General features: G+C 38.4%; 51 protein-coding genes and 1 tRNA gene (1 of these 52 running past the window's edge). 26 read left to right on the top strand and 26 right to left on the bottom strand.

Annotation, left to right across the window (positions count from 1 at the left end; all coding sequences use genetic code 11):
• Nucleotides 1-99: 99 nt before the first annotated feature.
• Nucleotides 100-549, top strand: coding sequence for an SRPBCC family protein (locus ACSQ6I_RS20150; RefSeq protein WP_438892071.1), 450 nt, complete (start codon nucleotides 100-102; stop codon nucleotides 547-549).
• Nucleotides 550-646: 97 nt separating this feature from the next.
• Here ACSQ6I_RS20150 and ACSQ6I_RS20155 read toward each other — a convergent pair whose 3' ends face one another.
• Entirely contained in the window at nucleotides 647-1,471 is an 825-nt protein-coding gene (locus ACSQ6I_RS20155) for a SirB1 family protein (protein ID WP_438892072.1), read from the bottom strand.
• Between the two features lie 626 nt (nucleotides 1,472-2,097).
• On the opposite strand from ACSQ6I_RS20155, the gene ACSQ6I_RS20160 reads away from it, so the two are divergent.
• The 3 genes from ACSQ6I_RS20160 to ACSQ6I_RS20170 all read left to right on the top strand — a co-directional run bounded on the left by ACSQ6I_RS20160 (nucleotide 2,098) and on the right by ACSQ6I_RS20170 (nucleotide 5,313).
• The gene (locus tag ACSQ6I_RS20160) at nucleotides 2,098-2,922 is read left to right on the top strand and encodes a PEP-CTERM sorting domain-containing protein (RefSeq protein WP_438892073.1); all 825 of its coding nucleotides are present in this window, start codon (nucleotides 2,098-2,100) and stop codon (nucleotides 2,920-2,922) included.
• Between the two features lie 447 nt (nucleotides 2,923-3,369).
• Complete coding sequence (locus ACSQ6I_RS20165; RefSeq protein ID WP_438892074.1) at nucleotides 3,370-4,014, top strand: DUF4082 domain-containing protein; 645 nt, start codon at nucleotides 3,370-3,372, stop codon at nucleotides 4,012-4,014.
• Nucleotides 4,015-4,455: 441 nt separating this feature from the next.
• Nucleotides 4,456-5,313, top strand: coding sequence for a choice-of-anchor L domain-containing protein (locus ACSQ6I_RS20170; protein ID WP_438892075.1), 858 nt, complete (start codon nucleotides 4,456-4,458; stop codon nucleotides 5,311-5,313).
• A 145-nt stretch (nucleotides 5,314-5,458) separates the two neighbouring features.
• Here the strand turns inward: ACSQ6I_RS20170 and ACSQ6I_RS20175 are convergent, their stop codons facing one another.
• Complete coding sequence (locus tag ACSQ6I_RS20175) at nucleotides 5,459-6,247, bottom strand: DUF1868 domain-containing protein (protein ID WP_438892076.1); 789 nt, start codon at nucleotides 6,245-6,247, stop codon at nucleotides 5,459-5,461.
• A gap of 92 nt (nucleotides 6,248-6,339) precedes the next feature.
• Here ACSQ6I_RS20175 and holA point away from each other — a divergent pair, with 92 nt between their 5' ends.
• On the top strand, nucleotides 6,340-7,329 hold the full coding sequence (holA, locus tag ACSQ6I_RS20180) for a DNA polymerase III subunit delta (RefSeq protein ID WP_438892077.1): 990 nt from the start codon (nucleotides 6,340-6,342) through the stop codon (nucleotides 7,327-7,329).
• Nucleotides 7,330-7,711: 382 nt separating this feature from the next.
• Complete coding sequence (locus tag ACSQ6I_RS20185; protein ID WP_438892078.1) at nucleotides 7,712-8,206, top strand: DUF4168 domain-containing protein; 495 nt, start codon at nucleotides 7,712-7,714, stop codon at nucleotides 8,204-8,206.
• A gap of 491 nt (nucleotides 8,207-8,697) precedes the next feature.
• Here the strand turns inward: ACSQ6I_RS20185 and ACSQ6I_RS20190 are convergent, their stop codons facing one another.
• Nucleotides 8,698-10,692 (bottom strand): BamA/TamA family outer membrane protein, encoded by a 1,995-nt coding sequence (locus ACSQ6I_RS20190; protein WP_438892079.1) that lies wholly within the window; start codon nucleotides 10,690-10,692, stop codon nucleotides 8,698-8,700.
• A gap of 479 nt (nucleotides 10,693-11,171) precedes the next feature.
• Here ACSQ6I_RS20190 and ACSQ6I_RS20195 point away from each other — a divergent pair, with 479 nt between their 5' ends.
• Nucleotides 11,172-12,512 (top strand): lipid-A-disaccharide synthase-related protein, encoded by a 1,341-nt coding sequence (locus ACSQ6I_RS20195; protein WP_438892080.1) that lies wholly within the window; start codon nucleotides 11,172-11,174, stop codon nucleotides 12,510-12,512.
• Between the two features lie 6 nt (nucleotides 12,513-12,518).
• Here the strand turns inward: ACSQ6I_RS20195 and ACSQ6I_RS20200 are convergent, their stop codons facing one another.
• Entirely contained in the window at nucleotides 12,519-13,241 is a 723-nt protein-coding gene (locus ACSQ6I_RS20200; protein ID WP_438892081.1) for a response regulator transcription factor, read from the bottom strand.
• 1,084 nt (nucleotides 13,242-14,325) lie between these two features.
• Here ACSQ6I_RS20200 and ACSQ6I_RS20205 point away from each other — a divergent pair.
• Nucleotides 14,326-15,675: an ATP-binding response regulator gene (locus ACSQ6I_RS20205; protein WP_438892082.1), complete on the top strand. Its 1,350-nt coding sequence runs from the start codon at nucleotides 14,326-14,328 to the stop codon at nucleotides 15,673-15,675.
• A 36-nt stretch (nucleotides 15,676-15,711) separates the two neighbouring features.
• Complete coding sequence (locus ACSQ6I_RS20210) at nucleotides 15,712-16,836, top strand: hybrid sensor histidine kinase/response regulator (protein ID WP_438892083.1); 1,125 nt, start codon at nucleotides 15,712-15,714, stop codon at nucleotides 16,834-16,836.
• Nucleotides 16,837-16,848: 12 nt separating this feature from the next.
• On the opposite strand, the gene ACSQ6I_RS20215 is transcribed toward ACSQ6I_RS20210, so the two are convergent.
• On the bottom strand, nucleotides 16,849-17,307 hold the full coding sequence (locus tag ACSQ6I_RS20215; RefSeq protein WP_438892084.1) for a response regulator: 459 nt from the start codon (nucleotides 17,305-17,307) through the stop codon (nucleotides 16,849-16,851).
• 1,055 nt (nucleotides 17,308-18,362) lie between these two features.
• On the opposite strand from ACSQ6I_RS20215, the gene ACSQ6I_RS20220 reads away from it, so the two are divergent.
• The 8 genes from ACSQ6I_RS20220 (at nucleotide 18,363) to ACSQ6I_RS20255 (ending at nucleotide 26,185) form a co-directional block, all read left to right on the top strand.
• A complete protein-coding gene (locus ACSQ6I_RS20220) occupies nucleotides 18,363-19,568 on the top strand; it encodes an AAA family ATPase (RefSeq protein WP_438892085.1) in 1,206 nt (401 codons plus the stop codon).
• 119 nt (nucleotides 19,569-19,687) lie between these two features.
• Nucleotides 19,688-20,167: a Spy/CpxP family protein refolding chaperone gene (locus tag ACSQ6I_RS20225; protein ID WP_438892086.1), complete on the top strand. Its 480-nt coding sequence runs from the start codon at nucleotides 19,688-19,690 to the stop codon at nucleotides 20,165-20,167.
• A gap of 4 nt (nucleotides 20,168-20,171) precedes the next feature.
• Nucleotides 20,172-21,794 (top strand): DUF1800 domain-containing protein, encoded by a 1,623-nt coding sequence (locus ACSQ6I_RS20230; protein ID WP_438892087.1) that lies wholly within the window; start codon nucleotides 20,172-20,174, stop codon nucleotides 21,792-21,794.
• Nucleotides 21,795-21,864: 70 nt separating this feature from the next.
• Nucleotides 21,865-23,091 carry a DUF1501 domain-containing protein gene (locus ACSQ6I_RS20235; RefSeq protein ID WP_438892088.1) on the top strand — a complete coding sequence of 409 codons (1,227 nt, stop codon included), beginning with the start codon at nucleotides 21,865-21,867 and terminating at the stop codon, nucleotides 23,089-23,091.
• A gap of 256 nt (nucleotides 23,092-23,347) precedes the next feature.
• Nucleotides 23,348-24,649 (top strand): amino acid permease, encoded by a 1,302-nt coding sequence (locus ACSQ6I_RS20240; RefSeq protein WP_438892089.1) that lies wholly within the window; start codon nucleotides 23,348-23,350, stop codon nucleotides 24,647-24,649.
• Nucleotides 24,650-24,653: 4 nt separating this feature from the next.
• On the top strand, nucleotides 24,654-25,064 hold the full coding sequence (locus ACSQ6I_RS20245; RefSeq protein ID WP_438892090.1) for a hypothetical protein: 411 nt from the start codon (nucleotides 24,654-24,656) through the stop codon (nucleotides 25,062-25,064).
• Between the two features lie 169 nt (nucleotides 25,065-25,233).
• The gene (locus ACSQ6I_RS20250; RefSeq protein ID WP_438892091.1) at nucleotides 25,234-25,788 is read left to right on the top strand and encodes an RNA 2'-phosphotransferase; all 555 of its coding nucleotides are present in this window, start codon (nucleotides 25,234-25,236) and stop codon (nucleotides 25,786-25,788) included.
• Nucleotides 25,789-25,912: 124 nt separating this feature from the next.
• On the top strand, nucleotides 25,913-26,185 hold the full coding sequence (locus ACSQ6I_RS20255) for a GlsB/YeaQ/YmgE family stress response membrane protein (protein ID WP_438892092.1): 273 nt from the start codon (nucleotides 25,913-25,915) through the stop codon (nucleotides 26,183-26,185).
• 141 nt (nucleotides 26,186-26,326) lie between these two features.
• Here the strand turns inward: ACSQ6I_RS20255 and ACSQ6I_RS20260 are convergent, their stop codons facing one another.
• The 3 genes from ACSQ6I_RS20260 to ACSQ6I_RS20270 form a co-directional block, all read right to left on the bottom strand.
• On the bottom strand, nucleotides 26,327-27,094 hold the full coding sequence (locus ACSQ6I_RS20260; protein WP_438892093.1) for a ChaB family protein: 768 nt from the start codon (nucleotides 27,092-27,094) through the stop codon (nucleotides 26,327-26,329).
• 37 nt (nucleotides 27,095-27,131) lie between these two features.
• A complete protein-coding gene (locus ACSQ6I_RS20265) occupies nucleotides 27,132-27,668 on the bottom strand; it encodes a Dps family protein (protein WP_438892094.1) in 537 nt (178 codons plus the stop codon).
• Nucleotides 27,669-27,859: 191 nt separating this feature from the next.
• Nucleotides 27,860-28,225, bottom strand: a complete 366-nt coding sequence (locus ACSQ6I_RS20270) for a hypothetical protein (protein WP_438892095.1) — start codon at nucleotides 28,223-28,225, stop codon at nucleotides 27,860-27,862.
• A gap of 510 nt (nucleotides 28,226-28,735) precedes the next feature.
• Here ACSQ6I_RS20270 and ACSQ6I_RS20275 point away from each other — a divergent pair.
• Complete coding sequence (locus ACSQ6I_RS20275; protein WP_438892096.1) at nucleotides 28,736-29,587, top strand: polysaccharide deacetylase family protein; 852 nt, start codon at nucleotides 28,736-28,738, stop codon at nucleotides 29,585-29,587.
• 114 nt (nucleotides 29,588-29,701) lie between these two features.
• On the opposite strand, the gene ACSQ6I_RS20280 is transcribed toward ACSQ6I_RS20275, so the two are convergent.
• The 3 genes from ACSQ6I_RS20280 to ACSQ6I_RS20290 form a co-directional block, all read right to left on the bottom strand.
• On the bottom strand, nucleotides 29,702-30,097 hold the full coding sequence (locus ACSQ6I_RS20280) for an alr0857 family protein (protein ID WP_438892097.1): 396 nt from the start codon (nucleotides 30,095-30,097) through the stop codon (nucleotides 29,702-29,704).
• A 16-nt stretch (nucleotides 30,098-30,113) separates the two neighbouring features.
• The gene (locus tag ACSQ6I_RS20285) at nucleotides 30,114-30,632 is read right to left on the bottom strand and encodes an HNH endonuclease (protein WP_438892098.1); all 519 of its coding nucleotides are present in this window, start codon (nucleotides 30,630-30,632) and stop codon (nucleotides 30,114-30,116) included.
• An 81-nt stretch (nucleotides 30,633-30,713) separates the two neighbouring features.
• A complete protein-coding gene (locus ACSQ6I_RS20290) occupies nucleotides 30,714-30,950 on the bottom strand; it encodes a hypothetical protein (RefSeq protein ID WP_438892099.1) in 237 nt (78 codons plus the stop codon).
• An 83-nt stretch (nucleotides 30,951-31,033) separates the two neighbouring features.
• Between ACSQ6I_RS20290 and ACSQ6I_RS20295 the strand changes: the two genes are divergently transcribed.
• Nucleotides 31,034-31,369: a hypothetical protein gene (locus tag ACSQ6I_RS20295; RefSeq protein ID WP_438892100.1), complete on the top strand. Its 336-nt coding sequence runs from the start codon at nucleotides 31,034-31,036 to the stop codon at nucleotides 31,367-31,369.
• A 636-nt stretch (nucleotides 31,370-32,005) separates the two neighbouring features.
• Nucleotides 32,006-34,036: a GAF domain-containing protein gene (locus ACSQ6I_RS20300; RefSeq protein WP_438892101.1), complete on the top strand. Its 2,031-nt coding sequence runs from the start codon at nucleotides 32,006-32,008 to the stop codon at nucleotides 34,034-34,036.
• A gap of 54 nt (nucleotides 34,037-34,090) precedes the next feature.
• On the opposite strand, the gene ACSQ6I_RS20305 is transcribed toward ACSQ6I_RS20300, so the two are convergent.
• The 3 genes from ACSQ6I_RS20305 to ACSQ6I_RS20315 form a co-directional block, all read right to left on the bottom strand.
• Complete coding sequence (locus tag ACSQ6I_RS20305) at nucleotides 34,091-35,764, bottom strand: ABC1 kinase family protein (protein WP_438892102.1); 1,674 nt, start codon at nucleotides 35,762-35,764, stop codon at nucleotides 34,091-34,093.
• Nucleotides 35,765-36,268: 504 nt separating this feature from the next.
• Nucleotides 36,269-36,469, bottom strand: coding sequence for a hypothetical protein (locus ACSQ6I_RS20310; protein ID WP_438892103.1), 201 nt, complete (start codon nucleotides 36,467-36,469; stop codon nucleotides 36,269-36,271).
• Between the two features lie 258 nt (nucleotides 36,470-36,727).
• Nucleotides 36,728-36,800: transfer RNA gene (locus ACSQ6I_RS20315), tRNA-Glu, on the bottom strand.
• A 462-nt stretch (nucleotides 36,801-37,262) separates the two neighbouring features.
• Here ACSQ6I_RS20315 and ACSQ6I_RS20320 point away from each other — a divergent pair.
• Nucleotides 37,263-39,194 (top strand): cation:proton antiporter, encoded by a 1,932-nt coding sequence (locus ACSQ6I_RS20320; RefSeq protein ID WP_438892104.1) that lies wholly within the window; start codon nucleotides 37,263-37,265, stop codon nucleotides 39,192-39,194.
• Here the strand turns inward: ACSQ6I_RS20320 and ACSQ6I_RS20325 are convergent.
• Complete coding sequence (locus ACSQ6I_RS20325) at nucleotides 39,146-39,796, bottom strand: cytochrome b N-terminal domain-containing protein (protein WP_438892105.1); 651 nt, start codon at nucleotides 39,794-39,796, stop codon at nucleotides 39,146-39,148. The two genes, ACSQ6I_RS20320 and ACSQ6I_RS20325, sit on opposite strands and share 49 nt — an antisense overlap.
• A gap of 352 nt (nucleotides 39,797-40,148) precedes the next feature.
• Here ACSQ6I_RS20325 and ACSQ6I_RS20330 point away from each other — a divergent pair, with 352 nt between their 5' ends.
• Nucleotides 40,149-41,564: an energy transducer TonB family protein gene (locus tag ACSQ6I_RS20330; RefSeq protein ID WP_438892106.1), complete on the top strand. Its 1,416-nt coding sequence runs from the start codon at nucleotides 40,149-40,151 to the stop codon at nucleotides 41,562-41,564.
• A 100-nt stretch (nucleotides 41,565-41,664) separates the two neighbouring features.
• On the opposite strand, the gene ACSQ6I_RS20335 is transcribed toward ACSQ6I_RS20330, so the two are convergent.
• From ACSQ6I_RS20335 to ACSQ6I_RS20360, 6 genes are all read right to left on the bottom strand, one after another.
• On the bottom strand, nucleotides 41,665-41,964 hold the full coding sequence (locus ACSQ6I_RS20335) for a c-type cytochrome (protein ID WP_438892324.1): 300 nt from the start codon (nucleotides 41,962-41,964) through the stop codon (nucleotides 41,665-41,667).
• 400 nt (nucleotides 41,965-42,364) lie between these two features.
• Nucleotides 42,365-42,784 carry a plastocyanin gene (petE, locus tag ACSQ6I_RS20340; RefSeq protein ID WP_438892107.1) on the bottom strand — a complete coding sequence of 140 codons (420 nt, stop codon included), beginning with the start codon at nucleotides 42,782-42,784 and terminating at the stop codon, nucleotides 42,365-42,367.
• A 284-nt stretch (nucleotides 42,785-43,068) separates the two neighbouring features.
• On the bottom strand, nucleotides 43,069-43,560 hold the full coding sequence (gene psbV, locus ACSQ6I_RS20345; protein WP_438892108.1) for a photosystem II cytochrome c-550: 492 nt from the start codon (nucleotides 43,558-43,560) through the stop codon (nucleotides 43,069-43,071).
• A gap of 336 nt (nucleotides 43,561-43,896) precedes the next feature.
• Entirely contained in the window at nucleotides 43,897-44,733 is an 837-nt protein-coding gene (locus ACSQ6I_RS20350; protein WP_438892109.1) for a carbohydrate ABC transporter permease, read from the bottom strand.
• Entirely contained in the window at nucleotides 44,730-45,566 is an 837-nt protein-coding gene (locus ACSQ6I_RS20355; RefSeq protein WP_438892110.1) for a carbohydrate ABC transporter permease, read from the bottom strand. Before ACSQ6I_RS20355 ends, ACSQ6I_RS20350 begins: the two co-directional genes overlap by 4 nt.
• 183 nt (nucleotides 45,567-45,749) lie before the next feature.
• Nucleotides 45,750-46,004, bottom strand: a complete 255-nt coding sequence (locus tag ACSQ6I_RS20360; protein WP_438892111.1) for a FitA-like ribbon-helix-helix domain-containing protein — start codon at nucleotides 46,002-46,004, stop codon at nucleotides 45,750-45,752.
• Nucleotides 46,005-46,494: 490 nt separating this feature from the next.
• On the opposite strand from ACSQ6I_RS20360, the gene ACSQ6I_RS20365 reads away from it, so the two are divergent.
• Entirely contained in the window at nucleotides 46,495-47,232 is a 738-nt protein-coding gene (locus ACSQ6I_RS20365) for a nuclease-related domain-containing protein (protein WP_438892112.1), read from the top strand.
• A 63-nt stretch (nucleotides 47,233-47,295) separates the two neighbouring features.
• Here ACSQ6I_RS20365 and ACSQ6I_RS20370 read toward each other — a convergent pair whose 3' ends face one another.
• Entirely contained in the window at nucleotides 47,296-48,537 is a 1,242-nt protein-coding gene (locus tag ACSQ6I_RS20370) for an ABC transporter substrate-binding protein (RefSeq protein WP_438892113.1), read from the bottom strand.
• A 158-nt stretch (nucleotides 48,538-48,695) separates the two neighbouring features.
• On the opposite strand from ACSQ6I_RS20370, the gene ACSQ6I_RS20375 reads away from it, so the two are divergent.
• Nucleotides 48,696-50,138 (top strand): MFS transporter, encoded by a 1,443-nt coding sequence (locus ACSQ6I_RS20375; protein ID WP_438892114.1) that lies wholly within the window; start codon nucleotides 48,696-48,698, stop codon nucleotides 50,136-50,138.
• A gap of 62 nt (nucleotides 50,139-50,200) precedes the next feature.
• On the opposite strand, the gene accD is transcribed toward ACSQ6I_RS20375, so the two are convergent.
• The 4 genes from accD to leuB all read right to left on the bottom strand — a co-directional run bounded on the left by accD (nucleotide 50,201) and on the right by leuB (nucleotide 53,921).
• Nucleotides 50,201-51,151 carry an acetyl-CoA carboxylase, carboxyltransferase subunit beta gene (gene accD, locus ACSQ6I_RS20380; protein ID WP_438892115.1) on the bottom strand — a complete coding sequence of 317 codons (951 nt, stop codon included), beginning with the start codon at nucleotides 51,149-51,151 and terminating at the stop codon, nucleotides 50,201-50,203.
• A 441-nt stretch (nucleotides 51,152-51,592) separates the two neighbouring features.
• A complete protein-coding gene (locus ACSQ6I_RS20385) occupies nucleotides 51,593-52,414 on the bottom strand; it encodes a prepilin peptidase (protein WP_438892116.1) in 822 nt (273 codons plus the stop codon).
• 66 nt (nucleotides 52,415-52,480) lie between these two features.
• The gene (locus tag ACSQ6I_RS20390) at nucleotides 52,481-52,741 is read right to left on the bottom strand and encodes a hypothetical protein (protein WP_438892117.1); all 261 of its coding nucleotides are present in this window, start codon (nucleotides 52,739-52,741) and stop codon (nucleotides 52,481-52,483) included.
• Between the two features lie 91 nt (nucleotides 52,742-52,832).
• Nucleotides 52,833-53,921: a 3-isopropylmalate dehydrogenase gene (gene leuB / locus ACSQ6I_RS20395; RefSeq protein ID WP_438892118.1), complete on the bottom strand. Its 1,089-nt coding sequence runs from the start codon at nucleotides 53,919-53,921 to the stop codon at nucleotides 52,833-52,835.
• 378 nt (nucleotides 53,922-54,299) lie between these two features.
• Here leuB and ACSQ6I_RS20400 point away from each other — a divergent pair, with 378 nt between their 5' ends.
• Both ACSQ6I_RS20400 and ACSQ6I_RS20405 read left to right on the top strand, forming a co-directional pair.
• Nucleotides 54,300-55,154: a mechanosensitive ion channel family protein gene (locus tag ACSQ6I_RS20400; protein WP_438892119.1), complete on the top strand. Its 855-nt coding sequence runs from the start codon at nucleotides 54,300-54,302 to the stop codon at nucleotides 55,152-55,154.
• A 1,192-nt stretch (nucleotides 55,155-56,346) separates the two neighbouring features.
• Nucleotides 56,347-57,671, top strand: the 5' portion of a protein-coding gene (locus ACSQ6I_RS20405; protein WP_438892120.1) for a hypothetical protein. Its footprint extends 274 nt past the window's final position; the window shows 1,325 of its 1,599 coding nt (coding positions 1-1,325); the start codon lies at nucleotides 56,347-56,349; its stop codon lies off the right edge, out of view.

Raw genomic sequence — 57,671 nt, forward strand, 5'->3', positions numbered from 1 at the left:
AAAGCCGCGACTTCTAGTCGCCAATACTTAAGTTGACTATAAATCAAATCGGATTGCTATAGCTTAAGATAAAAACAGCAATAGCATCACCACCAGAAAATGTCCCAGGTTTTAGAACAATCAATTAAAATTAAAGCCGCTGCTACAGTAGTAGAGCAATGTGTTACTGATTTAACTCTCATGCACCGCTGGCTTAACCCTGTTCTCCGTTGTGAACCTGTGGGAAAAGTGTGGAGTACAGATATCGGCAGTCGTAGTCGATTTATCATTCAAATTCCCGTAATTAAACCTACTTTGAACACAATTGTGATCGAACGACAACCGGGTTTGGTAATCTGGGGATTTAAGGGATTTTTCCAAGGGAGCGATCGCTGGGAATGTCAACCTGTAGCAAAAGGCACACTTCTAATTAACCGCTTTGAGTTTCAGATTCCCAACCCCTTAGTCAGTTGGGGTTTTAACACCTTTGCTGCATCTTGGACAAAAGCAGATATGCAAGCTCAACTGCGTCGTCTCAAACGAGTTGCAGAAGAACTGGCTAATTCGTAATTCGTAATTCGTAATTCGTAATTGAGGAAGAGGGAATAGATAGAAAGTTATTCTTCTCTGCTCCTCTGCCCCCTTCAATCAGAAATTTTGAGTTAATTTAGGTTTTTTTATCCAATTTTGCAAGTAATTGGCGAATTACGTTTGCATCTTCAGCGTCGGGAACCTTGGCTAAATAACTTTGTAAATCGTCTATAGCTTGAGTGAACTGACCAAGTTTATAGTAGAGCAAACCTCTATCTCTCAATTCTAAGCTCACACCAGGAAACAACAATAAAATTCGCTCCACTGCGGCTAGACTTCTTTCTGAATCCTGCTGTTTGAGGTAAATATACTTCAAATTTGCCAGTATTCGTGCTAAAACTTGTCGATTACTAACTGCGGCTAAAAATTCAGGTTTTAAAGTCACAGATTGCTGATAAATTTGCGAAAGCCTTTCTTGGCAATCTTGTGCAAACATCACTTCACCACCATTGAAGGCATCAACAAAAATCTCGATATCAGTAACATCGGGACGAATCAGGAAATGTCCAGGCATTCCCACCCCCACCATTGGGAAATCAATACGTTTTGCTACCTCCAGGTAAACTAGGGCTAAAGTAATGGGAATCCCTGTTCTGCGTTCAATTACATCATTGAAAAAACTATTACGCGGGTCATAGTAATTGATTTTATTACCCTTGTAGCCCAAATCATCGTATAAATACCGATTAATACTTTGAATTACCCGCAGCGGATAGCGGGAAGATGGTAAACGCTCTTGTAACTCAACAGCCATTGTATCAAGGGCGTTGAAATATTCTTCTATATCAATATCAGGATATTCTTCTTGAGCAATATACAAAGCCGCTTTTGCCAAGTTGATAGACTCGTCAGATTGTTGAATCTCCTGGTAAAAATACTGACGTGCTGGCGAGAAATTCATAAGCAATAGGGATGAAGCGACTGAGGGGAAAGGTAAACAGTTTTTTTGTACTTACTCTTATTTTAGGGCATTCAGAGAATTTAGAAATGTATATTTCCCTCGTTCCCAGTGTCCAGATGGCGAGAATACAACGTCTCTATATTTGTAGGAGAGAGATTTGCAGGTAATGATGAACATCATACAAAATAACATTTTTACCGAGTTTTCTTCTATTTGCAATATGCGATCGCACCCACCACCAAGAACCAGAGAAGTTATTGATACTCCATTGTATACAAATCCGTATTTTTACTAGCTTCATCAAAAATTTATATAGCGGTAGCAATTAAATCTCTTACTAAACTTCACTTGAAAGCCTAATTTTGTAAGTATTTTCACGTCCCTCCCCCGAATATAGTAGTTTTCTCTATCAGTGAATTTTCTATGAAGCTGCTAAAAAACGCTTTACATTCATTAAACATTCGTATTTATATTATTGAATAAGGCAACAGTATACCTCAACATTTTCTTACCTATTGAAAAACATAAGTTAAGGAGTTGCCCTATTTAATGATCTGTCATAAGACCATTGAATCGGTAATTATGTGGAGCGCCGCCTTTATTAATTGTTTTTGAGGATTGCATTAATGACTAGATTGAGTTTTGTAAAAATCAAACCAGTTTCAGCTTTAGGCATGGCATCAGCTTTGTCTCTATCTTTAGTGACTTTTCAGTCATCAGCAAACGCCACAGGTATTGTCAGAATTAGTGAAGATGCATTCACCGCAGATGCCGGACTAATAACCTTTAGCGAATTGCCACTCAATACATTTAATCCAACTTACGCACCAACTTTATATGGTGGTGTTGCTGGTGCACCCACTGTAACATTCGGTGGTGTATTCCTGGGTCAAACTGTAGGTGTAGCGCCTTTTCCAGCAGGAGCCAATCCTAATGGAGTTGTCAATGGAACACCCACCGCTTCCTTAACTCTAGATCCCAATTCACCCGCGACCAGAATTACCACTGATTTTTCTAACCCAACAACTCCTGTTTTATCCGGTTCCCCCACATTTAACGGACCTATAAGTATTCTATTTGATACAGATATAGCTGGAGTAGGATTGGATGGTGGCTTTTTCAATGCCATCGGTGGAACTGCAATCAAGGCATTTGACAGAACTGGTGCATTACTCGGATCAGTTACCAATACCGGACTAGGAATCGAATTTCTTGGATTGGTAACTGACAATGGTCAGAATAAGATAGCCGGGCTACAGTTTAGCTTAGTCGGTGCAGAACCATTTGGTTTTGCCATTGACAATTTGCGCTTTGGTCGTGCTGGTCAAGTAGTAGTTCCTACACCTATCACCGTTCCCGAACCAGCTTCTCTCATTGGTATCTTAGGCTTAGGTGCATTCGGCGTTACTTCTCTTCGCAAACGCAAGCAACAAGCCACAGTTAAAGCATAAATTTATCACTAATTTTTTAATTCAATTCTTGCTGTGTTCACTCTGGACATGGCATTTTTTATTTTGATACCAGAGAGATACCTGGTTTTACCTCCTACATATCGCACCTAGACTATGAACACGAAAGAAGTTTCTATATATTTGGCAAATTAACACATCTATCCAAGGTATGAAAATTGTCGAAAACAGCTTTTTAATTCACATTCCCTTTACAAATATTGATACTAACTTCATGATTGCTTTATGTATAAATAACCGTTAACTCTCCTGGCATATGCTTTTGTAAGTTTAGCCACGTAAGTGTTTTGACGCTATCACCTCTAGATTACTAGTTCTTTATATAAGTAAAATTTCTGTAAAGTAGCTAAAAAACTCTTCCTAATGGTTATAAGACCGTATTAGTATTGAGACCATTGAAAGAAGAAAAACTTAAGAGGAAATACCACAATGACAACTGTAAATAAGTTAACAAAGTTATCTATTACTGCTACTGGTGCAGTGTTTGTCTGTCTCGGAATTGCAGGGACTGCCCATGCAGCAGCCATCAACTTTGATTCAACTACTATAGACTCTACTAATGGTAATTGGAGCCTTGGCTTTAAGTTCACTACAAACCAAGATGTTGCTGTCAATCAACTGGGGTTCTATGATGACCTAAAAAACGACTTAACTGAAACCCATGATGTTGGTATTTTTGACGATCTTGGTACTCTTTTAGTGTCAGGAACTGTTAAACCTGGTGATGCACTTGATGGCTGGTTTCGTTACACCTCTATTCCTACCACAATATTAGATGCTGGCAAGACCTTTTTTATTGCAGCAACTACTGGTTCAGAAAATTACACTTGGAATCCTATTAACTTTACAGTAGACCCAGCTATAAACTATGTAACTGATGTATTTAGCTCCAGTTCAACTTTAGTTTTTCCAGATCAAGGAAGTAGTACTGTAAGCCAAGGATTTTTTGGACCTAATTTCAAATATACAACATCCGTTCCCGAACCTGCTTCACTCATTGGTATCTTAGGCTTAGGTGCTTTTGGCGTTACTTCTCTTCGCAAACGCAAGCAACAAGCCACAGTTAAAGCATAAATCTATCACTAATTTTTTAATTCAATTCTTGCCGTGTTCACTCTGGACATGGCATTTTTTATTTTGATACCAGAGATACTTGGTTTTACCTCCTAATATGTGTTCTTACCCAGTGCAGAGGAACGAAAGAAACCACAGAAAATAGAAAATATAGAGATTTTGTGTGTAAGCTCTTTACATTTAACCTTTATTCCCTGAATAGTCTGACACTAGCTTCATAATTTCTTTATGTATAAATATCCGTTAAATCTGCTACAAAATCAGTCTCTAATCCATGTTACGTAAGTGTTTTGTCCTGCTATCTCTCTACATATAGGATTTTTCTCTCTCAGTAAATTTTCTGTGAAGCCACTAAAAAATGCTTTACAGGCACTTTTAGCCTGTATTAGTATTGACAGTATACACAGCAAATAAAAACTGAGTTTCCAAAGAAATCACACAATGAATACTATAAGTGTTTTGAAAAAATTCTCAATGGTAGCAGCAGCGGCAGTAAGTGCAACTGTAGCTCTAGGTAGTCAAGGTGCAGCTTTCGCGTTTACTGTAACCCAAAACAATGACGGTAATACATTACTGAATTCATTACTAGGGTCAAATATTAATGGACTCAGTGGCTTCAGTGTCACAACAACAGGTAACGCAAATGCGTTTGGCTTGTTCAGTGATGATCCATTTGGTTTGGGTTCTGGTGTTGTTCTCAGTACAGGAAATGTTGTAGATGTAGTTGGTCCTAATGATACATCTAGCAAAACTACCAATTATGGAACAGCCGGCGACACTGCCGGATCTTTCGACTTAGCTCAACTAGACATTTCGTTTTTTGCTGACAATACAGTAAGCAATGTCTTCTTTGAATATGTATTTGGTTCAGAAGAATTTTTAGAGTTCGCGGGTAGCCAATTCAACGATTCCTTCGAGCTTTTATTGAACGGAACCAACTTAGCTCTTTTAGCTAACACTAACCCAGTCACTATCAACAACCTGGCAAATAGTCCTACTGGTCCTTTTGACCCTGCCTATATCAATAATATTGGTAATGATACCCAGTTAGATGGATATACCACAAATCTTACTTTTCAGGGTGCTGTAAATAAAAATGCAGTAAATACTCTCAGCATCAAAATTAAGGATGTAGGTGATTCTGCTTTAGATTCTGCTGTGTTTTTAAAGGGCGGCTCTATTAGTGTAGTACCACCTCAGCCAGTTCCCGAACCTGCTTCACTCATTGGTATCTTAGGCTTAGGTGCTTTTGGCGTTACTTCTCTTCGCAAACGCAAACAAGCCGCAGTTAAAGCATAAATCTATCATTTAATTCAATCCTTGCCGTGTTCATTCTGGACATGGCATTTTTTATTTTAATACCAGCGATACCCAGATTTTTTAAGTGTAATTTAGAATTACTTCTAATTCGTAACTAATAAATTAATTACGAATTAGAAATTACTCAAAAATCTAAACTTATCCAGTCTGGTTGACGATAATAGTGTGTCATGTTATCAAATTTCCGCAATTCAACTCTATTGATTAAAATTTCTGGGAAATTTAACAACCATTGTTGATTTAACTCAGACAACATAGTACTGAGTTTTGTGCGGTCTAATTCTGTGGGAACTTCCCCAAAATAGCCTAATGTAATATGGGCTGTAAAGTTATAATGTTGCTCAATTCCCAAGCCCATTAATTTACGATTTTGATAAATTAGTCGGCGGAGTTGAATAATCTCCTCGTAGCTGCGCTCATCTTTGGGTATTAAACAAACACCGACAGCCCTTGGCATTACGATCAGTCCCAGCAGTTGCCAAGAGATTGGATTATTTGCCTTTGTCATGGATTCTTGATACTGTTGAAACAAGTCACCTAGACAAGAGTTCAGTTCTTCGGCAAATTGGGGATTTTTTTCAGTGGCATGAATGAAAGCATGATCCCAGATAAGGTCAGCTATGGTCACATGAAAGCTGGCCGGAGGTACAGGTACAATCAAATCGCAGTTGACTGGTAATTCTAAAAGCGATCGCTGATAAGACTCTATTTGGCTGTAAAAAGCAGCGTTTTCTGTATCCTCTCCCGCAGGTGGAGTAATCAGCGTATAGCCAGGAAAGGGTGCTGGTTCTCTGATTCCAGAATTTGGCTGAAATTTAGAAGATTCCTGGATATGCTGAACTTGGGATCTGTAAGCTTCTGGTAGCGTCATGCGGGCTACCCGATTTAAATAGGTTTGGTAGTTGTCGTCCAATCTTCATTGCCTCGCGATCTCTTGATAGATTGTAGGGAAAATTAGACCATTTTGGGTTTTTGATTTTGGTCGTGTTCGGGGGGGGTTTATTTATGCCAATCTATGTTTACTGGGGTGAGGATGATTTTGCGATTGAAAAAGCGGTGGCTGTTTTGCGCGATCGCATTCTTGATCCCCTCTGGACTAGTTTTAATTATACCGCCTTCCCCCCAGATCAACCCGATGCTATCATTCAGGCTTTAAATCAAGTCATGACACCCACTTTTGGCGCAGGTGGACGCTTAGTTTGGTTGATTAATACCACTCTGTGTCAACAGTGTCCAGAGAATGTCCTAGGGGAATTACAACGCACTTTAGCCGTAATTCCTGAAGATGCGTTTTTATTGCTTACCAGCCGGAACAAGCCTGATGAACGCCTCAAAGCTACAAAATTTTTGAAACAATTCGCTCAGGAGTTCCGGGAATTTCCCCTCATTCCTCCCTGGAAAACGGAATTATTGGTGCAAGCTGTCAATCAAGCGGCTCAAACTGTGGGTGTGAAACTAACTCCCCAAACTGCGGAACTGTTAGCGGAATCTATAGGTAATGATACAAGGCTTCTCTACACGGAAATGGAGAAATTGCGGCTTTTCACTGAAGGTAGCAACAAACCTTTGGACGTAAAAACAGTAACTCAGCTAGTCAGAAATACTACTCAAAATACCTTACAATTAGCAGCAGCGATTAGAACCGGAGATACAGCTAAAGCTTTAGGGATTATTGCTGATTTGATGAATGCCTCTGAACCTGGGTTGCGGATAGTTGCAACTTTAATTGGTCAGTTTCGTACTTGGCTATGGGTAAAGATTATGATGGAAGGTGGAGAGCGAAATCCTCAAGCGATCGCTAAAGCTGCCGAAATTGCTAACCCCAAACGCATCTATTTTTTACAACAAGAAGTTAATTCTCTTTCTGTACAGCAATTAATCTCATCTTTGCCCCTACTACTAGAATTAGAACTTAGCCTTAAACAAGGGGCATCAGAAACCTCAATACTCCAAACTAAAGTTATCGAACTTTGTCAAGTATGTCAGAGACGCTAAGAGTAAGCCACAAAATAAATGATCCTGTTTTGTCATGCTGAGTGTAGCAAAGCGAAACGTTCGCGTTAGCGTGCCGTAGGCTCTAGCATCTCGGAGGATTCTTCACTACACTTCGTTCCGTATGGCTAACGCCACACTTCGTGAACAGAATGACATTGGGCATTTCTTTTTGTGGAGTTCTCTAACTGGTAATTCGTAATATTTTCTGCGGAAACGCTACGCGTTGTCCTTAGCACTACGTAATTATTGATTTTCTTCCCTGCGCCCTGTCCCTATTCCCTGTAAAAATTTAGCTGATTTCGGGTTTACTGGAACTTATTCTTCCTAAAATAATTCAAATCCACTATCATACCTCTAACATATATTCTGTGTCATCTATCGTATGCAGGAAAATTACTTTGTCCTTTTCCGAACACAAATCAGGCAAGTACTGTCTCAGTCCTTGGTATTTGCAACTCTGACTACTACTAGTGTAATTATTAGCACTTTGGGATTGAGTGCCAAAGCTGATGCTCAAGCCTTGACAGTTAACAATACAGAAGTTACCAAGTATGCCGAATCTGTATTAGCAATGGAACCAAAACGGCAACAAGCCTTTGAGGAGATTAAAAAACTGATTGGTGGGAAAGAAATTCCCACAATTGTTTGCAACGAACCCAACAGTATGAACTCCCTACCCAACAAGGCCAAGGATATAGCAGTTAATTATTGCAACGATTCTCAAAAAATTGTTGAAGAAAATGGCTTAAAGATTGACCGCTTCAATAAAATTACGGTAGAACTCCAAACTAACAGTGCTTTAAAACAACAGGTATATAATACTCTACTACGTTTACAGAAGGTTTCTGATCCTAAGTCGGGTGCTTCTGCTCCTTAAAGCAGCATAAATATCCTGATACCATTTATTTATGAGGATGCGCTTTATTCGCCGATGTAGAGACGTTCTATAGAACGTCTCTACTGTATTGATTTGGTGCTATCGAAACAAGTCAAACTCAGAACAGAAAGCAGAGAAAGAAGGCATTATCGCCATCGTTAACTATCCTATCTGTTTGGGTCTTTTTTTTCTTTTTTGTCCTTGGCATCTTTTTTAGGCTTTTTAGTTTCTTTATTACTTTTATGTTCTTTTGACATCAGTTTTATCCAATGAGGTTGACTTAAGTAGGTGGATGCAAAAAACATAACTATCTTATTAAGCAGGGGAAAGGGAAAAAACTTTACCCTTTAACCTTTCCCCTACAAAACTTTACATAGTACCGTTTAGTCCCACCGATGTACTTAATTGAAGCACAAACAAACTATCATTAAACCCAAGGATTTCATCTCCTTAACGGCATTGGAGACATGATTATGAATTATGTTAATGCTCTAAAACCGTTGACCTATGCCAATATGTACTCGGCTATCTCCTTGGTCATTAATTCCATAATCAGCCCGAATTAAGCCCAAAGGTGAGTCAACCCGCACCCCTGCACCATAACCAAAACCATTCCCCGGCTTATTGCGCGCACCCGCAGGATCTCCTATAACAGTGTCACCAGAACCTAAGTCTGAAGCAAAGTCAGCAAAAAGTACACCTCCAGCGATGGGGAAGATGGGAAAGCGATATTCAGCAGAAGCTAACACATAACTGCGTCCACTAGCCACCTTGCCGGCATCATAACCACGCACCGAATTAGAACCACCCAAATTGAAGGTTTCGTAAGGAGGTAAATCACCGATTACAGTTCCAGCTTGCAGATTTAAAGCAAATACTTGTGGCTTGTTGCTGTTAAACAAGTTAACTGGCATAAACTGGCTGTAATTGCCCCGGAGACGATTCATAGAAATCTGACCGTGACCAACAGGAACAGATTGTTCGGTGGTGAAACTGAGGAGAGAACCTTGCGTTGGTTTATTAGGGTTATCTCGTTCGTCTTTGGTGGCTGTGAAAGATACGGTAGTCAGGTCGTCAATTCCATTACCACTAAAAGATAATTGGTTGTTATTGGCATCTTTTGGGGTAATATTACCTTCGCGATCGCGGATGGAAACACGAGTATAATTAAGACCTAAAGAAGCGTCCCAACCATCAACTTCTTGCTGAATACTCACTCCACCACCAATCCTGCCTTCCCTTACTTTGTCACCATTTTCTAGCTTGATAGTATCGTCGAAAGTATCCGAAAGTTCCCTTCTACGGAATGTTTTGATGTTATATCCAAAGCGATCGGGGGTAGTTGCCCGATAGGGACTGTTGAAATTAGTATTAAACAGTACATCCTGTCTATTAACTTCAATATTTGCAGCCAATGTATCATTGACACCGCCAACATTTTGATCTTTATAGCTAACAATGACTGATATCCCATCATCAGCATTGTAACCACCACCCAAGTTAACCGATCGCGCCCCAACTTCTTGGAGTTCGTAGATTAAATCAGCTTTGCTTGCATCCCCTTCAAAAGCAACATTGACGGTTTTAAATAAGCCTAATTTATATAAACTTTGTACATCTTGCTGGGCTAATTTGTCTTGAAAGACTTGACCTGGTTGCAACTTGAGTTGCTGTCTGAGAAACTCAGTTTGAGTACGTCCCTTGACTGGGTTGCCTTTACTATCAACCTTTTCTCCCTCTTCAGTCAAAAAGCGAAATTTGACATCAGCTACCAAACCTTCAGCCACATTGACTGTGAGAATACCTTGGCGGCTGGGTTTAATGGATAGTACTCTACCTAAGGTATAACCGTTTTCTGTGTACCACTGATTAATTTGTTGGACTATTTGCTGGAGTTTGGCTGGACTAATATCTTTTCCAATCTGATTTTGAAAACTTTCTAAGGCTACTTTATAATTAAGAACCTTTGCACCAGATAGTTGTAAGGCTTGTACGACTACTGGCTTGACTTGATACACCACATTCAAACCAGCGGATGTATTACTACTGTTGACATTGGCACTAGCAAATAAACCAGTATCTAAAATTGCTGTTATATCTTTTTGGAGTTGGTTTTGACTGGTATTCCCACCTATTTGGGTTTTAATAACGTTGCGAATTATCTGCTCTAATTCTGGATTAGCACCAACTATCTGGACATTGGTGGCAATAACTACTAAATTGTTATCTGTAGTCAAGTTGTTATTGATATTTTTCGGTACAACCACAGGCTGAGAGCTAAATTCTATGGCATAAGTAGTTTCTGGAGATGCTACGGTTTCTACCTGTGCTGTTTGAGTTTCCACAAATGGGACGACGATAACATCGCTGGTTGCGTTTGCTTCCTCCTGATTTGTGGTTTGAGTCGGTACAGCATTTGCTTTTTGTGTGATATTACTAGCAACTAAAGTAGCTAAGGTAAAAATTGCCGCAGAAGAAACTCGCATAATTAATATTGATTAATTTAATTAACTGGTAGTTAGTTGCAGTCAGGGCAAGTCCTGGGGATAATGCTAATTTCTAGCTTTTTGCCGATTTATATCCCTATGCCAGTAAATCAAGAGACTGTTAATTGTAATTTTTTGTTTCTTGTCAATTATTTCTAATGCCTAAAACAGATTTAATGAGTATTTATATCTAGATATTCTAGAGTTTTTTTACCAGATGATATTTAGGTTGATTTAGTGCGATCGACAATACTTATTATCAGATTTTATGATCACAAATTGCAATACTCTGCAAATATTACTAATCTAAGGGACTTCCAAATAAAAAAATGTACAAAAATTTCTTGTGGTGCGGGCATCTTGCCCGCAAATTATCAAGGACGGGCAGGACTTGTACTGAGCTTGTCGAAGTATGCCCATCCCACAAGACTGGATAATTTATTTTCTGGTGTTCCCTAAAATCCAAAATCTAAAATTCTATGAGTGATTTATCCCAATTACCTTTAGTTGCGAACTCGTCAGATACGGCTTCTCGGTTGCAGTTACTAGTTTTAAGTAATGGTCACGGTGAAGATATTATTGCTGTGCGTATTTTACAAGAATTGCAACGGCTATCTTCACCACCAGATATCTTTGCTTTACCGATAGTTGGTGAAGGACGTGCTTATCAACAGTTAAATGTGCCTTGTATTGGTTCGGTGCAGACTATGCCTTCTGGTGGTTTTATTTATATGGATAGTCGCCAATTGATGCGTGATGTCCGTGGTGGGTTGGTGCAACTGACTTGGACTCAAATTCAAGCTATTCGTCGTTGGGTGAGTTCTCAAACGAAATTAGGTCATAAAAAGGCTATTTTAGCGGTGGGAGATATTGTCCCGCTGTTGTTTGCTGCTGTCAGTGGTGCTAATTATGCTTTTGTGGGGACGGCAAAATCTGAATATTATGTGCGAGATGAGGTGGGTTTATTACCCAGGAAGTCAAAGTCGGCTCGTTGGGAAAATTTTTCTGGTTCCATTTATCATCCTTGGGAAAGGTTTTTGATGAGTCGTCGTCGTTGTTGTGCAGTGTTTCCTAGAGATTCGCTGACAACGCAAATATTAAAAAAGTGGTCAATTCCAGCTTTTGATTTGGGGAATCCGATGATGGATGGCTTGGAATCGACTTTGAGAACTCCAAGATTTTATGGTGCTGATGTTGAACAACAAGAAATTGTTCGTCCTTTGATGGTGACTTTGCTGCCTGGTTCCCGTGCGACTGAGGCTTATGCTAACTGGGAGATAATCATGATTGCTGTATCTGCTATGAGCGCTAGTTGGCAGGATCGAGATTTGGTATTTTTAGGTGCGATCGCTCCTGGTCTAGATATCAATATTTTAGCTCAAACTTTGCAAATCCACGGCTGGCAAAGATCTACAGTCTCTCCTGTGCAGCTTTCTGACCCCGATTGTATAATCTTTAAACAAAAAAATGCTTATTTAATTCTCACTCAAACTGCTTATAATGACTGCTTACATTTAGGAGATTTAGCGATCGCAATGGCAGGAACAGCAACAGAACAATTTATTGGTTTAGGTAAACCTGCGATCGCTATTCCGGGTCAAGGCCCTCAATATAACCCTGCTTTTGCTGAAGCGCAAAGTCGTCTTTTAGGAGTGTCTTTAACTGTGGTGAACCAACCAGCAGAAGTTCTCCAAGTAGTGCAATCCCTATTCAAAAATCCCGACCTGATCCAAACAATTGCCGAAAATGGCGTTCAACGCATGGGACAACCTGGTGCAGCGAAACGGATTGCCGAATGTTTACAAGACCGATTAGGATAAATAGTCTTAACCAACCAACCCAGAACGCAAAGCGCGAACCGCAGCTTGGGTACGGTCATCCGCACACAGTTTATTCAAAATATTGCGAACGTGAGTTTTGACTGTTCCCACTGTGATGTAAAGCTTTTCCGCAATTTGCCCATTACTACAACCAGCCACAATCAACTCTAAAATTTCCAATTCCCGTTGAGTCAGAGGATAGGTTTCCAGCACCTGTTCATATTCAGTCGCCAACGCCTCGATTTTTACAGTCTTTGGTTTATCAGAGGCGAGACTTTCTCCTGGTAAACCCAATCGCATCTTCTTGAGTACCACATTAGCGATCGCTGGATCAATCCAAGAATTACCAGCATGAGTCGCTTGTATAGCCTCGGTCAATTTATTAATACTTGTTTCCTTCATATAATAAGAATCTGCCCCTGCTGCAAAAGCCGCTAGGACTGCATCTTCTGTATGATCCATTGTCAAAATCAAAATTTTTGTATTCGTTTGTCCAGTTTCGGCTTGATAACGCTTAAACTTGCGGGTTAGTTCAATCCCATCCATATCTGGCAAACCAATATCTACTACCGCTACATCTGGTTTAGTCGTTTCCAAAAGTTTTAGACCTTGGGTAGCATTTGCCGCTTCCCCAATAACTCTTAATCCGCTGTGTGACTGCAATGCAGCCCTTAGTCCCATGCGGGTTAAATCATGATCCTCAATTAAAAGAATGCTAATTTCACTCATCGTTACACCTAACTAGAATATCTGACCGCTTATTTAAAGTTAAAACTTTTTGTAACTATTTGATCTTATTTCTCCAAACCAAAGATAGATGATATTTAGTTTCACTTGCATCCGTCGATAGAAATAATAAAGTTGATTTGTTTTATGTTGGGTAGAAGTAAAAATCTAGCTACGGATATATGGCTATTATTTTTTAAAACATGAAATATGGATACGAATGTAAAATTATCTGACCTCTTTGTCATGACTTAACCATAATTAATCAACTTTTAACTTCATAATTACACAATGTAACAACTAACGAGGAGTAAATTTAATCTCGCTGAATATTAGTTTAGCACATCAAAGCATAATTAGGCATACCTAAGGAAAACTCTGACAATTCTGTTAGTAGCAAACCATAGTCAACAAGGAATAAAAGTGATTTAAACAAACTAGGTGAAATCAAAAATGAACATCAGAGCTTACTATTGATTTAGCTTTAAATGTTAGAACTCCAACTCTCAAAATATGCACTTAAAACTAGTTAATAGTAAATGAGTCAGACAATTTTGGATTTTGGACTTCGTCGTGAGTTTCGACAAGTCTTACAGTGAGCTTGGTCGAACTGCTCAACTACCGCGCTCAGTCGAACAATTTTGGATTAATCCCACGGATTAATGTGGGGGCTTGTGCCATCAAGGAATCATTGCTCAACACTCACTAATCAATACAGAGAAATTTTCTAGTGGGTAAAACTGCTCAAGCTTCTGGTACACAATGTTTATATGCAACTCTCACTAATGGCTGAGGACGGTGAATCATCTACTCATTTACAATTGTGTTGAGATGGATAAAGTATTTTATTTTACTTTATATCGACCTTGCCTAATTTAGAAGAGAATTATTTTCATCTAGATAATGGAAGAATGGAGGACGATAAATTGAGTTTCATGAACATCAATTAGATAATGTGTAAAATCCCTGAATTACTCTATATCTATATCTGATGATACACAAAAATTTTGAATTCTGTAGTTACATAGTTTTCACATGGAAATGCTGTACATCAATATTCTTGAACAGCGAAAATAAATAAAAACTGATGGAAGAGACGCTGAAAATTTTGGTTGTAGATGATGATGAAGTAGATCGCATGGCAGTTCGGTTAGCCCTGACGAAAGCAGGTGTTTATATGGAATTGTGTGAGGCCAGTGATAGTAACAACGCACTCTCTGCCCTCAAAAGTAATAACTTCGACTGCGTGTTTCTAGATTATCGCTTACCAAACCAAGATAGTTTAATTTTAATTAACAAACTACGCTCTTCAGAAATCAAAGTTCCTCTAGTCATCCTCACTGCTCCAGAAGATGAACAAATCGCTATTGAATTAATGGCAGCAGGTGCTACAGACTATATTCTTAAGTCCAAACTATCTTCGGTAAATTTGGCTCAGATTTTGCGGAGTGCGATTCGATTATACGGCGCACAAATTAAAGCAGATTTGGCATATCAGAAGTTAAAAGAAAGTCATGAACAACTAATTAATCAAAACCAAGAATTGGAGAAACAACGCCAACAAATTCAGGAACAAAATTTAAAACTGTTAGAAGCATCACGGCTCAAATCACAATTTTTAGCAACCATATCGCATGAATTACGAACCCCAATGAATGCTATCATTGGTTTCTCTCAAATCCTGTTACGTCCCAAATTTGGTCAACTTACTCATCAGCAAGCGGATATGGTGGAGCGTATCCTCAATAATGGTAAGCATTTGTTAATGTTGCTAAATGAAGTACTAGATTTTTCTAAACTGGAATCTGGTAGATTAGAGCTAAAACCGGAAATATTTGACTTCTCAAAAATAGTTAATAATACGGTATTGGAAATACGTTCCTTAGCTGAAGCTAAAAAGTTATCTTTGCTTGTAGAAATTGACTTAGAAAACACTTTAGTATTTAATGATCCAATTCGAGTACATCAGATTTTAATTAACCTCCTTTCCAATGCAGTTAAATTTACCGAATATGGAGGTATTTGGGTAGAAGTTAAAGAAATTATTTCCAAAAATCGGATCACAATTACTATTCGAGACACAGGAATTGGCATTTCTCCTCAAGATTTTCAACATATTTTTGAAGCATTTCGGCAAATAGATCAAGGTATTAGCCGTAAATATCCTGGAACAGGTTTGGGTTTAGCAATTATTAATTCATTAGTACAAATGATGGGGGGTAAAATATTTCTAGAAAGTCAATTAGGAGTAGGCTCAATATTTAAAATTGAATTGCCTCGTCAAATAACATTAGCACCTAGTTCTCATTCAGGAGATAATTATAGTTTAAGTTTAAGCAGTGGCGATGGTTTTTTTTATTCTGCTCAAAATCCACCCGAATTTCCACCATCTCAATCTAGCAAAGCTGTGATGAATTATCCTCACATAAAAATGTAGATTAATTGAGATTTATTTCAAAAAAGTTGATAAATTATGTCTGTTGTCAAGAGTGATAAAGTTGACCGTATCCTCGCCGTTGATGATACTAGAGATAACCTAATTTTAGTGCAAACAATTTTAGCAAGCGAGGGCTATGAAATTGACTTAGTATCAGATGGTGCAACTGCTTTGCAAAAAGTATTACAATCTCCACCTGATCTGATTCTACTAGATGTAATGATGCCAGGGATGGATGGTTATGAAGTCACACGTAGAATTCGTCATCATGCCGATCTCAGCTATATTCCCATATTGTTAATTACAGCCTTTCACGAATCTAGCGTAGTGGAAGGATTAGATGCTGGTGCTGATGATTTTATTCGCAAACCATTTGATACAGATGAACTACTAGCCAGAGTGCGATCGCTCTTGCGACTTAAACACAGTATCGACGAACAACAAAAAATGACACGTCAGCGAGAAGATTTTGTCTCTCGTCTGACTCATGATTTACGCACACCCCTCGTAGCTGCTGATCGAATGCTGGCATTGTTTCAACAAGAAACTTTTTGTAAGATATCTCCAGAAATGAAACAAGCCATTTCTGTCATGATTCGCAGTAACCAAAATTTAATGCAAATGGTCAACACCTTACTAGAAGTCTATCGCTTCGAGGCAGGGAAAAAGACCTTGAATTTGGAAAAATGCAACCTACAGGAAATAGCCGCAGAAGTAATCAGTGAACTAACTCCTCTTGCTAGTGAGAAAAACTTGACTCTCAAATTAGATACTCATCAGTTAAACCAGCTAGGGAATCATGCTGGAATTCTTATTGGCGATAGACTAGAACTACGACGAGTGTTGAATAACTTAATCGGTAATGCTATCAAGTTCACAGATACAGGTGGTGTCGAAATCCGCATTTTTGAAACCTTATCCACCAAGACTGAGCAAAGTGGAATCTTAATTGAAGTTGCAGACACAGGTTATGGAATTTCCCCTGAAGATCAAGCAACAGTTTTTGAAAGATTTCGTCAAGGTAGAAACAAAAGATCCGGTAGTGGCTTAGGACTGCATCTATCACAACGAATTGTAGAAGCACACGGTGGAAAAATAGAACTTTCCTCAGAATTAGGTAAAGGTAGTATATTCACAGTGAGACTACCTAAAGAAAATTGATTGCGATTATACCTAATTTTCCCGACATACTTCAAACTCCAAATAAGGCTCGATTTTGTCATCAAGCAAACGACAAATGATCGCCTCTAAATCCTCAAGCATATAGGGTTTGCTAATATAGTCATTAAAACCTGCTCTGAGGATACGCTCTTGGTGTTCCCGACCAGCTAAAGCTGTAACTGCAACTACTGGAATATTGCAAGTTAGAGGCTCGCGTTTTAGATATCGAGCAACATCTAGACCGTTCAGACTAGGTAACAAAATATCTAACAAAATCAAGTCTGGCTGATACTCTTTTGCTACTAATAGTGTGGTGGAACTGTCCGATTGACAAATAAATCTGCACCCCAGTAACTCTAGAGCATAACTAAGTAACAGCAGACTATCATCATGATCCTCGACTACCAAAATCAAAGGTGGCTGAGAGCTTTGCTTCTTTTCATCACTCATGAATGAATGTGTCAGATACATCTCTTCTCCAGAAAATTAAATTGGGATTTATCATCTTTCTAGTAAAAACAATAATCCCGCGAGCCATAAGAGAGTGCTTATTCAGGATTAGCGCGTGTATTGCTGGCGCTCAGTTGATCATCTTTCCCTGCAACAAAAAGGAAAGAAAAACTCAATCCAAATAGCTTTAGCAAACACACCTTGATTATATGCAAAATTGCAGAATATTTTCCTAATAGTTTTACAATAACTTTATATATAAAAATTAGATAGTTATTTATATTAGTATCACTAATAACCAGTCTGTCAGTAATATTGCAAAATAAACAACTTGATTTACAGCATATAAACCAGTATGAAAATACACTAATAAATTGATAGATCAGGAATTTTACTAGCCTTTTTACAGCAGATTAAAATATCCATTAATATATCTTGATTACTGCAATAAAGCTATTTACAAATATATTTAAATTTAGGGAAAATTGGTAAATAAATAGTCCCTTATCAAGGTTTTTATGTCAGTGAAATACAGTGTTTCATTGCCAATTAGCTAGGAGTGGTATCTCCCCACCCTCCATCTTATTGCATCCAACAGAGAACCACTATAGCAATGAATATACATTAGTCAGTTGGTAAAAAAGTTAGCTAATCCTCGCTGAAACGTAAATATTTTAAGCATAATACTTGACATAGTGGCGTATAATGTATTATATGTAGTATTTGAATGGGTGCTACGCTAATTATTTAACTCCTTTCCTAGTTGATTTGGGTAATTTCCCATCTTAATAGCTTTTAAATTATGTAAACTTATGTAATATTATTTTTCTTTTCCAAAACCGATAAAAATTACTTAATCTTACCACTTGCGTCCCCAAATAGTTGCAAGTAATAAAAACTTGGAGGTTAGCTTAAAAGTACAATACGTGTAATAATTTACCAATAGAGTTTCTTAGCAGTAAGAAATAATTTTGTTTTGGTAACTGACACACAGGTAGTTTATAGTACGATAAAACTTTTCCATCATCTCCTGCATAATTACCAAATAATTCAACCATCACTACATTGCATCAAATATGGATTTTGATTATTTCAGAAGTAACGACGACAATAATTCCAAGAATAATAATCGGCAAAACTTACTCTCTAATGGTTGGCGGCCATTTCAACGTGACTTTGATTGGGGCTATTTCCAGCAAATTATATTTCATGATACCCATGAATTAACCCAAAAAACTATTAATCTAGCAAGTTATTATGCAGATGCATTAGCAAGAAAAGATTATGCTTGGTGGGCAAATTTATTAAATCTAGCTTCAGACTACACTCGTGGTGAATTGCAAAAATATTGGAATTTTATCACACCTGATGCAATAACGCCTGACCATCGCTACAAGGATGTTTTAACTACAGAAACACCCATTGTCCAATTTGTTAATCGTAATAGTATACCCATTGATTATGTTTTGAATCTATTACAAGAAATTACCGTTTTGAGGGTTTTACGTTTATTAGAACGTCCTGATATTATTACCCAATATTACTCGGAGAGAGATTTCTATTTTCCAGCAGAAAAATTCGTTAACTGGGAACGTCTAGATGTAATCAATACTGTTTATGCTTACTGGTCTAAATACGATATTTGGTTACAGATTGACCCCTATGATCGTGGACGAAGACAATATACTTTAATGTCTCAAAATCTAGCGCCATTAATTAATAAAGCGACTTATGATTTAGCAGTGATGTTGAGTGGATATCAAAGTCGTGTCGGTAAAGTTCATAATCAATTTCCCATTCGTACATTTCCCCAAGAAATTCAAGACTTTAGTGACTCAGTTCAACAAGCAATTCTCAATCAAAACCAATTAGCAGTTGTAGTACATGGAGAACCAGGTACAGGTAAAACAGCATGGACGCAATCAGTAGCTAAGGAAATTCTTGTACCCTTAGGTTATGTAATTTTTATTTTGGATCATGATGCCATTAGTAACTTTGTTCCCCCAAGTTACTTAGAAAGAATTTGTATTATCATCAACGAAGCTGATAATTTAGCTCAAGATAGAGCTTCAGAAGTAGCACAATATAATAACAAAACTGAGCATATTTTGGCCTTGCTAGATGGCACCTTGTACCAAAGTGTAATTGATGAATCTGGTGTACAAATGAAGCAGCGTTTGGTTGTATTAATGACTTGTAATACTACAGAAAGATTAGATCCAGCTATGTTGCGTAAAGGCAGAGTGGATTTAATGTACGAGTTTACACAACGGTTTGTTTGAAATAATTCAGTTTATACAACAACGGAAACAAATAGAAAAAATGAGCGTCACATTTTTCAGTAATAATGTAGGTACTACGACATAGGTCAATGTACATAATTTCCAGGAATTAAAACTGAATGTTGTTAAATCGTGTTTTTCTGATGACAGTTGCTTTAATTACTTTAGGTAGTTCTATAGCATTTGCCGAGCCTAATCCAACTCCTATACCAAGTCCAACACCTACTAAAACAACCGAACCAAATGTGGGATATCCAGGTGGATTACCCAAGGACTTGAATTTAACGCCTAAGCAACTGGAGCAAGTTAGAGAAATTCGCAGAAACAATCCGGTTAGAGAACGTATACAAAAAAAGAGAGAAGAACTGCGTCAAGCACAACAGGAATTTTTGAAACTCATGGCGGGTAATGCTAGTAAGCAGGATGTAAATACTAAATATCGTCAAATCAATAATCTCAGAGAGCAAATAGCTAATGCAGAGTATCAGGATGATCTAGAGATTAGGGAAATTTTAAACTCAACACAACGTCAGAAATGGGTTGAACATATACAAAAACGTTTTCCTGCTCCTCCAAATCCCTCAACACAACCAAAATAAGGCTATGACCTTAATAAGGAATAAATATTGGGTGTTGTCGCTGTTGCTGTTATTAGGAAGCGTTATTCCTAGTGATGCTGCGGCTAAAACTGTAAATTCCCAAGTGCTACATATCATCAACCGTTTGAGTTTTGGCCCTGCACCTGGCGATATTAAAAAAGTAGAATCTATGGGAGTACAGGGCTACATTCAACAGCAACTCTCTCCTGATTCCATTTCTGAACCAGAAAGTTTGACTCGTCAACTTTCACAAATGAAAACCCTGAATCTAAATCCGATGCAACGTTTGCAATATGCTGCAAATATTTCTGCGGGAATAACATCAGTTCAGGAAAAAAAGCAAGCTTCAATGAAGCAATCTGGTCAGATTGTCCAGGAAACAATTCAATCTAGATTGTTAAGGGCTACTAGCAGTAACCGCCAACTTCAAGAAGTGATGGTGGACTTTTGGTATAACCATTTTAATGTGGATGCTGCTAAAGGACGTAATCGCATTTGGGTGGGTGCTTATGAACAAGAAGCGATTCGTCCTCATGTATTAGGAAGGTTTCGGGACTTATTAGGAGCAACAGCACGCCATCCGGCTATGCTACTTTATTTAGATAATGCCAAAAATAAAGTTTCTAATCGTCCAGATGCTAAGGGAAAAATTGGAGGTTTAAATGAAAATTATGCCCGTGAGTTGATGGAATTACACACCTTGGGAGTAGATGGAGGTTATACTCAACAAGATGTGATTGCTTTAGCACAAATTTTGAGTGGTTGGGGGATTGTTAATAATCCTCATCAGGATAATAGTAATGGATTTGAATTCAATTCCAAACATCATGATTTTGGTGACAAGGTTTTTTTAGGAAACAAAATTAAAGGCAGTGGTGAAGCTGAGGGAGAAGAAGCTTTAGATATTTTGGCTCGAAGTCCGGCTACTGCTCGTCATATTAGTTATAAGTTAGCTCAGTATTTTGTTACTGATAAACCTCCAGAAACTTTGGTCAAAAAACTAGCACAGCGATATCTTGCGACTGATGGTAATATTCGTGAGGTACTAAATACCCTGTTCCAAAGTTCTGAATTTTGGGATGAGAAAAATTTTAATAGCAAGTTTAAAACACCCTATCAGTACGCAATTTCTGTAGTTAGGGCAACTGGGATGGAGCTAAAAAATACCAGACCAATCCAGGAATTGTTTGCTCAGTTAGCTATGCCTCTTTATCGGTGTCCAACTCCAGACGGCTATAAAAATACTAAAGAAGCTTGGTTAAATCCTGATGCGATGACTCGACGGCTGAGTTTTGCTACTGCGATCGCTAATGATAGTTTACTAATATCCAGCTTACCGCCGCAAAAGAACCCAAATAAGGTAAAAGCACCAAAACCTAGAAAAACTATCCCATCTGTGGGCGATGCTAAGTTACCCATATTCAAACCAAGACGACAAATGAAGCCGGGTAAAGTCAAAGCCCCCCAAGCCAGAAAAGCTACTAAATCTATACCTGTGGACTATGAACAACTGATGAATACATTGGGTAATTCTTTTTCTCCTCAAACCCAAAAAGCGATCGCATCAAGTCCACTAGAAATTCGTAGCGGCTTAATCTTAGGTAGCCCAGAATTTATGCAGCGCTAGTTTAGTAACGAGTACTGAGTACTGAGTAAAAATTTTCCTGATCTCTTGTCTTTCATCTATTTCCTAGCTTATGAACAGACGTGATTTTCTCCTCCAAGCCGGACTTTTTTCCACTTCAGCCATCACCACTATTGGTAGTAATACTTGGGTTGCTCATTCAGCTACTGCCAACAGCAATGCAAAACGCTTAATTGTGATCTTTCTCAGAGGTGGAGTAGATGGTTTAAACATTGTCGTTCCCTATTCAGAAACAGCCTACTACCAAGCCAGACCAAAAATTGCCATTCCCCAACCTGGTAAAGAAGGTGGAGTCATAGATTTAGATGGTCGCTTCGGATTACATCCCGTACTATCTCCATTAATGCCTTTTTGGCAAAAAGGCAATTTAGCATTTGTTCATGCTTGCGGTTTAACGAACCCGACTCGTTCCCACTTTGATGCTCAAAAATATATGGAAAGTGGAACTCCTGGTAACAAAGGAACTAGAGATGGTTGGATGAACAGGTTACTAGGTGTCATAGCGAAAAAAACCCCTGTGCAAGCAGTAACAGTGGGACAAAACACACCTTGGATTTTGTATGGTCAGATGCCTATTGCCAATTTACCATCAGGGGCAAATCCTAAAAAACGGCTACTGATAGATCGTCCGCAAGTAGCAACAGCATTTGATCAACTTTACAGTGGAGAAGATAGCCTTAGTCAAACTTATCGTCAGGGAAGAATGGCACGTGAAGCTATCATGAAAGACTTGGATCAGGAAATGACCATGGCCAACAATGGAGCGCCTTTACCTGATGGTTTTTCTAGGGATGCGAGCAGATTAGCACAACTAATGGTTAGAGACTCCAGAATTGAATTAGGATTTATGGCCTTAGGTGGTTGGGATACTCATGCTAATCAAGGTAGCACCCAAGGAACATTAGCTCAGAATTTGGGAAAATTGGGAAAAGGTTTAGCCGCTTTAGTTCAAGGTTTGGGCAATGTTTATCAAAATACCACCATCGTTGTTATGTCTGAATTTGGTCGCACCGTGCGGCAAAATAATAACGGTGGTACAGATCATGGACATGGTAACGTCGTTTGGGTTTTAGGTGGGAATGTTAAAGGCGGCAAAGTTTATGGAGAATGGCCTGGTTTATCAGCATCTCAATTGTATGAGAAAAGAGATTTAGCGATCGCTACAGATTTTCGTGATGTAATTTCTACAGTGCTGCAACGTCATATTAATTTAAATTCCAGCCAACTCAATCAAGTCTTACCAAATTACAAACCTACTCAAAAAATAGCCCTACTTTAACAGTTATCAATTGTGGGCATATCTCGTTCCCAGTTGGAAACTGGGAATACCATCACAGAGGCTCTGCCTCTGCTGTCAATCAAGACAGAGCCTTCTAACATTCATTCCCATACAGAGTATGGGAACGAGAACAACGAGAAAAGCTTTCGGCGATTTTCTCTGTGAAATTCATCGTAAATAAAGCATTTTTGCTACAATTATTTACATAAATTAATATGATCTGCCCATTTTGGGCAGATACTTGAGCAAAAACCCTATGAAGACAGTTCTAAAATCAGAACAAAAGCAAATCACTAGATTATTTTCTCATCTGGATTTTGATGGCGATAAGTTCAATCATCAACCAGGTAGTGTACTAGGAAGTACTGCTCTGATTGCCGGAACCACCGTGGGGGCTGGAATTCTGGCTCTACCTGCGGTAACATTACCATCGGGTGTTTTGCCATCTACAACCTTACTAATTGCAGTTTGGCTGTACACACTATTCTCAGGGTTGTTAATTGCGGAAGTGACTTTGAACGTCATGCGTTTAGAGGGTATTCCCAATCTAGGTTTTTTAGCAATTGTAGAAAAGACCCTTGGTAAAGTGGGAGCGAGAGTTGCTGGTGCTACATATTTGTTTATGCACTATGCTCTTTTAGTGGCATATATCAGCAAAGGTGGAGATATTTTAGCATCAGCATTAACCAAAATAGCAGGGTTAGAAAATCTTTTACCTAACTGGGCAGGAACAACAACTTTTACCCTATTATTTGGGGGTATTCTTTATCTAGGAAAAGAAAGGTTTATTCAGAAATTAAATAGTGCTTTTGTCGCCATTGTTATTATTTCTTTTTTAGGTCTATTGTTGTTAGGAGCAGGGCAAGTAAAAAGCACTCAATTCCTATTTCAAAATTGGCATACTCTTGGCAGTGCTATTTCAGTGATGTGTGTAGCCCTTTTTTATCATAATATTGTTCCAGTAGTTGTGACGCAACTAGAAGGAGATATACCCAAAATACGTCAATCCATTATCATTGGTTCGGCAATTCCATTAATGATGTTCTTAGCTTGGAACGCCGTAATTTTGGGAAGTATTAATCCCGATATATTGCAGAATAATTCAGATAATAGCAGTGTTTTCGATCCACTACAAATTCTCAGAACAGGTAACGCAGGAGAATTAATAGGATTATTAATAACTGTTTTTTCGGAATTTGCCATCATTACATCATTTATCGGTTTTGTTTACGGGTTAATAGATTTTTTCCAAGATATTTCTCGAATTAAAAAAACTGAACTTTCTCGATTACCTCTTTACTCACTCATTCTGTTTCCACCAATGAGTTTAGGAACAGTAAACCCTACTATCTTTTTTGCTGCGCTAGATTACACAGGAATCTTTAGTATTTCAGTTTTAGGTGGAATTATTCCGGCAATTATGAGTTGGCAACAAAGGGAACAACAAAAATTAGCAAATGGTATTTATCAATCGCTTATACCTGGTGGTAAAATCACATTAACTGTGATGATTGCCATTGCATTATCCCTAATAATGAAACAAATTTTATCAATTTAAATAGATGAATTCAATATCTACCTTGAAGTTGACTAAAGGAGCAATTCTGCGTTTAAGCCTTTTGTTTATAGCAATGATCGCGTTTGTTTTGTGGTTACAGCAGTCTGGTTCACTGGAAAATCCACAACTGCTAGAAACCCTTTACCGTCAGGGAAATTATATTGAGGCGGTATTATGGAGTTTATTTTCATTGGGGTTTCTTATCTATAGTTATAAACGAAATTACCTCATTGCTAAACGCAAAAATCAAATTACATCTATAATTTTCCTATTGTTTGGATTATCGGATATTGTCGAAATTCAAACTGGAGGCTGGTGGAAACCTTGGTGGCTGTTGCTCTGGAAAGCAAGTTGTGTTATTGGCTTTATAGTTTGTTTTTGGGATTATTTAAAAATTCGTAAGTATTCAGGATAGAGAATACAGGAGTCAGGAGAATAAAGATTTTTCGAGTCAACTTTGATGATGTTGAAAAAATCTCACTTCTCTCTATTCCTGATTTCATAAGCATTCTGACTCCTGACTCCTGTATTCTTACAAAAATTCAGCATTCAAAAAATTATTAAATCATCTTTAATTATTAAAAATGAGTAACTCTCGCTTAGTAAAAATTAGTAAATTCCTGAGTAAATATCTACGTCATACACCAGAAGAAATTGGAATTAAATTAGCTCCTGGTGGTTGGGTTGCTGTTGATCAATTACTAACGGCTTGTACTAACCACAAATTTCCTATCACCTTAGAAGAATTACAGGAAGTAGTCGCTACCAGCGATAAAAAACGCTTTGCTTTTGATTCTACATTTACTCTCATTCGTGCTAATCAAGGACATAGTACAGAAGTTGATTTGCAATTACAACCTGCTGTACCTCCAGATGTGCTTTATCACGGTACAGGAAACATATCTGTAGATTCAATCTTGCAAACAGGACTTTGTAAAATGTCACGTCATCATGTTCATTTATCAGCAGATATTACTACAGCCAAAATAGTGGGTGCAAGGCATGGAAAACCTATTATTTTTACTGTCAATGCTGCGGTTATGCTTCAAGAAGGTTATATTTTTTACTGTTCTGATAATGGCGTTTGGTTAGTAGATAATGTGCCACCTAAATATTTATATTTGACAGATGTTAAATAACTAATTTGTATTTTTTTGAATTATCCATTTATGAATTAAGCATTATTTTAAGTACCTCTTTTGATAGAAGTAGTTAGTACCTAAAATTACTAATCTATTTACAGGAGCTTTAACTAATTAAATTATGAACATTATTGCTTGGATAATTCTAGGACTTATTGCCGGAGCGATCGCTAAAGCTATTTATCCTGGTCGTCAAGGTGGGGGGATTTTAGCGACCATGATTTTAGGTATGGTTGGCGCTTTTGTTGGTGGAACTTTAGTAACTCTTTTAGAAACAGGAACATTACAATTTACAGCTGCAACTCTGAGTATTCCTGGCATAATTGTGGCTATTATTGGCGCAATAGTTGCCATTTTTCTGTGGGGTTTATTTACTGGGCGTACTAGTTATTAAGTGGAATAATGAAGATGAATTAGTGGCTAAAGCCCAGGATTATATAAAATAACCTTTAGTCAGCGATGAAAAGGTAATGAGTTTTACCCCATTACCTAATTACCTATTACTAATTATTCCTAATTATTTAATTGCCAGAAATTAAACTCCAACTTTTTCTTTGGAGAAGATACCATTTTCATCTTCATCAAATTGTTGATGAACCGCATCCCAGCCGGCTTGTTCTGATGTAAATTCGTCGCTAGTTTCATTGAGTACGGCGTTATATCGCTTAATGAATACCTGCTGCGCGTCTTCTGATAGATGAGTGCGAACTTCAGGGGATAAATCCTCTGGACTGTTACATGGGCCAGGACAAGGATGAGCCAAAGTTTTATCACTTGTGTGAATTTCTTCAGCACCAGCACTTTCTAATAGCAATTGAAATTCACCTGTGCGATCACTCGGAATTTCCGCCATTAATAAAAATTCTCCAGCTTGTAAGCGGGTTTGGTAAATTGCTGCTTTCTCTTCTGGCATCCCCAAAGCCATCAGAACTGACACTAAACCAGCACCAGCACTACCAGCGATCGCACCACTCGCAGCCCCCAACAACACAGCAGCAATCGGTCCTGCTGCCACAATCGGTCCCACAAAGGGAATAAATAACACACCTACACCCGTCAACAAGCTCAAGAAGGAACCAAATAAAGAACCAAATACTGCACCTGTTCTTAAACCCCCTAAAATCACATCTCGCTTAGTAATAAAACCAGAAATTCGAGTTTCTGACTGAAAATTTCTACCCATTACCGAAATATGATCCTTCGGTATATTTCTATCTAGTAAACGGTGAATTACATCATCAATTTGTTTCTGTTCTTTAAATACAGCCGAAATTGTCCGTTCTGCTTGATATCCTTCTGACACTTGTATACTCCTTTTAATTGTTGTTGACAATTCTTGATTACACACCAACTGGAATTTTAGTTGCTGCTGCTTCTTGTCTATCTGGTTCTAATGACTCCCCTTGAATAAATGAGCGCAGCATCCAAGCCATCTCCTCATGTTCTTCCATTAAATTAGTCAAAAAATCAGCAGAACCTTGATCATGAAATTCTTCACTACACCGATCTACATGACTTCTTAAATTGCGAATAACCTGCTCATGATCTTCCAATAATCGAGTTACCATCCCCGTTGCTGTGGGAATTTCGCCACTATATTCTTTGAGAGTAGCAATCTTGATAAATCCTTCCATTGTGCCAGTCGGATAACCTCCTAACTTACGAATCCTTTCAGCTAATGCATCAATATTTTCAGTCAGTGATTCGTATTGTTCATCCCAAAGCTCATGCAAAGTGCGGAACTGAGGTCCAACCACATCCCAATGATACTTTTTAGTTTTTACTACAAGTACATAAGAATCTGCTAAATCTTGATTTAACAAATTCATCACACCATAACGCTGCTCTTCTGTCAAACCAATGTTAATTCCAGTCATTATTTTTCTGAATCTTTTATTAGTACTTAAATATAAGTTCACCAAATATCAACATGATCCACATCAATCAAAGGTGATATTAGTGTTTGTTTTCTTCTATATCTTTAGAAATACTCTGATTATTTACTCATAATTCAACAAAATAGGGTCAATTTATAATATGTGCATTGACCCTAGAACCTGAATGATATTTACTTACTTCCGCCTGTAACTTTTTCCAGAAAGCCTTCTACTTCCTGTTCTACTGAAGTTGCATTTTGTGAATTTCTGGGAGTTTTCATCTTGTCAATATCAGCATCTCCCTGAACTTCATTCAGCCCTCTCTTTGTCTTTTCTTGAGTTTCTTTGAGTCCTATGGGTGGAGATTTGGCCGCTTCATCCGTTTGACGTTGAGTTTCCAATAGTTGTGTTGTTCCTTCTGTGGCTTCACTTTGATAACTACTGATAGCTAAAGCAGGAGAAGCACTAAATAAAAATATGAAGGCACAGGCAAAAGCCATGAATATGAATCTGGATGCTAACTGAAATCTAGATACAGCAAAATCAAGAATCTTCATTTGATATTTTCGCGCTTTATGTTTCTACTTGCATGGTAATTAAAATAACTATTTATTTCATCAATCTTCAGATATAATTTCCCTTGAACATGAATTTAGATAAAATCGATCTTGAGATATAAAAAAGGGCTAATGATGAGATTTAGCTTTTATACACGATCATCATCAAGCGATCGCGCATATACGGTTAGAATTTAAATTCAGTAGGGGTAAAGCAAACGCTCATTGGTGTCAACTTAACGTGAAAGCCTTGCAAAATATCAGTTTCACCCTTTCTCGTTCCCATACTCTGTATGGGAATGAATTCTAGAAGGCTCTGCCTTCTATGAAAACAGAGGCAGAGCCTCTGTAATAGCATTCCCAGTCAGAGACTGGGAACGAGATATCATCAGGATTTGAGCTTAAGTTGACACCAATGAGCTTTTGCTAAACCCCTACACTACGCCTAAATTTTCTGTTAAAACTGTAAAAGTTCAAATTCCCATCCGGTGATATATTTCACAGAAATTTATGCTGCCAAGTGATAATTACACTTCCACAAACAACTACAAAAAAACAATAAAAATATTTGCTGTTGTCACAATAGTATTATCTCTAACTGCTTGTACCAGTAACCCAAATACACCACAATTAAAAACCAGCAGCGAAGCCGTGGGAGTTTCCATTCCTGAAAATAAAGCAAATACAAAATCACAACCAACCGCTAAAATTGAAAACCTGAATTTTACCGTTCCGGCTAAATTTCAAGGAAAGACAGTTTATAAAATTGAACCTAAACATAACGAAAAAGTCATTGCTTTAACTATTGATGATGGCCCTTGGCCAAAAACCACAGTAGAAATGTTAGACATCTTCCAACAAAATGATGTGAAAGCCACATTCTTTTGGGTAGGAAATTCATTACAAGCCAATCCCGAAATAGCTCAACGAGTTGTAGCTGAAGGTCACGCTATTGGTAATCATACATGGAATCATTTATATAAACGGATGGATGCAGCCACAGCTAAAAATGAAATTGAAAAAACAAATGAATTAATCTATCAAATAACAGGTGTAAAAACATCTATTTTCCGTCCCCCCGGAGGCTATTTAAACAACGGATTAGCTGCTTATGCTAAAAGTCAAAAAAATTCCGTTGTCATGTGGTCAGTGACTTCAGCCGATACTGATCCTCGTGCAAAATATCAAGTATTCGTTAAAAATATTCTCAGAGATGCTAAACCCGGTGCAATTGTTTTAATGCACGATGGTGGAGGGAATCGGGAAAGAACTGTCAAAGCCTTACCAGAAATTATTACTGGACTCAAACAACAAGGTTATAGATTTGTGACAATTCCTGAATTATTAGAAATGGAAAAATAGCCGATCGCACCAAAACGGTAAAAGCCTTGCCAGAAATCATCACCAGACTCAAACAGCAAGGCTACCGATTTGTCACACTTCCCCAATTGCTGGAAATACAACGATAAAGTTCAATCAACATTCAGCACTTTTGACAGCAGCATCAGCTTGAGCCTCATTCCAAAGTTTGTTTAAAAAGAACTCAGTGCGATCGCTCATTGTCGTCACAAATACACCCACAGCATCATCTTCACCATCTGATAACCAAGAACCCCGCAGAGTGACTTCCAGATATTCAGCATCACAGGTAGACAACACTATGATTTCACCATCATTTCGTTGCACCTCAATCTTCAGCCTTTCTACTCCCAGTAAATCAACAGGAAGCAAAAAGGAAGCCGTGCTAGGTTCAAAATGTAGAGGTTGACCAATGCGTAGTGCCAAAATTACTCTTTGCGTCACCCATTCTTCTAGTGACAGAGTAAGACACTCTAAATTAAAACTCCCTTCAGTGTAAGTTAATTTCAGCATTCCTTATGCTCTCCTGTTATTCCAGGTTTGCTTGTAGATCTATCCAGAACTGTTCCGCAAAATAAACAGCTGGGTGGACTGGTGCTTTTGGCTTGGTACGCAATTGCATTCCAACTTCAGCGATCGCTTTATCGCCTTTACGAGAATTACATCTTTCACAGGCTGTGACTACGTTACTCCAAGAATGAGAACCGCCTTTAGAACGCGGAATCACATGATCTAACGTCAGACGTTTGTTAGTACCGCAATATTGACAACTGTGATGATCTCGTCGCAGCACTTCCCGCCGATTTACTGGGGGAACTTTCCACATCCTCTCAGCCGCAGCAATTTTCAACCGGATGTGCTTTGGTACAGATAACACTAAGCTAGGTGAGTGAACTAGCCATCCCTCTTTTGTGGAAAAGTCCAGTGGTTCAGCTTTGTTAGTCACTAACAACACAATCGCTCGTTTAATATTGACCCGACACAGTGGTAAATAATTTTGAGAAAACACCACCACGGATTGCTCTAAAACTTGTATGGCGCTCGTCACAGCCCGACTCCTTATTAAAAAACCCCCGCTTCTGATTTGGTTGAAGCGGGGGTTAGAAATTGACCTGATACTTTTCTGGTCTTATTGCGGTACAGCATTCGTTCGCTTGTACCTCCCGCTTCTTGTATCTATTTGTGGTTTACTAATCAGCCCATCAAAACTGATATATCTAAAATCATCATTACCCTCTGTGTTTTGCCTTTGATGCTGGCTACCATCGGCCATAAATAGATACTCCACTCCCACAGCAGCAAATTCCCAATTGGCTTGGCAATTGGCGGGATACGAGGAGGTAGAGATGGGGTAAAAGGATTTCACAGAAAATTTCACCTATTGAACATTTCTTTAAACATACTACACTTGTATTACTATCCTGTCTATACCCATTAGGAGAAAAAATCATGCATACCATCGCACGCACCCCAACCACCGACATGGAAGTTACCAGCATCCGCTTGGAGCGCGAACTTAAAGATAAACTCAAGGAGATAGCTGGCAATCAAGGATATCAAGCCCTGATCCGAGATATCCTCTGGAATTATGTCCAGCAAAAATCAGGTGAATGGAAACCCAGATTTTCCCGTGCTGATATTCGAGCTAGTATACCGGCTACAGCCCAGCAAGAAGAACGCTGTGTACTCACAGGCACATTAATTCAAGCTCAACAGCCTATGTTATTGGCGCTAACCAAGAATGGCGATATGGTTCCTCTAAGTGTCGAGAGTCTGGCTGAGTGACAAGTGCTGAGTGCCGAATGCTGAAGGAAACTTTCTACTCGTTAATTATTTCTGCCAGCCTGCACCAGTCTTAATATTTCGGTAAATGCAGCCTAGTTTTCCTAAGAGTAACTAGGTTGCGTTTAAAATTTGGTTTTGATTGATGTATTTTCTTGTTTGGATCTGGCGACAGGTTTAGATAAATCAACTCGGTAAACCAAGAATAACCGAAATAGAATTTCGGGGAGGTCAATAACGTATCCAGTATTAACTCGGATACCAACTATGATATTTTTTATTTAATTCCAGAGAAATTACGGTTTATGTAAAGTTGCAGACACGATATCCTAGTTTTGAGACGCTAAACTAATTCAACCTCGAAATTCTGATACAAGTGGCTCTTTGAGTATGGGCGAAAAATTAATCCCTGATTACTACCAAGGGTATAGAAGACTTGCAGCCTCGTAGCAGTTTTTCAGTTACAACCCTAAATTTACTGCTTTATCCGCTAATATCTAGATTGATATGGCTGTTAAAGACAGTAACTGAAAATATAAATAAATAATAAGATTTGACCGAAAATCTTCATAAATGACTCAGGATTCATCAGATTGTTAGCATTTTTGTATCGGATGATCATCCACTAGTGTACCAGTAATGAAAAAGCGTTTATTGTCACTCCCACAATACGTAAATGATGTAGAAGAACTACAAAAATACCCCGCCAAGCTGATGCAGCAACAGGAAAAAACAGCCCACGCTTTGGCACAGGATATTAATCATATCATCGCCAATAGTACAAATCCATCCTCGATGCTGCAAGAAATTGCTCACTTACTAGGAGTAGCATTTAAAGTAGATTGCTGCTGTCTAGTAACAGTCGCAGGTGATGAATCTGCTGAAGTATCTACGGCTAATTGGTGTAGTGAAGAATATCTGGAATTATCAGACTCTGCCGAAATATTATCAATGGAACAGTTGATGATGAGTTCACCAGTTGTACAATGTGCAGCTGAACCATTGACTATTGATGATATTTCCATAATTCAAAAAAATCTAGTAATTGGGTGTCAATCTCTATTAGTCCCGATTAAATCGGTTTTAGCAATTCCCACGCGATTTAATGGGAAACAGAATGGTGTAATTAGCCTGATAAAATTCCAACCTTATGATTGGAATGAATCAGAAAAACAATTACTCAAGTTAGTAGCCTTATCTTGTGCGATCGCATTAGCTCAAATATCACAAACACATCTGCTCACAACTCAAAAGCAGTATCTGCACAAAACTAGCCAGCATCAAAGTCTAATTAAGCAATTAACTATACTAAGTCTTAGTAACTTGGAGTTGAATCAAATGCTCCAGTTGGTGATCTCATCGACTGCGGAATCTTTAGAAGCAGATCGAGGTTTATTGATTTTATTGAAATACGCAGATCCAATGTTTAGGAATCGTCCAAAAAAGCAAATTCCTAAAGCCAAAGCTACTGTAGTTGGGGAATGGAATAAGACTAACAGCGTTTCTGCCACTGCTTTAGAAAAATTAGAGCAGTCTTTTTGGTTATCAGATTGTAGTTTATGTCAGCGTGTATTCGTAGAATCGGGGAAACCGATTATGATTGATAATCTTACAGAACAAAAAGATGATTGGCAACCAAATCCATTATTTGCCGTGGATGAGTTCCCTGCCACACTGTTAATGCCATTGGAAAATCAAGGCAAAGTTTTAGGATTTGTGGTTTTACAGCAAGAAGTTGCTCGCAATTGGCAACCTGCGGAATTGAATCTGGTAGAAATGGTCTGCGCTCAATTGAGTAATGCCATAATTCAGTCACAGACACTACGTCAAGTCCAAAATTTAGTAGACGAACGAACAGAGCAACTAAAGCGGAGTTTGGAAGTACAGGCAAAATTGTATGAAAGAACAAAGCAATACGTTGAGCAGTTACAACAATTAAATGAACTCAAAGATGAATTTGTCAGCAACATTAGCGATCGCTTGCGTTATCCTCTGACAAATATGCGAATGTCTATTCGTAACCTACGGTTGCCAGGAATTTCAGCAGATCGTCAATCTCGATATCTAGATATTCTAGAATCAGAATGTACCAAGGAAATTAACTTGATTAATGACCTGCTGACACTCCAAAAACTTGAATCTCATCAAGAAGCACCACAATTTGAAACTATAGATTTAAATACTAAGATTAATGAGTTTGTCGCTGGTGTTGAAAAGCAACTGACGGAGAAGGAATTAACTATCACCGTAGATTTACCCAAGGAACCGCCGTTAACACTCCAAACCGAAATAGAGAGTTTTGAGCGCATTTTGCAAGAACTTTTCACTAATGTCAGTAAATACTCAGAGCGTAATACTGTTGTCCATTTACAAGCCAGTCACAGAGTCGAACAAGAAATTGATCAAGTTATTATTAAAGTGACTAATACAGGGCGTGGCATCTCACAAGAGGAAGCAGCCTATATCTTTGACAAGTTCCGTCGTGGTAAAGGACGTTGGACACCAGGTACAGGCTTGGGATTAGCGCTAGTAAAATCTCTAGTACAGCATTTGCAGGGAGCGATCGCTATTGAGAGTACTCCAATTACAGACTCCCCTCTCAGCGAAATTTGTTTTACCCTCACTCTACCTCAGTTTTCCCCACCAACTCAACCATATTCCCAACAGTAATTACAAAAAAACACAACGGGATTTTGACCGAAAATAATGGGATACTTTAGCCAGCTACTTTTTACTCAATTTTTCTATTTTCTCGATAACTGCTAATTTCATTAGGGATTTAACTAATAAATATAGACAAAAACCACATACACAAAAAACAGCAATTGCCCAATTATTATACTTGGCGATCGTCAAAATTAATCCTGTCAACATACTAAATCCTGTTAAACAAGCATAAATTAAGGTTTTGACTGCTAGATAAATTCGTCTTAATATGCGATCGCTTTCAACATTTTTAACTCTTAATTGTAACTCTCCTCTTTCAACTCTTTCTTCTAATTTTTTAACTAAAACTTCAGTTTTATTCGGTTTTGTCAATTGATATTGAAGAAAATCCCTTGCTTGTCTGCTTAATTGGGCAATAGCATTTCCTTTACTTTTTGTAGTTGCCAGACTTTTGACAAATGATTGGGCTGATGCTGTAGGATTATATTTAGGATCTAAAGTCCTAGCAATACCATCTAATGTCGTTAAAGCTTTTAAAATAAATGTCATTTGAGCAGGTAGGCGAAATGGCTGCTGTTCAAACATTTCATAAAGTTCACTTTTTAACTCGCCTAATGCCCTAATATCTAAGGGTTTATCGGTGAACTTATCTAATAAAAATGTGATTAATCTTCTCACTGGAGTCATATCTGGGATAGGTTCAAGTAATCCCATACTCATTAGAGTATTTACTACCTCATCACTATCCTTTTTTAACACAGCAAAAAAGGTTTTAATCATCTGATCTTTATCCAAAGTTCTGATTTCTGCCATCATGCCAAAATCATAGAATATGATACTACCATCTGGATTGACTGCCATATTCCCTGGATGAGGATCAACTTGGAAAAATCCATCTTGTAATAACTGTTTTAAATAACAACAAATACCCGTTTCATTTACCTTATTAATATTAATTCCACAAGCTTCTAAAGCGGCTTTATCATTTATTTTAATTCCTGGTCTATATTCTAAAGTTAATATCTTAGTTGTAGTATATTGCCAATATACTTTAGGCACGATAATACGCGGATATCCATAAAAATTCTCCCTAAATCTATCAGAATTTTTGCCCTCTTGAATATAATCAATTTCTTGAAACAACAAATTAAAAAACTCATCATAAATCGCTTCCAAATTATATTTTTTAACCTGGACAAAATATTTATTGCAAAACTTAATTAACTGTAATAATATCTTAAAATCTAACTTAAATAAATCCTCTAAACCCGGACGTTGTACTTTGATAACAACCTCTTCGCTAGTGTATAATTTAGCTCTATGAACTTGACCTAAACTAGCAGCAGCTAAAGGATTAAATTCAAATTCTTGATAGATAAATTGTAAAGGTTTACCTAATTCTAACTCAATCATAGCGATCGCTTCTTGACTACTAAAAGCCGGAACTTGATCCTGTAAAGTTCCCAAAGCTTCCACATATTCTAAAGGTAATAAATCAGCACGAGTTGATAAAGTTTGACCAATTTTAATAAAAGTAGGGCCTAAATTAATTAAAGTATTAACCAACCAAATAGCCCGGTTTTTTTTATGTGCTAAAGAATCTTGGGGAAAAATACTATCCCACCAAAGAAATAACATAAATTTCCCCGCAGCCATAAAAATGTCTATTTTTCGAGATAAAGCAGAATATTTAGTTTTTTGCCAACGAAATTTTTTAGATTTTGATCTCATAAATATAAACAAAAATAGTAAGCACTCATACCATTTCACGAAAAGCCTGATACAAATTATTGGTGTTTAATCTTTCCCCCTGCCGCCTATTTGTATCAACTTTAAAGTGAAACGGTATCAGGGGGTGTAAAGAAAACGAAAAACAACCCCACAAAATAAACTCATAAAAATTAAGCAGCTTTCAACAAGTCAGAATCATCAGCGCAAGTAGTAGCTACTGGAATTGACATACTCCTCACTCTTCTAGGGTGGGGATTCTGGGGTCAAACAGCAACTGCTGGCACAGCCAGTCTAACATCACCTAACCCAATGGTTGATACCCCAACGCTCAGAGGAAGAGTACAAGATACTTGTAGAGTATTGCTCACAAGACAAGTCGTACTCAAAATGACGTGCTTAGGGAGTTAATCAGGAAGTTAAATAAAAGCCATTCTAGAAGGACGGAGCTTTAAACCCACTTTTTTGGTAAAGAAGGAATGTTTGTATCACCATGACAGCAACGGACTAAATTATAAATTCCAAAACATGAGGTTTTTGACATTTAAGGGTTGTAACCACAGTTAACATCCGGGTAACTAAAACACGACCAGCCTCGGTTTGAGAGCCGAAACTGGTACGTCTCCAGATGTTTGCGCTTTGGATATGAGTCTGTCCCCAATCTTCTGGGGGTATCTGCTCTAAGTGATTGACGCGCTTGTGTTCCATTTCGCTTAATTTATCAGATTTTGAGGGTAATTTTTGGCTATTTCTTTTCTACCCCCTTGAATGGTTATGCTGGCAATACCAATATCAATTATTGAATGCTGCCTCAGCCAAGACTGACCATTCAATCTTATGGCTATTAGTCAAAGTGCTAATAAGTTAAGCATTGCGTAAATCTATAACTCAGAATAAATTAGTTGTTAGGCAGAAAAGAAATTGACTAAATCTTTTTTACCTTTCTAATTATTTATATTTTTAAAGTACCCCCAGGGGAATTCGAATCCCCGTTACCTCCGTGAAAGGGAGGTGTCCTAGGCCTCTAGACGATGGGGGCATTGGACTCAGACTTTATATAAAGTAACGGATTTTTCAGAGCTTGTCAAGAAGTTTGGCAAAAAAATTTTGAATAGCATCTAAATCAGTAGGAAATTGAAGGAGGCAGGAGGCAGGAGGCTTTCTTAGAGGGGGATTCAAACCCACCTCTAATTGAAGACCGCCAAATCTGAGATTGTTGAGGGGGACTTAAACCCAAATTGTTGTGGCAAAAGGCTTTATTCTTAATTAAAAAATTTTCCCTTCTGCCTCCTGCCTCCTGCCCTCTGCCTTCTGCCTCGCCCGAAAGCTGGTCAACATAGCCTATTTGGTCGCCAACTAGCTAAAAAAGATGTACCATAGAAGACTAAGCACAAAAGAATCTCTTAATTTCTTAACGATGGGTGTGCTGTTGTACCCTGTAAAGTGAGTATTTATGATTCTTTACAAAGGATTTTGAAATCAATCTCTCAAAATCTACAACATGGAAGCATCTTTTGAAATTACCTTACAGATGGTGTTTACGGTCATTGCTGGCATTAGCGCCCAAGTAATGGCTGCATACCTCAAGCTACCTAGCATCGTCTTATTACTTCTGTTGGGCATCCTATTAGGCGCTGATGGTATCGGATTATTACATCCCCACATACTAGGAACTGGAGTAGAAGTCATCGTCTCTCTAGCAACGGCAATTATCTTGTTTGAGGGTGGACTCAAATTGGATTTGCGGGAGTTGAGCAGAGTTTCAGTCAGTTTGCAATTACTAGTCACTCTGGGAACGCTAATAACTCTCCTGGGTGGAAGTATGGCAGCTCACTGGCTGGGAGAATTTCCTTGGAATATAGCTTTTCTCTATGCTTCCATAGTCGTTGTTACAGGGCCAACAGTTGTTGGTCCCCTGCTCAAACAAATTAACGTAGATCGACAAGTGGCGACGCTGTTGGAAGGTGAAGGGGTTTTAATCGACCCAGTGGGAGCTATTCTCGCCTACGTTGTCCTGGATACTATTTTAAATGGTGATACTGACCCTATTAAGGCCATCATTGGTTTGTTAATGCGTTTAGGTGTGGGCGCAGCCATTGGGGGCGTTGGTGGCTACCTGATGAGTTGGATTTTTAAACGCGCTAATTTTCTCTCTTTTGAACTGAAAAACTTAGTAGTTCTGGCAGTACTGTGGGGTTTATTTACCCTAGCGCAGACTGTTAGGAGTGAGTCAGGAATTATGACTACAGTCGTTGCTGGTGCAGTATTTGCCAACTCATCAGTTCCGGAAGAACGGCTATTGAAAAGCTTTAAAAATCAGCTGACAATTCTCAGCGTTTCTGTACTGTTTATCCTTCTAGCTGCTGACCTATCTATTGCCAGTGTATTGGCTTTGGGTTGGGGTAGTTTATTCACTGTTTTGGTATTAATGTTCGTTGTCCGCCCCATTAACGTTCTGTTATGTACTTGGAATAGTAATCTCAATTGGCGACAGAAACTGTTTTTAAGTTGGGTTGCACCTAGAGGTATCGTTTCTGCCTCTGTGGCTTCTTTATTTGCGATTTCCCTGACCCAGCGAGGCGTTAATGGTGGTGATGCGATTAAAGCTTTGGTGTTCTTGACAATTATGATGACAGTTTTTTGTCAAGGGTTAACAGCAGGCTGGTTGGTTAAGTGGTTGCGAATCACTTCTAAAGATGCAACTGGGGCGCTGATAGTTGGTTGTAATCCCTTGAGTTTGTTAATTGCCCGATTTTTTCAAGAACGGGGAGAAAGTGTGATCATGATTGATACTGACTCCCAGTATTTTGCTCAAGCTGAAGCTCAAAATTTGCGGGTAATTGCTAGTAGTGCGCTAGATGCAACAGTTTTAGAAGAAGCGGGAATTGCTTCTATGGGAACTTTTTTGGCGATGACTAATAATGGGGAGGTGAATTTTGTTTTAGCACAACGGGCTGCTGAGGAATTTAGTCCACCTCGTGTTTTAGCAGTCTTTCCCCGTGATCCTCAAAGTTCTAATTCAAATAGTAAGGTTGATCAGGCTTTTGTATCCGATTTACCGATTAAAACTTGGCATGAGTATTTGAACGATGGCAGGGTGAAATTGGGGACAACGACTTTAAATGAGGAGGAATTTGCTAGTCAGCAGGAGCATATCCAAGAGAAGATTCGCAATGGGCTGTTAGTACCATTGTTAATAGAACGAGAAGGTCGTCTACAGGTGATGTCCGCAAATCAGGATTGGGAAATTGGCGATCGCATTATCTACTTGTTACACGATTCTCGACCGAACTTGTTAAAACGCTTATCTGGTGCAAGTCAGTCTACACCCCTGTCCTTGGAAAAGTTAGCGGAGGTAGAAGAATTACCCACCGCTAAATTGTCTCAACTTTCTGCTAGTGATGTATCTGCTAATGAACTATCTAGTAATTGAAGCACGCTGTTCTCTTGAGACATTTCCCACTCTTGCCATAACAAGGCAGACAGATGTACTACAGCCAAAATGATAGTTGTAGCCCCAATCACGTAGCTGTGCAGGCTATAAAGATGTTGCACTGTCAAAGTGTTAATCGCCCCTCCACCAACTAAAATGTCTCGTAGTTGTCCACCAATGAAAGGAATTGATTCAATTGTGCCTAGCTCAATTTGGAATCGCCAGTATCCTAATTGATCCCAGCCAATCAGCATGGCTGTCCAATTTAAACCAATGGCACTTAATGTCAACAAAATGCCACTGATCCAAGCAGTCAGCCAACTCTGACGAAATTGCCGACCTAAAAACATGACGACGAGATTAATGAGTGCGATCGCAATAACGGCGTTACCAGCAATTTCATGAGTTGTATAAAATAACCAGCCATAGGGTACTTGTGTCTTAATCATCTGCAATGAATGATAAGCACCACCTGCTGTTGGTTCGTAGTAAAAAGACAGTAAAACTCCCGTTGAGGTGTAAATGAGGCTCAGAGTCAAAATTACGACAGATAAAATTGTCGCCAGTCGCCGCAAAAACCGATCAAATAAGGTACTTTGCATGGACAAACCTCTGGTTTAATTAATTGTGTATTTATATAACGATTATAATCAATATTTTAATGAAACTTTAAATTATAATTAATTTAGGCAAATAAAGTAAAAACTTAAGATTACTCGAACCTTCCTGTTTTGAATGCCAATATAAGAAGTTATTATTTGGTTAGAGGAACCCATCTCTGAAGATGGCAATATAATCGAAAAAGATAAAATAGCTAGTACAGCACGGCAGAAATGGCTCAGTAGTTAGCAAGAGACAAAAAATAGATTTTATCAGCGTTACAGTCTTCTATCTTCTGACTTCTGCCTTCTTAGACTAGTCAAATGCAACCGAGCCGAGTGAACGATAACAGCTATGTCTTACGTCTCCCTACTGAAAAATATACCAGAAATATTAAGTCAACCAACCGGGATAGCAGCTATAGCCTCTCTGGGCATCCACGGTGCTATCGCCTTGATTGTTCCCTTAATGCCTGTTGATTCCAAATCTACAAAAACTGATTCATCTCAAGCAAAAGCGGTCGGATTAATGGAATTGAGTCCATCTGATCAAAGCCGTTTGCCACAAATTATTGATCCATCCCAAGTTGCATTACAAACACCCCAACTGCCCCTACAACAGCAACTGCCTTCGGGAAACTTGAGCAGTCAATCAACAATAATGCCACCCTTGCAGCCACCTTTATCTAGCCAGCAGGTACTGCCACCCATCCCCCAATCATCTGCCAACTATAATCTTTCTTACTTGCCCAGAAGGCAGCCCGTCCAGAGATTTGCTAGAAACGATTTTCGGACGCAAATTTCTAATTTTCGAGTTCCTAAAAGTACATTTTCTCCATCAGCGTCTCCTTTTGTTGACGACCTGGATGCCAAAATTAAAGAAACTCAACCACTAAACATCAATAGGTTGCCACAAGTTCAGGCAGATAATAAATTTGCAGAACCGCTAAATAACCCATCTCCAGACCCAATTGATATTGGCGCTGGAACAACAGCATCGGGAACTGCTCAACCACAACAAATGCAGTTGGGAGATAATGGGGTTCAAATTGCGGCAAATTCTCCGTCTGACCTGGCTGCTGAACAATCTTTTCCAGGTAAAGGTGAATTAGCATCAGCACCAAGAAGGTTAATGCCATCCCCAGAAACTACAACGAGGCAACAACCAGAACGGACTAACTTCAATCAGTCTGATTCACAAGCCCAGAAAAGGGAAGAGTTATTGGCTAACCTCAACTCTTACAATGCCCTCAGAAAAACAATTCAGCAAGAATATCCCAACGTTAAAGAACAAGCAGTTATTCGTGAAACTATCTCGACAGATCAACGAGGTATGGAAGGTACTGTCGTGGGTCGCTTGGTGATAGATCCTGATGGCAAGGTTTTAGATATCAAGTTTCAAGATCGGTCAGTAGCTCCTCAACTGCAATCGAAAACTAGGGAATTTTTTAGCGCTAATCCACCTAAAGTTTTCAAGCAGACTAGTTCTTATCCATTCCAATTACGGTTTCAGAAAAATAACGATAGCAATAATACTCAGGAAACGACTGTAAAAATCCAGCCTTCACAGAATCAAGATTCTCAAACAGTATCTAAACCAGAAGACAGAAAAAATCAGTCGAATGCTCAATCTGTGGTAATTCCCAATCCTTCACCGATATCCGTTGGGGAAAATCAGCCTACTGTCTCTACGCCATCTACTCAAAAGCTGATCCAAAATTTACGTCAAATTAAGGAAGAAAGACAAGAAAAGTCAAATAAAGAACAATAAAATTATTGTGGTAAGGCTGCCGCTATAACTGCGAGTAGCCTTTGCATTGGTTCAATCCCGCTGTGTAACTATGGGATCACTCATAACTTAACACTCAGTACTACTCGTTTTTCCAGCCTTTTTCAGCTTTTTGGAAAACATAAGCTGCTGCTTCTATAATTTCTTGATCGCTCAACTTATTCCTGAAGGTAGGCATAGCACCTTTTCCGTTTTGTATTTGGTGGATAATTGCCTGGATAGGTTCAGTATCATAATTTTCTAAGTATTTTGCTAATGCTTCCTTTTCTAAAGTTTTATGTTCAACCAGAATGTTAGTGCCTCCGATATGGCAAGAAGCACAGTTAGCGTTAAATATCTTTCTACCGTTAATCGTTTCTGTTGCTAAGGCTGGATAAATCATTGTCCAGTTAAAAAAAGCGATGCCTATGGCGAGCAAAGCGATTCCTAGCAAGCGCTGAGTGCAAGGCACACGCTTCGCGAACGCTATCGCTAACAATAAAATTAGTAAACGTATTTTCAAGAAACTTTCCTCGCAACCAGTATTCTGCCACCGCACAACTGTTGCTAGTAAATATATCTAGGGCTAATAGCAGCCTCAAATATTTAGTTACATCTCCAGTTATTAGCTATTACGTATAATATAATACGGATTCCCTTTGTGAATAATTTGAAAAAAATTAGCGGTAACTAGCTTATCCCTCCATAATTACCTGGGAATATAACTTGTTACCGCTTTTTATCAAGAGTTTCTGCCACTTAATAAGCGAAAAAAATCATCTGGTATTCCAGCAGAAAGTTTTTTAGCCTTCAACAATGATTTTACCAGCCATACCAGCACCACGGTGAGGAGTGCAATAGAAATTGTATTCACCAGCAGGTGCATCTGCGGCAAAAGTTGTTGTTACTGTCTGTCCAGGATTCAACAGCAATTTATTGTGAGACAGAGATGCAGCTAAAGCTTTATCTTGAGCAGGGTTTTTGGCAGGATCAAAAACAACATTATGGGGAGCAAGTTTGTTGTTAACCCATTCAATTGTGTCACCTGGTTTAACTGTCAACTTACTGGGTTGAAATTGTAACAATCCTTTGTCACTACCCAATTTGACCTGAAATGTTTCAGCAGATGCGGTGGGAGCAAAAACAGCAAAGCTGCTCACAACTAAAAGAACGGTCAATACAGCTAGAGTTAAGCGTCTCCAACTTGCTGCAATTAATTTCATGGCTCTCTCCTGAGATATAGTTTTATTTTCCTGTTCTCATTTTAAATACAATCAACACCAAATATGACAATCTGTCATAGATGAATTTTTTTAAACCAAAATACAAAGTTCCCAGTCCTGCTTCCAGAGAACAAATTCAAGCAAAAACCGAAATCATCTATAACTAATGATGAAAGTTGTGCTTAAATGCACTTAAGTATCAGGACTGGGAACTCAGATTTTTTTACACTCAGGGCAATATTATTGCCCTACTTCACTTGTTAAGGAGGCTAACCAGGAGATATTTAGTAATAAATTTTACCTCCACCCCATTTTGTACCAACAACTTTTGGTTGAATGAGGATGTGACCTGCGATCGCTTTTAAGTCATCATCGGTCAGGTTTCTCATTTCTGTAAAGATATCAGCGCTCTTAATACTGGGATGTATTTCAGAAATCTCTTCTTCACCGTCGTAGGTTGTAGGATTCTTCATGTAGTCTACCAACCCTTCAATGTTGTCACGTTTTGGTGTAGCTCCTGCCAAAGCTTGTGGTTCTAGTCCCACGTTTTGGTTAGTCTTAGTTACGCCACCAGCATGACATTGAGCGCAAGTGTCATTAAATAAACGTTTACCTTTGGCCAGTTCTTTGACACTGATGACAACAGTATCACCTTGTTCATTAAATGGCACTGTCCGGGTCGCTTTATCCACTTCCACCGCTGTTGCACTACCAACAAGCATCTGAAAAGTCAGCAAAACAGTAATTACAGCAACGCCAATTAATCTTCTAAACATATTTCCCCTCTCAGTTTTTAATGCTCAACACAACTAAGACACTAATAGTTCCAAAAGCATAGATATTTATCTGATGCTAAAAGTTTGCCGGGTATCAGGCCGACGGGGAGAACTAGAACACCCCTGATCCCTGGGCTAAAAGCTGTCGGGATTACTTTACGTAAAATGTTCTCGCTATCATTAACATCAGCATGAATCAGTTTACCATTAGCTGCTCTATGCTGTTGCTGAACTGAGTTTCTCTATAAGTAAGAATAGGGTCAAGAGCGGGCATGAGAATGGGGAGATTTTATTTTTTGATACAAATCTTTATAAATAAATTTACATTTTGTAAAGTTAACCTTTGCCTCCTGTAAAAGTTACGCCTTGAATAAAGTAACGGTTAAAAAAGGCGTAAATTCCCACAGCTGGTAGGGTGAATATCATTGAAGCTGCCATGATGTAATTCCAATAGCTGATATATTGACCTTTAAAGCTATTTAACCCTAAGGGTAGTGTAAACATTTCTGGGTCAAATAAAATCACTAGAGGTAGTATAAAATTATTCCAACTGCCCATAAATACAAAAACGGTCTGTGCTGCTAGTGCGGGTTTTGCTAGGGGTAAAACAACATCTCGAAAAATCTCCCAGGTGTTAAAACCATCTAATTGGGCTGCTTCTTCTAATTCTTGAGGAAAATTAACAAAAAACTGCCGCATCATAAAGATAAAGGTGGCATTAACCATGCTGGGTACAATCATGCCTTGGTAAGAATTGAGCCAACCCAACGCCTTTAAAATCAAAAATGTGGGAATTAGGGTAATTTGTGTGGGTACTGCTAGTACAGCTAAAATCAGGAAGAACCAAAAGCGTTTACCGACGAATCGCAGTCTAGCTAAGGCATAACCAGCCATTGAATTTAGAATTAAGTTTAAAAGCGTGACGCTGAGTGCGATCGCAATACTGTTGAATAACCAGCGAAAAAATAGCGGTTCTTGGAAAAAGATTTGCTTGTAGTTATCGAGAGTAAAATTTTGGGGGATGAAATTTGGCTCACCACTGATGATTTCTGACAGCGGTTTGAATGATGCAGAAAGCGCCCATAGGAAGGGAATCAGGGTAATTAGGGCATAAATTGTCAAAAAGAGGTATAAGACAACTTTAAGACAGAGAAAGCGAGAGATATGAGTCAAATTCTGTCACCTCCGAAGACTTTCCGCTGAATTAGAGTGATAGTAATGATGACTGCTGCGAGTAAAAATGCGATCGCAGCTGCATATCCTAATTGTAAATTTCTAAATACAGCTTGATAAATTAGCAATACCACTGTCAAAGTAGCGTTATTAGGGCCACCAGTCCCACCAGAGAAAATATAAGATTGGTCAAATAGTTGAAAAGTGCCAATTATTCCCACTGTGACTACAAAAAACGTCACAGGTTGCAGCCAGGGAAGAGTAATGTAAAGAAACCTCTCCCACCAATTTGCACCATCTAATTCTGCTGCTTCATAAAGTGTGTGGGGGATATCTTGTAAAGCTGCTAAATAAATCACCATATAAAAAGGTGCAGTTGACCAAATATTCATCATCATGATACCTTTGAGTGCAACTGCTGGATCTCCTAACCAGTTATACTTAGGTAATCCGATCAAGGCGAGAAAATCATTTAGTAAACCATCGGTATTATAAATCCACATAAAGATGAGTGTTAGCACCGCAGAAGATGTGACTGTGGGTAAAAAATAAAGAATACGCCACCAGCTTTTACCACGAATACCAGAATTTAAAGTTACAGCTAAAATTAAAGCCAAAATGGTTTGACTAGGTACAACAATAGCAACATATTCTGCTGTGTTTTTTAAAGCAATCCAAACCTGTTCATCTTCTAGCAAACGGGTGAAATTGCGAAAACCAATGAATTTATATTCAATACCGCCTAAAAGTTGAACTTTGTGGAGAGAAAGAAAGACAGCGTAGAGAATTGGTAAAATTACAAAAGTGCCTAAAACGAGAATTGTAGGCATCATGAAAAGATACCCTGTTAGGTTTTCTGTAATTTTCCAGCGTGGGTTTCTGTGTTGTCTGTTAATTGGAAACACAACTAAACCTCGACAATCTTTTATAATGTTAAAGCTTTCGCTATAATTTAAAACATCAGATTTATTCCTGATATTTTTTTAATAAAAATTATGGTAAATCTCTAAATTTATTCAATAGTTTCGATCCTCATGCAAAAGTTCCACACTGTCACTAAAACTTTTACCTAAATGACGATGACGTGCAGCATCTATTTTCGCCCATGCTTGTACTTGAGTAGATTCTTGATTGACTAATTCAGCATCTACAAAATTTTCTAAAATTGCTTTGACTTCATCTTCTAAGCTGCGGTTATGGCTTTGAGCTAAAACCTGTAGTTTATCTAATACAGCAGGATTAATATTTTCTAGTACAACTTGAGTCATCATATTTCCTCACTTTAGTATCTACATTAAAACTTCAACTTCCTGAGCGATGCTTGTATAGAATTATCTCGTTCCCAGTCTCTGACTGGGAATGCTTTTTGCGAGGTTCTACCTCCTGTCCAAAAGTCACTTCAGTAATTTACACAATAACAGAAGGCAGAGCCTTCTAAACTGCATTCCCAGGTAGAACCTGGGAACGAGAGAACGATGATAATCTGTATTATATCGAGTTTTATCTGAGTTGCATAATTATTAATACTGTTTTATTATGATGATTACATAATTTGCTTTTAAATCAAATATGAATACCAATTTACCGAAAAATTATTTAAAGGCTATGGTTTACGTTCAGAACTTGATGCTTCATATAATGAAGAAAAAATTCCATTAGAAATAGAGAAAAAATACACTTTTTGAAAATCTTGGGTTTCCTTCCTCAACCCAAGCTACATCTACACAAGAATTAAACCAAAATACAGAGAATTAAAATTTTATGCGAACCCTTAAACAATCTCCTGAACTGAGGGAAAAATTCCAACAACAAGTAGACGGAAAAAAATCTGTCAAACGTCAAGAAGTTCAAGAATCATTAGGTAATGGCTTTTTGGGTTCATTGGGTGCAGCAGTATTTGAAATTAAACAATTTCAAAACCAATTTAAAGGTAATGTAGGAGAATGGAGTGTTTCACTGCTGCTGAAATCATTACCTGATAGTTGGGTAATGTTTAATAACGCTTTAATACCTACCTCTAACGTAAATACTTTAACGGAAATAGACCTCTTAATTATTGGTACAGGTGGTATCTTTTTAGTAGAGGTAAAAACTTGGAAAGGTTCATTTACTGCTTATAAAGATAAATGGAAACGACGAGAGGGAAACAACTGGGAATCAATATCAGATAGTCCAACTTCTCAAAGTATTTACCATCAAAGAATGTTTAGTCAGTGGATTAATTCTTTGATTCCTAATTTACCGAATGGAGTAGTTAAGGCTCCTGTAATTTTTCCTGTAGCTAAATGGTTAGGAGTGACTGATTGCTCAGTTCCGGTTTTGCAAGGTATTCCTGCACTGCTACAGATGATAGTAAGTTCTGATGATTGCTTAACACCAATGCAAGTACAGGTAATTGCTGAAGCGGTTGAAGATTTGACAATTCCCGCTCAAAATGTTGAAATCTCTAAACCGATTTCTAAGCCTAAGCTTATTAAGCGTGATAATTTGAAAGATTGAGTTCTTGAAAATATTGGGTTTCGTTCCATTTCTTCGCAACGCTAACGCGAACAACCCAACCTACTATTCCATCATTTTAATCTGCTGATTAGCGTTATTCTGCGCCCTCAACATTGCCTGATTTAATGGCTGTTCCCCCAACAAGGCACTTAAAAATTGATTATCAAAATTATTCACAATTGCTGCTGGATATTCCCCTACTTGCCAAGGAGTAGCGTAATTAACTCCCGCTACTAAAGCAGACCGTAAAGCATCTTGATCGTAACCTAATTTCTCCGCTACAGATTTACGAGTTGGTAAAGCGAAACCTGTGGCTGTCCACTTTTCCATTCCTTGTTTACCGGTGAGATAAGAAATTAATTCCCAAGCTGCTTTTTTATGTTTTGTTTGTTTATTCATTACATAGGCAACAGTATAAACCATTGTGCCTTTTTTATTATTAATTTTGGGGACTTCTGCTGTTGCAAAATCTATCTGCGGGAAGGTTTCTTGAAGATAAGGAATTGCCCAGTTCCCTTCAATTACCATTGATACTTTACCTTGACCAAACATATCACTACCAGAACTAGCACCAACATCGGATTTAAGGGCTGAGGTTCTGTCTTTTTGATATTGCTCTATCACCAAATTTAAACCTGTTAAAGCTGCTTCATTAGCAAAAGCAGCATAACCATTTTTATCAATTAATTTTCCACCATAAGCTTTAATTTTATAAGTCTGACGTGCCAATTCTGGACTTTCGCCAAAGCCGAATTTATTAACTTTATCTGTTAGTTTTTCAGAATAGAATAGTAGTTCATCCCAATTAGTTGGGGGATTACGTATACCTGCTTTAGTGAATGCTTTTTTGTTATAAAATAAGGCTAGTGTGGAATAGTCTTTAGGAAAACCGTATATATGATTTTTGTATTTAAAGCTGTTAAGTAAATTTTCTTCAAAGTCTGCTAAATAAAATTCAGGTTTAATGTAACTATCTAGAGGTTCTAAAACATTTTGACTCATCAAAAAAGGAGCTTCTAATGCATCTAGATAAAATACATCTGGTGCTGCTTCTCCAATTAAGCGGGTTTTAATGACATCCATGTATTGATCAGAGATTACTTCATATTTAACTTTGATAGTTGGGTGTTTTGCTTCAAAGTCTTGTAATACCTGTTTGAGGAGTTTTTGTTCTACAGGGGAACCGCCCCAACCACTGAGTTTAATGGTAACTGATGATGTACTGGGTGGTGGTAAGCGGTGACAACTAATAAAGATAGTTGCTATTACTAATCCCCAAAAATATAACCATTTGCGTTTGTTCACAGACAGATAAAAGTTTTTCTTTATTCTCTTATAGCTGCTGTAACTCAGGACTGATATTTAACTAATCTAAATTTTTGTTGAGAAATAATAGATAAAATAACAAATAATTGTCATTCACTTAATTTGTGCTATGTTGCGTCATCTGTAGATGATAACTTATGGACTCTGTTCAAGTTGAAACAGTTGCATCTTTAAATCTGGAAATTCCTCAGATTGATTCATTAACAACAGTTCTATCTTCTCAATCTAAATCTAGCTCTCGTTTTTCTAAAAATGCTATTCGTACCAGTTTACAAGCATCTACTCTAGATGCTATTTTCGCGGCGATTTTTTCTATTACTACTGGGGGGATTTTACTCAGTAAATTTTTGGTAGAATTGGATGCTAGTCCAGTTGTTTTTGGGATGCTTTCTTCGATTCCCATGCTGGTAAATCTGATTCAGCCATTGGGTGCTTATATCTCAGAACGAACTACTAGCAGATTTCAGTATTCCGCGCTTGTTTATGGGATTTCTCGGCTATTGTGGCTGATTTTAGTAATAGGTATTATCGGTACAAGTTGGGGAGTTATAAATTCTCAACAGTTGGTGATATTAACTCTGTTAATCGTTTTTTTTAGTCATCTTTCAGGTGGACTAGGAAGTGCATCTTGGATGAGTTGGTTAGCGATAATTGTACCTCGACGGTTGCGTGGGAGGTATTTTGGAATTCGCAATAGTGCTACCAGTTTGACTAATTTGTTGTGTGTACCTTTGGCTGGTTTAGCTGTTTCCCATTGGTATGGGGGAACTCTCCAAGGTTATGGAGTAGTTTTGTTTGTAGGGATTTTGTTTGGGTTGATTAGTTTAGGATGTCAGTATTTCAAAATTGATGTTAATCCCCAATTACAAAATACTTATATAGTTGATTCTTCTAACATTAAAAATGAATTAGGCGAAATAACTGATACGGGATTAATTCCTCAAAACCAAGAGGATAAGGGTTTAGCGATGCTCAATCCCTACAATATCGGTAAAAACTCGAATTTTTGGATATTTTTACTGTATTTTAGTTTATGGATGCTGGCTTTTAATCTCTGCACCCCTTTTGTTAATCTTTATTTGCTAGAAACTTTAAATGTAGATGTGGGTTGGGTGACGGTTTATAGTAGTTTGCAAGCGGGAGCAAATCTGCTGATGTTTGTGCTGTGGGGTAAGTTAGCAGATAAGGTGGGAAATCGCCCAATTTTGATATTTGTGGGGATTATTGTGGCTGTCACGCCTTTGTTGTGGTTTGGAATTAGTAATAGTAAGTTAGATATCTGGTTGTGGCTACCACTATTACATATTTTTGTCGGTGGTACTGGGGCGGCTGTGGATTTATGTAATAACAATATGCAAATTGGGATTACACCAGTTAGGAATCAATCAATCTATTTTGCGATCGCAGCTGCTATTGCTGGAGTAACTGGTGCATTAGGGACAACGATTGGCGGTTTTATCGCCCAATCTCCGCATTTTGGCGGTTTATTAGGTTTATTTGCCCTTTCTAGTATATTCAGACTAGCAGCATTAATACCGCTGATTTTCGTCAAAGAACAAAGAATAGGAAATAGGGAATAGGTGACAGTTGTTATTTTCCCCCTACTCCCTGCTCCCTGCCCCTTGTCCTCTTCCCCAGTCCCCTACTCCGCAACAGTAGAAGTCAAACTCATGGTTTCCCACAAAACCATATTGGGTGCGGTTGGTATAGGCTGGTGTAAAGCAATTAGCTGTGTCAAAGTATTCTTTAATTGGGTACGGGGAACAATATCATCCACAAACCCATGCTTGAGCAAATCTTCAGCGGTTTGGAAATCTTCGGGTAGTTTTTCTCTCAAGGTTTGTTCAATTACTCGTCTTCCAGCAAAACCAATGGTGGCTTTTGGTTCAGCAATGATGATATCACCCAACATCGCAAAACTGGCTGTAACTCCGCCTGTGGTGGGATTAGTTAAAACAGGAATGTATAATAAACGAGCATCTTGATGGCGTTGTAAAGCTGCGGATATTTTGGCCATTTGCATTAAGGAGAGCATTCCTTCTTGCATTCTCGCACCGCCGGATGTGCAGATGATAACTACAGGATAGCGGCGTTGTGTGGCTTGTTCAATCATGCGGGTGAGTTTTTCACCAACAACAGAACCCATGCTACCACCCATAAAGCGGAAGTCCATGACTCCCAAAGCGATAGGTAAATTGTTAATTTGACCTATACCGGTTCTGACTGCATCTATTAAACCAATTTTTTCCTGTGTTTCCCGCAAGCGATCGCTATAAAGTTTGCGATCGCGAAATTGTAAGGGATCAGTTGGTCGCAAATGCTCATCTAAAGGTTTCCAGGTATTTGCATCAATCAATTGACGGATACGCTCATCGCTATCTACCCGATTATGATGACCACAGTCCACACAGACCATTTGATTGGCTTTCAGGTCTTTTGCATAACTTAAAACACCACATTTAGGGCATTTATGCCACAAACCATCAGCAATTTCCCTTTCTTGGCGTTCTAAGCTGCTAGATCCTGATTTACGCCGATTTGCAAACCAATCAAATAAAGACTTTAAACCGCGTGATTCTTCGTTGTTTGCCATTTTTATCTTATTTAAGTAGGTACGAGGTCACAAATAGGTCAATCAATTTTAGATTTGAGATTGACCTTACCCGCTTCTAGGGTGTACAAAATTGTTTGACTACATCATCAAAACTACCCTAATTAGCAAGTCAAACCTGATGGGAGCATATTTTGCTTGTCAGCTTAATGACAATGATTTTGCCAATAATTTAAGTCTATTACTACCGTCTTAGTGGACTTTATTATATCAAGGTATTGGCAAAGTCTTAAGAATTAAAAACCCAATTAGAATGCATTTTTATCCTAATTAATCAGGATTTTGCTAGTTTATAAGCAGTCAGAATTTATGGCATTAGTTGTATGTGCCAACTGCATATTTGGGCGGTAATACCAGTCATAAGTTAATATTACCAAAATATAAAGGGCAGATGGGGTAATGAAGGTTACATTCATCTTGTTTTCAAGATGCAGGAAGAAATAACCGCAGGTAATGCGACAAAATAGTTTCACCGCTAAAAACAGCAATTACCGCTCCCATCGCTAAGAAAGGCCCAAAAGGCATCTTTTGTCCTATTTTATGACGTGATAGCATAATTGCGCCTCCACCCACTAAAACTCCCAAGGTGCAAGCCATAAAACCAGCTATTAATAAATACTTCCAACCTAACCAAGCTCCCATCATGGCTGCTAATTTCGCATCACCTGCACCCATAACAGCTTTACCATAGGCGAGGGAACCAAGAATTGAGATACTATCAAACAACCATAAACCCATAACTGCACCGAATATACCGAGCATTAAGTAGTTTCCGACTCCTACCCAGCTACTTGTTGACAGAAAACCAACACCCATTTGAAAGACTAAGCCCAATATTAACCCGGATTGAGTCAGTGGGTTAGGTAAGGTCATAGTATCCCAATCTACAAGGGATAAGGCCAATAACCAACTACAAAAAGCCCAATAACCGATTGTTAAAATTGAAAATTGAAAGACCCAAAATACGATTAAAAATATGATGCCTGTTATCCCCTCGACTAAGGGATAACGGCGAGAAATCTTGCTTTTACAATATCGGCATCGCCCTTTTAACCACAGCCAACCCAAGACCGGTACATTATCGTAAGATTTGAGCTTGTTTAAGCAATGAGGGCAACGAGAAGGCGGCCAAAGTACTGATAATCCAGCGGGTAGACGATAAACTACAACATTGATAAAGCTACCAATTGATGCACCTAAAGCAAAGACAATGATACTCGCAGGGACGAAGATCAAAATGTCCATATAGTATTTTGTCCATTAGTTATTAGTCATGAGTCATCGGTTAGTGGTTAATTTCTTCCCTGTTCCCTAGTACATATACGATTCTATCTGATTCAATGGTATAAAACATTCTTGTGGTAATAGTACTGGATGTTGAGTAAAAATCACCTTACCCCGATGAGTTACTAGACTAATTGCTACTCCTGAAGGTTGCCCAACGATTTCGGGATGTACTTCACAGTAGGTGTAGTAGATGTATCCAGCGGCTTTAATTACGGTGGGATCAACCAAAGGCATCTGGTTTTTTGGGGCGGGAAAATTCGCCTGTCCTTGTTGTGCAACGTACACTATTGGTGTTTATGTGATTTATAGATTTGCTTCTAGTTTATCCGAAACTTTTAGCAAAGAATGTTAAAATCCTCAACGTTAAATGAGGAAATTATTTTCCTTCTAGGATTTGAATCAATGCATTGCCCATAGCGCGACAACCCAAAAGATTCATCCCTTCAGACATAATATCTCCTGTGCGATCGCCTTGTTGTAAAACTTGTAACACTCCATTTTCAATCAAATCCGCCGCTTCTGGTTGATTTAAGGCATAACGTAACATCATCGCTGCACTCAAAATCTGTGCCAAAGGGTTAGCTTTATCAAGTCCGGCAATATCTGGGGCTGAACCGTGAACGGGTTCATAGACACCAGGGCCAGAAGCACCCAAACTTGCAGACGGCAACATCCCAATGCTACCAGTGAGCATAGCCGCTGCATCAGAAAGAATATCACCAAATAAATTCCCTGTCACAATTGTGTCAAATTGTTTAGGAGCGCGTACTAACTGCATTGCTGCATTATCAACATATAAATGAGATAATTCAATATCTGGATATTCAGCAGACAGTTTAGTGATACATTCTCGCCACAGTTGAGATACTTCTAACACATTAGCTTTATCTACCGAACAGAGTTTTCCTCCCCGTTTCCGCGCCGTTTCAAAAGCTACTTTGCCAATTCTGTCAATTTCTGATTCGGTGTAAACCATCGTATTTACACCACGTTTTTCACCTGTTTCTGTAGCAAAAATCCCCTTGGGTTTACCAAAATAAATCCCACCAGTGAGTTCCCTCACCACCATAATATCTACGCCTTCCACCACTTCCCGTTTTAAAGTGGAAGCATCAATTAACTGGGGTAAAATTTTGGCAGGACGCAAATTTGCAAAAAGTTCTAAACCTGCACGTAGTCCCAATAAACCCGCTTCTGGGCGTAAATGAGAGGGTAGAGAGTCCCATTTGTAACCACCGATAGCAGCAAGTAAGACGGCATCGCTATTGCGGCACATATCTAAGGTAGCAGCTGGTAGGGGTTCACCTGTTGCGTCAATTGCAGCACCACCAATTAAAGCTGTTTGAAAGTCGAATTGAATATCAAAGCGTTGTCCGACGACTTTCAGCACGTCCACTGCTACGGCCATGATTTCGGGGCCAATACCATCTCCGGGAAGTAGTGTAATGCGGTAGTTCTGAGTCATAGTCAGGTTTTTCTAGGTAAATGTTTGTAGACTAAATATCATACCTAGCAATTGTGCCTATGGAGTTTTTAATTTTTGTTCAAAACGGCTTAAGTACAATTTAAAGGTAAGGTGAGCCGGGTTGGGGAGAGGTTCATCAAATTCACGTTAAGAGTAAGTTAGGTCGGCGTGGAAATCAATTTATGTAACGAAATGTAACTCAAACAAATTTTATAAATAGCTGATTTCACAGTTTTTACAAAACTAAACAAAATACATTAGTTGTGTCTTAGCAACTTATGTAATGCAACTAAAAATAAAAAAATTATCCATATGTATTTTTGCTTAAAATATAGTTGTTTCTTGATCGTGTTAAAAATTCAAAACCAAAACTAATTTATGGATTTCCAACAAATTAGCAAAGTTGCTGCCGAACTGTTAACTACAGTTGGACTCAAAGTTGTCGGTGCAATTCTTCTCTGGCTAATTGGCCAGAAATTAATTGAGTTTGGGATAAAAGGATTAAGACGTGTATTTAGAAGTCAAAGCGTTGAACCAACACTCATTAGCTATCTGTTAAATATCATTGCCATAACATTAAGAATTGTTTTGGTTGTGGCAATTCTTGGCTTCTTTGGTGTAGAAACAACCTCCTTTGCGGCATTACTGGCTGCGGTTGGTATTGCCATTGGTGCCGCATGGGGTGGATTGTTGGCTAACTTTGCAGCAGGTGCATTTTTAATTATTTTCCAACCATTCAAAGTTGGTGATTTCATCACAGCCGGAGGTGTGACAGGAACTGTGGTAGAAATTGGACTTTTTACAACTACTTTAAACACACCAGATAATGTGATGACAATTGTGGCAAATAACAAAATATTTGCTGATAATATCCAGAATTATTCCGCTAATCCTTACCGTCGTGTTGATCTATTAGCTCAACTAGCTCATGATGTTGATCATAATCAAGCGATCGCACTTTTGAAAACTAGAATCAGCCAAATCCCTAACGTGCTTACAGATCCAGCACCAGATATAGAAATTCTCACCTTTAACTTGGCTGGCCCGGTTCTAGCAGTACGTCCATATTGCCATAATGATCACTACTGGCAAGTGTATTTCGACACCAATAAAATCATCCGTGAAAGCTTTGGGGAAGCTGGCTATCCAGTTCCCGAACAGCGTTATACAGTCAATGGTTCATCTCCAAATGGAGGAAACGTTTTGATCTCCATGCCATCAGAAATAGGGTAAATATTCAGATAAAACTTTTTTCTCAGCTGAGTTTAAAGGGTTTGTACCAATTTTATGTGAGGCTATTCAGAATCATGAACTCAATTTAATTATCCGTCTTTATCTGTATTTCTCTGCGGTTAATTATTATTGATACATTATTCTATGCAACTTCATATCAATTTGGTATTAGAGAAAATGGAATTTAAAAAGTTTCAATATTTAAGAACAGGTAGGGTTTACACCTTACCTGTTTTATTGGCTCTACGGTACTTGTTATGCTAAATTACCAAGTCGATAAGAGGGAACTCTTAACAGGGGAAAAGAGACAATATTATGCAATAATGTTAAAAATTCTGCATCATTTCTTATACAAATTAAGGTTTCTGGGATTTTTTGCCTAGATTTTGCATATTAGGTACTGAAGAACTATTTTATTTACCAATACTTCTATGAAAATCTCGTGTAATTGAGAAAGTCAAAAACAATACCTGACATCCCGGAGAGTATTTAATGTTAAAAAAATTGCTATGAGACAGACCCAGGTATATTAAAATTTGGCATATATATATTATTCGTTGCCTTAAATTTTAGTGGAAAATAAATAATAAATAAAGCATATCATATCCAATATGAAGAGTATGTAAAAAATGAATATTCAATCTAGATAATGGAAAAAGATAGATTATTATGTATTTAATAAATAAACCTGGTCTTGCTGGATATCAAGCTAAAATACACCAAAGTCACAAAATTAACTTCAGGAGCAATAAATTAAACTATTATTGCGTTAGTTAATTAAAGTTTTGCTTGAAGCTTTCAGAAAGATCAATCATAAGGCGAACTTTCAATATAATTTCAGGGAAGAGAGCAGTTCGCACAATATTAGAAGTAAGGAGTCAAGATTTATAATCCAGAATGTTTGTCAGAACCAGGATATCCATCTTAGACAATTTCATATCCCATCACTCCAATATCTGACAAGCAATGTTAATTATGGATCATCTATTCTGAATCCTTACTATTAATCTACAAGTAAATACACGGCAATTTGTATTTTCTATACCAGGTAGCCATAACATTTGTCATTCAAATTAGTAATTGACAAAGTGGATGTAGCCTTCATCTATCAGAAATGACTTTTGGGTATTTTTCGCGTTTTAAATTAGCAAGACCTAGTTTCCGAACAACCTGATTAAAATTCGGAGAAATTATGACAATTATCTTTGGTGATGACCATCCAAATAATTTGGTTGGAACAGCTGATCATGACATTATTGATGGTCTGGGGGGAAATGACATTCTCAAAGGTAAAGATAGCAATGATACCCTTGAGGGTAGAGAGGGTGATGATAGACTAGAAGGTAACAATGGCGACGATTCATTATACGGGCATAATGGACGCGATGTCTTAAATGGTGGAGCAGGCAACGATTTCCTGATGGGTGGAGCAGGTGACGATACTTACATAGTTGATAGTACAGGAGATGTTGTCAGTGAGGACAATGGATACGGTCAAGACGCAGGTGGTACTGATATAGTCAAGTCTTCTGTAACTTGGACTTTAAGTAATTATGTTGAAAATCTTGTCTTCACTGGCACAGATAGCATTAATGGTACAGGTAACGCCCTCAACAATATCATCAAAGGCAACAGTGCCAATAATTCGCTTTATGGTGAAGCTGGTAATGATAACCTGGAAGGTAACGAAGGCAACGATATACTCTACGGTGGTGATGGCAACGACGTACTAGATGGTGGAGTTGGCAACGATACGCTCTATGGCGGTGCAGGTAACGACACTTACATAGTTAATAGTACAGGAGATGTTGTCAGTGAGGATAACGGCTCTGGTGGGGACGCAGGCGGTACTGATATAGTCAGGTCTTCTGTAACTTGGACTTTAAGTAATTATGTTGAAAATCTTGTCTTCACTGGCACAGATAGCATTAATGGTACAGGTAACGCCCTCAACAATATCATCAAAGGCAACAGTGCCAATAATTCGCTTTATGGTGAAGCTGGTAATGATAACCTGGAAGGTAACGAAGGCAACGATATACTCTACGGTGGTGATGGCAACGATGTACTAGATGGTGGAGTTGGCAACGATACACTCTATGGCGGTGCAGGTAACGACACTTACATAGTTAATAGTACAGGAGATGTTGTCAGTGAGGATAACGGCTCTGGTGGGGACGCAGGCGGTACTGATATAGTCAGGTCTTCTGTAACTTGGACTTTGAGTGATTATGTTGAAAACCTTGTCCTCACAGCCACAGATAGCATTAATGGTACAGGTAACACGCTGAACAATATCATTAAAGGCAATAGTGCCAATAATATTCTCTATGGTGAGGGTGGCAATGACACTATTGAGGGTAACGATGGCGATGATGTGCTTCAGGGTGGTGATGGCAACGACGTACTAAAGGGTGAAGTTGGCAACGACACACTTTTTGGTGGTGCAGGTAACGACACACTCTTTGGTGGTGCTGGCGCTGATATCTTTGGCTTCAATAGTTTCAGTGAAAGCCT

The organism is Anabaena sp. WFMT, assembly GCF_051781005.1.
Classification (GTDB): domain Bacteria; phylum Cyanobacteriota; class Cyanobacteriia; order Cyanobacteriales; family Nostocaceae; genus Anabaena.

Bases quoted from the DNA above. Each gene is read 5' to 3' on its own strand.
- ACSQ6I_RS20150 (WP_438892071.1), top strand. From the start codon at position 100: ATGTCCCAGGTTTTAGAACAATCAATTAAAATTAAAGCCGCTGCTACA.
- ACSQ6I_RS20155 (WP_438892072.1), bottom strand. From the start codon at position 1,471: ATGAATTTCTCGCCAGCACGTCAGTATTTTTACCAGGAGATTCAACAA.
- ACSQ6I_RS20160 (WP_438892073.1), top strand. From the start codon at position 2,098: ATGACTAGATTGAGTTTTGTAAAAATCAAACCAGTTTCAGCTTTAGGC.
- ACSQ6I_RS20165 (WP_438892074.1), top strand. From the start codon at position 3,370: ATGACAACTGTAAATAAGTTAACAAAGTTATCTATTACTGCTACTGGT.
- ACSQ6I_RS20170 (WP_438892075.1), top strand. From the start codon at position 4,456: ATGAATACTATAAGTGTTTTGAAAAAATTCTCAATGGTAGCAGCAGCG.
- holA (WP_438892077.1), top strand. From the start codon at position 6,340: ATGCCAATCTATGTTTACTGGGGTGAGGATGATTTTGCGATTGAAAAA.
- ACSQ6I_RS20185 (WP_438892078.1), top strand. From the start codon at position 7,712: ATGCAGGAAAATTACTTTGTCCTTTTCCGAACACAAATCAGGCAAGTA.
- ACSQ6I_RS20190 (WP_438892079.1), bottom strand. From the start codon at position 10,692: ATGCGAGTTTCTTCTGCGGCAATTTTTACCTTAGCTACTTTAGTTGCT.
- ACSQ6I_RS20195 (WP_438892080.1), top strand. From the start codon at position 11,172: ATGAGTGATTTATCCCAATTACCTTTAGTTGCGAACTCGTCAGATACG.
- ACSQ6I_RS20200 (WP_438892081.1), bottom strand. From the start codon at position 13,241: ATGAGTGAAATTAGCATTCTTTTAATTGAGGATCATGATTTAACCCGC.
- ACSQ6I_RS20205 (WP_438892082.1), top strand. From the start codon at position 14,326: ATGGAAGAGACGCTGAAAATTTTGGTTGTAGATGATGATGAAGTAGAT.
- ACSQ6I_RS20210 (WP_438892083.1), top strand. From the start codon at position 15,712: ATGTCTGTTGTCAAGAGTGATAAAGTTGACCGTATCCTCGCCGTTGAT.
- ACSQ6I_RS20215 (WP_438892084.1), bottom strand. From the start codon at position 17,307: ATGTATCTGACACATTCATTCATGAGTGATGAAAAGAAGCAAAGCTCT.
- ACSQ6I_RS20220 (WP_438892085.1), top strand. From the start codon at position 18,363: ATGGATTTTGATTATTTCAGAAGTAACGACGACAATAATTCCAAGAAT.
- ACSQ6I_RS20225 (WP_438892086.1), top strand. From the start codon at position 19,688: ATGTTGTTAAATCGTGTTTTTCTGATGACAGTTGCTTTAATTACTTTA.
- ACSQ6I_RS20230 (WP_438892087.1), top strand. From the start codon at position 20,172: ATGACCTTAATAAGGAATAAATATTGGGTGTTGTCGCTGTTGCTGTTA.
- ACSQ6I_RS20235 (WP_438892088.1), top strand. From the start codon at position 21,865: ATGAACAGACGTGATTTTCTCCTCCAAGCCGGACTTTTTTCCACTTCA.
- ACSQ6I_RS20240 (WP_438892089.1), top strand. From the start codon at position 23,348: ATGAAGACAGTTCTAAAATCAGAACAAAAGCAAATCACTAGATTATTT.
- ACSQ6I_RS20245 (WP_438892090.1), top strand. From the start codon at position 24,654: ATGAATTCAATATCTACCTTGAAGTTGACTAAAGGAGCAATTCTGCGT.
- ACSQ6I_RS20250 (WP_438892091.1), top strand. From the start codon at position 25,234: ATGAGTAACTCTCGCTTAGTAAAAATTAGTAAATTCCTGAGTAAATAT.
- ACSQ6I_RS20255 (WP_438892092.1), top strand. From the start codon at position 25,913: ATGAACATTATTGCTTGGATAATTCTAGGACTTATTGCCGGAGCGATC.
- ACSQ6I_RS20265 (WP_438892094.1), bottom strand. From the start codon at position 27,668: ATGACTGGAATTAACATTGGTTTGACAGAAGAGCAGCGTTATGGTGTG.
- ACSQ6I_RS20270 (WP_438892095.1), bottom strand. From the start codon at position 28,225: ATGAAGATTCTTGATTTTGCTGTATCTAGATTTCAGTTAGCATCCAGA.
- ACSQ6I_RS20275 (WP_438892096.1), top strand. From the start codon at position 28,736: ATGCTGCCAAGTGATAATTACACTTCCACAAACAACTACAAAAAAACA.
- ACSQ6I_RS20280 (WP_438892097.1), bottom strand. From the start codon at position 30,097: ATGCTGAAATTAACTTACACTGAAGGGAGTTTTAATTTAGAGTGTCTT.
- ACSQ6I_RS20295 (WP_438892100.1), top strand. From the start codon at position 31,034: ATGCATACCATCGCACGCACCCCAACCACCGACATGGAAGTTACCAGC.
- ACSQ6I_RS20300 (WP_438892101.1), top strand. From the start codon at position 32,006: ATGAAAAAGCGTTTATTGTCACTCCCACAATACGTAAATGATGTAGAA.
- ACSQ6I_RS20305 (WP_438892102.1), bottom strand. From the start codon at position 35,764: ATGAGATCAAAATCTAAAAAATTTCGTTGGCAAAAAACTAAATATTCT.
- ACSQ6I_RS20310 (WP_438892103.1), bottom strand. From the start codon at position 36,469: ATGGAACACAAGCGCGTCAATCACTTAGAGCAGATACCCCCAGAAGAT.
- ACSQ6I_RS20320 (WP_438892104.1), top strand. From the start codon at position 37,263: ATGGAAGCATCTTTTGAAATTACCTTACAGATGGTGTTTACGGTCATT.
- ACSQ6I_RS20325 (WP_438892105.1), bottom strand. From the start codon at position 39,796: ATGCAAAGTACCTTATTTGATCGGTTTTTGCGGCGACTGGCGACAATT.
- ACSQ6I_RS20330 (WP_438892106.1), top strand. From the start codon at position 40,149: ATGTCTTACGTCTCCCTACTGAAAAATATACCAGAAATATTAAGTCAA.
- ACSQ6I_RS20335 (WP_438892324.1), bottom strand. From the start codon at position 41,964: ATGATTTATCCAGCCTTAGCAACAGAAACGATTAACGGTAGAAAGATA.
- petE (WP_438892107.1), bottom strand. From the start codon at position 42,784: ATGAAATTAATTGCAGCAAGTTGGAGACGCTTAACTCTAGCTGTATTG.
- psbV (WP_438892108.1), bottom strand. From the start codon at position 43,560: ATGTTTAGAAGATTAATTGGCGTTGCTGTAATTACTGTTTTGCTGACT.
- ACSQ6I_RS20355 (WP_438892110.1), bottom strand. From the start codon at position 45,566: ATGATGCCTACAATTCTCGTTTTAGGCACTTTTGTAATTTTACCAATT.
- ACSQ6I_RS20360 (WP_438892111.1), bottom strand. From the start codon at position 46,004: ATGATGACTCAAGTTGTACTAGAAAATATTAATCCTGCTGTATTAGAT.
- ACSQ6I_RS20365 (WP_438892112.1), top strand. From the start codon at position 46,495: ATGCGAACCCTTAAACAATCTCCTGAACTGAGGGAAAAATTCCAACAA.
- ACSQ6I_RS20375 (WP_438892114.1), top strand. From the start codon at position 48,696: ATGGACTCTGTTCAAGTTGAAACAGTTGCATCTTTAAATCTGGAAATT.
- accD (WP_438892115.1), bottom strand. From the start codon at position 51,151: ATGGCAAACAACGAAGAATCACGCGGTTTAAAGTCTTTATTTGATTGG.
- ACSQ6I_RS20385 (WP_438892116.1), bottom strand. From the start codon at position 52,414: ATGGACATTTTGATCTTCGTCCCTGCGAGTATCATTGTCTTTGCTTTA.
- leuB (WP_438892118.1), bottom strand. From the start codon at position 53,921: ATGACTCAGAACTACCGCATTACACTACTTCCCGGAGATGGTATTGGC.
- ACSQ6I_RS20400 (WP_438892119.1), top strand. From the start codon at position 54,300: ATGGATTTCCAACAAATTAGCAAAGTTGCTGCCGAACTGTTAACTACA.